Genomic DNA, 57671 nt, shown 5'->3' on the forward strand with positions numbered 1-57671 from the left:
CCGCGGCCCTGACCGCCTAAACCATCACATCGAAGAATCACACGACGACGTCGTACACCACGTGGGTGGACTTGACCTACGCGGCTGCGGGGTGATCGCACCATGGCGAGTCAGGATCCGCCAGATCGTGGCCGGTGCAGGCACATCAGCATGGCCCTCACGCTGCAGGGTCCAGTGGATCGAGTGCGCGCCGTGGTCACGGCCGGCCTCCAACAGTTCTTTGCGGCGGCGCAGCACCAGCTCCTCGAGCGCGGCCGCGGTCTGTCCGGGACACGACATCGGCCGACGTGACCGCTGTTCGAGTCCGGCCAGCCCCAGCTGCCCGAACCGTTTTCGCCACTTGTAGAACGTCTGCCGACTGATCTGCTGATCCCGGCAGAACGCCGCCACATTCTCGACCTGCCCGGCCAACGCCGTCGCGGCACGAATATCCATCGCCGTCACCTTCTGGGCCATGAACCACGATGGGTCCACAACCTCACTCAGGTGTCAGCGATGTCCCGAGACATCCATGTGTCAGCGATGTCCTGAAACAGAACACCGCGGTCACCGCGGAAAATCGTGCACAAATCGCTTCTGACGCCGGCGGATTTGTTCCCATCGCATCGTTCTGAGTGCAAACCTGGGTGCCGGGCGCCTCGCGTCGTAGCTTGCACGGTGTGTCGAAAGAACTTCACCTTCTGGCCTTCGGCAACACCCGTTCCGCCGGACCGTGGCGGCATCCCGAGGCGGACAACAGCACCGCGGGTGTGCGGCGCCGGCTGATCAAGCACGCGCAGCTGGCGGAAGCGGGGACCTTCGACGCACTGTTCTTCGCCGACGGGCTGAATTACGGGCCGCCGGCCACCTGGGCCTACAAGATTCCCGAGGACTTCGAACCACTGACCGCGACGGCCGCGCTGTCGTCGGTGACCGACCACATCGGTCTGGTGGTCACCGGCTCGGCGACGCTGCAGCATCCTTTCCACCTGGCGCGGCAGCTGCTTTCGCTCGATCACCTCAGCGGCGGGCGAGCCGGGTGGAATCTGGTGACCAGCTTCGCTCGCGCGGCCGCCGACAACTTCAGCGCGAACGGCGTCGTCGACCACGACGAGCGCTACGCGATCGCCGAAGAAGCGCTCGACGTGGTCCGCAAACTCTGGGACGGCTGGGGTGAGGACACCATCATCGAGGACCGCGCCGCGGGAGTGTTCCACGATGTCAACACGATTCGTGCGGCAGCTCATCACGGCAAGTACTTCGATGTGACGGGCCCGCTGGGTGCCTCGCGCTCGGCGCAGGGCCAGCCGGTGATCTTCCAGGCCGGAGCGTCGACCACCGGGAGGACTTTCGCCGCCCAGCACGCCGAGGTCATCTTCACCAGTCACGGCAATCGCGAACGGGCGCAAGAGTTCTACCGGCAAATCCACCAGGAGGCCCGGCGTCTCGGCCGCCGCACATCACCGCTGATCACCCCGTCGTTCCGCTACATCATCGGCTCGACGGAGGACGAGGCGCGCCGCGCCGAACGCGACGAGTACGAGTACTTCAGTCCCGAATACCAAGCCGCCTGGCTGCTCGAGGTCGAAGTCGACGTCGTCGGCGCCGACCTCGACGGGCCCGTGCCCGCCTCGGCTTTCCCCGAATCCACACAGACGCACCAGACCGCGCTGGCCGGATACCGCGCGCTGGCCGCGGAGAGCCCGACGGTGCGGGACTTCCTGTATCGCACCGTCAACGGCTGGGGCGCCGGCGTCGTCGGTACCCCGGAGCGCATCGCCGACGAACTCGAGGAGTGGTTCACCCAAGGCGCCGCAGACGGTTTCGTCCTCCGCGACTCCGGCCTGCCCGGTCAGGCCGAGCTGTTCGTCGACCAGGTGGTGCCGGTGCTGCGCAAGCGCGGCCTGTTCCGCCACGAATACGCGGGCACGACGTTGCGATCGCATCTCGGGCTGGAGGTCCCCGCCCGATGACGGAGCCCTTCGTCCTGGCCGGTTTCACCATGTCGACGGTGTCGCACGGCAACTTCGGGATGTGGCGCCACCCGCAGGACCAGACGTACCGGTACACCGACCTCCGGTACTGGGTGGAGCTCGCGCAGCTCTTGGAGGCCGGCGGCTTCGATCTCCTCTTCATCGCCGATGCGGTCGGCCAGCTCGACGTCTTCGGTGGCAGCGCGCAGGCGGCACTCACCAGCGCGGTGCAGACTCCGGTCACCGACCCACTGCTTGCGGTGTCGGCGATGGCGGCCGCCACCGAGCATCTCGGCTTCGGTATCACGGTGTCCACCACGTACGAGAGTCCGTACCTGCTGGCGCGCAAGTTCAGTACGCTCGACCACCTCACCGGTGGGCGGATCGGGTGGAACATCGTCACCTCGCTGCTGGACAGCGCCGCCCGCAACATCATCGGCCGCGACCGTCAGATCCCGCACGATGAGCGGTACGCGATGGCGCAGGAATTCCTCGAGGTCACCTACAAGCTGTGGGAAGGGTCCTGGGAACCCGGCGCGGTAGTGCGCGACCGCGACCGTGGCGTCTACACCGACGCCGACAAGGTGCACCCCATCGGGCATCACGGCCGCTACTTCAGCGTGCCGGGTGCGCATCTGGTCGAACCGTCCCCGCAACGCACTCCCGTGTTGTTCCAGGCCGGAACATCGACGGCGGGAAGGGAATTCGCGGCGCGCAATGCCGAATTGGTGTTCGCCAGCGATCCCCGTCCGGAGGTGTTGCGCGCCAACATCGCCGACATCCGGCGTCGCGCAGTGCAATACGGGCGGCGTCCGGACGCCATCAAGTTTCTGACCTCGGTCGAGATCGTCACCGACAGCACCGATGCCGCCGCACAGGCGAAGGCCGACGAACTGGCGCGTTACCACGATCTCGAAGCCGGTCTGGTGCTGTTGTCGGCGCTGTCGGGTGTCGACTGGTCCGGCTACGGGGTGGACCGGCCGATCGAACAGTTCGACACCGACGCGAGCCGGTCGATCCTGGCCGCCGTGGCCGATCCCGATGCGCGCCAGCGTCTTACGTTGCGTGACTATGCCGGTGGGCTCGGCGGCTTCGGGGGCGCGTTGTTCGTCGGCTCCGGCCGCACCGTCGCCGACGACCTGGAAAGTTACGCGGAGCGCGCGGGCGTCGACGGCTTCAACATCTCGTATCACATCACACCGGGCAGCTTCGTCGATGTCGCCGAACACCTGATCCCCGAGCTGCGCCGGCGCGGGCGAGCGCGGGAGGCCGGTTCTTCGGAGACGTTGCGACAGCGAATTTTCGGCGGCGCGTCTGCACTGCTGCCCGACGATCATCCCGGTACCGCGTTCCGGCATCAAAGAATCGCGTCGATTTGATCGCTGCCGTATCGACCGTGACTGGAGGAAAGTGAATATCACGGTAATAGATCGGTAAATACCTGTGCGGCAAAGCATTACGCGATACGCAGGGTGGAAAGGCAGGCAACGTGTCCGCACCGAATCGCGTGGAACTGGCCGGTCGCGCACTGGCCTCCGCGCAAGGTCATGGGTTACAGAACGACGCGCTGGGATTCTGGGGGGTCTTCGCGCAGGGGCTGGCGGCCGCCGCACCCAGTGTGGCGCTGGCGTCGGTGCCCTTTTCGCTTTTCGTGGCCGCCGGTAACGGAGCGACCTGGGCGGTGCTCGTCGGCTTGGCCATCACCGTGCTGATCGCCACCACCATCAGCTTCCAGGCCCGGCGCACCGTGTCGTCGGGCTCGCTGGGCACCTACACCGGTAACGGGCTGGGCCCGGGATTCGCCTACGCCGCAGGTTTCAGCCTGTTGATCGGATACATCGGTTTCGCCACCACCGGCACCCTGGGCGGCGTCGTCTACCTCGACTCGTTCCTGGAATCCATCGGATTGGGTTCGCAGGCAACGTGGTTCCGGCTGCTGCTGGTGGTGATCATCGTCGGCGTCGCGACGTACCTGCCGTTCCGCGGTGCGTCCATCGCAGCCAAGTACGAGCTGGTCTTCGAGCTGATCGCCATCGCGTCGATTCTGGTGATCATCGTCGCCTCGTATGTCGGCTATGGATTCCGCGTCGATTGGGAGCAGTGGAACCCGGCACACCTGGGCAGCAGTACCACTTTCATTGCCGCGGTATCGGCCGTCGGTTCATACGCCGGCTTCGAGAGTGTCGCCTCGCTCGGCGCGGAAGCCAAAGACGCACACCGCAATATCGCCCGCTCCCTGCTGCGGGTGGTTTTACTGCTGGGTGTGCTCTACGTCGTGTCGACCTATCCGCAGATCCTGCACTTCAACTCGATCGACGGTGACAAGGCGATCCTGCCGCAGCTCGCGGACTCCACCGGCGTGCACTGGGTGAACCAGGTCGTCAGCGCAACCGTGGCGATCGCGTTCATCGTGTTCGTCACCGCTGTGACCACCGCCGCGGCACGGTCGCTGTTCACCTTCGCCCACGAGGGTGCGCTGCCGGCCGCGTTGACCAAGGTGCATCCCAAGTACAAGACGCCGTGGGTCGGCATCGCCTTCATCGGCGTGCTGTCCTTCGTCTTCTCGGTGGTGGCCACCGTGAGTTCGGCCGGCCGCGTGGTGTTCGACGTCTACGGCGCTTTCGTGGCCAATTGGGGATTCCTCGTCAGCTACCTGCTGGTCGTCGTCGCAACGCCCATCTGGCTGTACAAGATTCGGGCCCTCACCCCGGTGCGGCTGGCCGTGTCCGTGGCCGCGACGCTGGCCATCGGGTACGTCATCTTCAGCAATTTCTATCCGGCACCGAAGTTCCCGTTCAACATCCTGCCGCTCATCTATGCGGGCATCCTGCTGGCGGGGCTGGCCTGGTACTGGTATCTCAAGCGCACCCGGCCTGAGGTGGCCCGTCGGATCGGCAGCATTCAGACCCTGTCCGAATCCGAGCAGCAGCGGCTGATCGACGAAGGCATCCTCGAAGTGCTCGATCACCGGGCCGAGCAGACGAGTGCCGATGACGATCGTGAGCCGGACCGCGACAAGGAGCCGGTGGCCCCATGACAGTGGAAGCAGAACGCCGCGTGACAAGCTGGACGGTGACACCTGCGACGCCGATCGACCATCCACAGATCGCCGATTTCCTGGCCACCACTGTCGGTATCGGGGGACGCAAGTTCGCGGCTGATTCCCGTGATATCGCCGAACAATTCGACGACGCCCTACCCGACGCGCTGCTGGTGGTGCACGACGAAGCGCAGCGCGTCCGGGGCTACGCGGCATTGCACGAGCCGCACGGGCTGGCCCCGGAGTTCCTGGCGGACTTCGTCTTCGACCCGGCGACCGCGGACGACGTCGTCGACGCGACTGTCGTGGCGGTAGTCGCCCGGTTCCAACGGGAAGCCGCCGTGATCCCGAAAGCGTTCCTGCGCAGTTTCATCGGGCCCACGCAGCAGATCGCCCTCGACGCCCTCATCCGACTCGGCGCCACGGAGGAAGGCCGCTTCATTCGGACCCGCAAGTCCCTGGAAGACGAGGACGCCGAGGACCTGCAGGCCCTGACGCTGTCCGGACTCACGTTGCTGAGCTGGCCGGAGGTGATCGAGCGGGGTCTCACCGAACAGGTGCGCAGTCTGCAGTTCGACACGTTCCTCGAACACTTCGGCAACATGTCCAAGTCGCCGGAGAGCTTCGCCCACCACATCGAGAGTCGTGCTTTCACACCGGATTTCAGCAACGCGGTGGTGAACGAAGCGGGCGAGGTGGTCGGGTACGTGCTGGGCTCGACCTACACCCACCTGACCGGCGACGCCGAGGAGCGCAGCGCGCACACCGACTACATCGGCGTACGCGCAGACGAACGCAAGCGCGGGATCGGTGAATTCCTGCTGCGCAAGATCTGGCTGGCGGCGCTGCGCCGCGGCCTGTCGATCGCGTCGCTGGGCACCGATATCAACAATGCGAGCAAGGCGCACCTGCTGTATGCCCGACTGGGATACGTCGCGGTCGAACACCAGTCCGCGTACCGCATCGACTCGGAAGGATCCGCCAAATGAGCTCCACCGCAAACTATCTGCAGACTCCGACCGCCGATCTCGACGACCTACGGGCGCACTTCGCGCCGGTGTTCGCCAAGATCGCCGAGGCGAATCTGGACCGCGAACGCACGCGGACGTTTCCGCACGAGCAGGTGAGCCTGCTCAATGAAGCGGGGTTCGGCACGCTGCGAATCCCGGTGGAGCGCGGCGGTTTCGGCGCCTCACTGCAGCAGGTGTTCCTGCTGCTCGCCGACCTCGGGGAGGCCGATGCCAACGTCGCGCACATCTGGCGCAACCATCTGGCCTTCGTCGAGGACCGGCTGAACGCACCGGTATCCGATACCAATGACATCTGGATCAACCGGTTCCGGGCCGGTGAATTCGTCGGTGGTGGCTGGACGGAGGCCAACAACGTCACGCTCGCCAACCTGGTCTCGACCGTCACCACCGAGGGAGACCACTACCGGGTGACGGGCACGAAATTCTATGCCACGGGCAGTCTTTACGCGGACTGGCTCGATGTGCTCGGCCGCGGTGACGACGGCGAACTGCTCACCGCACTGGTGCGCGCCGACGGTCCCGGGGTCACCCTGGTCGACGACTGGGACGGCTTCGGCCAGCGCACCACGGCCAGCGGGACCGCCCGCTATGAGCGGGTGCGGGCCGAACGCGGCGATGTGTTTCCGGCCGCCGAACGGTTCGCCTATCAGGGCCACTTCTACCAGATCGCGATGTTGTCGGTACTGACCGGAATCACGCGGGCCGCGCTGCGCGACGGCTCGGCGGCTCTGCTCGGTCGTAAGCGCAACTACCCACAGGGCCTGACCGAGGTGCCAGCTCAGGACGCGCAGCTTCTGGCCGTCATCGGTGAGGTGTCCGCCGACGCGTTCGCGGCGGAAGCCGCACTTGCCAAGGCCGGCGAGGCGCTGGACCGCATCGCCGGAGACGACGACGGCGCGCGGCGGCGGCTGATCGCGGCCGAGGTGGCGGTGTCCCAGGCGCAGCTGGTGATCATCGCGGCCGCCCTGCGCGCCACCACGACGATCTTCGACGCGCTCGGTGCATCCGGGGTGTCGGAAGTGCGTGGCCTGGACCGGCATTGGCGCAACGCCCGCACACTGGCCTCGCACAATCCGCGGGTGTACAAGGCGCGCATCCTCGGCGATCACCTGATCAACGGCACCGACCCGGTGCCCGACTTCGCCGCGCTCGGGCGTGGGGGACAAGGCAATTAGGCGGCCTCCGCCGTCGGGTCAGACCGCGTGACGCGGTCCTGCTGAGTGCTGGTGCGGGTGTAGTCCCGGGATCATCATCGGCACCTCGGCGCGGTAGTTCTGGTACGGGGCTCCGAGGCCGGCCACCAGGTCGTGCTCCTCGAGCTGGATCGCGATCAGGATGTACCCGGTGGTGGCGAGCGAGAACAGCAGATGACCCGCCGTCATCATCGGGGTGGCCCAGAACGCGATGATGAAGCCGACCATGATCGGGTGCCGCACCACGCGATAGAACATCGTGGTCCGGAAAGGCAAGTCCCGGTAGGGTTCTCCGCGCCACGCGAGATACACCTGGCGCAGCCCGAACAGATCGACGTGGCTGATCATGAACGTCGACATCAGCACGATCGCCCAGCCCACCCAGAACAGGGTGAGCAGCACGTAGCGCCCGGCCGGTGCGGTGACGTGCCAGACGACCTGTGGCATGGTCCGCCATTGCCAGTACAGCAAGCCCAGCAGCAGGCTCGACATCAGCACGTAGGTGCTGCGCTCGATGGATTGCGGCACGACGCGCGTCCACATCCGTTTGAACGCCGGCCGGGCCATGACGCTGTGTTGCACCGCGAACAGCCCGAGCAGGATCAGGTTGACCACGACGGCCTCGCCGATCGACGCGGTGATGCCGTTGTCGACGGTGCGGGGCACCACCACGTTGCCCACGAAGCCGACGGCGTAGAGGAACGAGGCCAGGAACACCGCGTAACACAGCACGCCGTAACCAAGTGTCAGATAGCGCTTCATCCTGTCCTCCGATTCTCGGAATGATCCGGTGACGACGTCCGCACCGGTCGACTCGCACGCGGCGTCGGGGACGGCCCTAGGCGCGGCCTGGATGTCGGGAACGATTGGGCCCAACGAGAGGGGAGGGGCCGGCAGACCGCCGGTCCGTGACGTCACACCTGGTGCCGCAGCCCCTGGTCACTCTTCCAATATATTCCTGGCCGGAGATACGCGAAAACCCCCAGTTTTCCGCGGAAAACTGGGGGTTTTCGGGTCTGCTCGTGAGGGTTAGGGCGAGCCCTCCGCGATGCGGCGGACCGCATCGATGAACACGTCGATCTCCTCGAAGGTGTTGTAGAACGCGAACGACGGACGCACCGTCGCCTCGAGTCCCAGGCGCCGCAGGATTGGCTGGGCGCAGTGGTGCCCGGCCCGCACCGCGATGCCTTCGGCGTTGAGCGCCTTGCCGACCTCGAGCGGCTCGTGCCCGGCCAACACGAAGGACAGCACGCTGGCCTTCTCGTCGGCCGTGCCGACCAGCCGCACCCCCGGAATGGCCGCCAACCGCGGGGTGGCGTACTCCAGCAGCGCGTGCTCGTAGGCCGCAATCCGTTCGATGCCAACACGTTCCACGTACCGGATCGCCTCGCCGAGGCCGACCGCGTCGGCGATGTTGCCGGTGCCGGCCTCGAACTTGTTGGGCGGTCCCTGGAACACCGAATGCTCCAGCGTCACGTCCGCGATCATGTTGCCGCCACCCTGCCACGGCGGGGTTTCGGCCAGCACGTCCTCGCGGCCGTACAGCACGCCGATGCCCGTCGGCCCGTAGATCTTGTGCCCGGAGAACACGAAGAAATCCGCGCCGAGTTCGGCCACGTCGATCGGGACGTGCGGGATGGACTGCGCCCCGTCGATCAGCACCCTGGCCCCGTAGCGGTGACCCAGCTCGACGATCGTCTTGACCGGCGTCACCGTACCCAGCGCATTCGAAACCTGCGTGGCCGCAACCAGTTTCGTCCGCGGTCCCAACAGGTCCTCGAACTCGCCGAGCAGCAGGTTGCCGGCGTCGTCGACCGGTGCGACCTTGATGACCGCGCCGGTCTGCTTCGCGATCAGCTGCCACGGAACGATATTGGCGTGGTGCTCCAGGTGGGTGATGACGATCTCGTCACCCGGGCCCAGGTGCTTGCCACCCCACGAGTACGCCACCAGGTTGATGGCCTCGGTCGTGCCGCGGACGAAGATGATCTCTTCGGTCTTCGACGCGCCGATGAACCGCCGGACCGCCTCGCGGGCATCCTCGTAGGCATCCGTGGCCCGTGCCGCCAGTTCATGCGCGGCCCGGTGGATGTTCGAGTTCTCGTGGGCGTAGAAGTACGCCAGCCGGTCGATGACCGACTGCGGCTTCTGCGTCGTGGCCGCGTTGTCGAACCAGATCAGCGGCTTGCCGTTGACCGTCTCCTTGAGGATCGGGAAGTCGGCCCTGATCGCGTTGACGTCGAAGACCTCGTGGTCGTCGGGCACCACCGGAACCGGCTCGGCAGCAACGGATTCCGCCGGAGGCTGGAGGAAGTAGTAGCTTCCCGCATCTTCCGAGGGCGCCGGTGCGCCGGACCAGTTCAGCTCCGGTACAGAGGGCACTGTGCCTGGCCAGGTCGGCGCGGAGCCGCGCGGCGCGACAGGGGCGCTCGGCGGCGCAGCCAGAACCCCCGGCACCGTCGGGACCAGACCCGACGGCACCGCGAACGCCTCCAGCCCGCCGAACGGCGCCACCGGGCTCACCGCGTTACCCCGCGGTGCGACCGGCGCCGTGCCCGGCGGAATGCCTTCCGGCCCAGGCGAAGTCGGGGCCGGAGCGAACAGCTCCGGCACCGACACGAACTCGCCCGGCGTGCCCGGGTGCGCCAGACCGGCCGCGGTGGCGGCCGCCGACGTCCCGGTGGTCGCATCCGGAGCCACCCCGCGCGGTGCCACCTGAGTGGTCACCGGCGGGCTGTCCGGACCGGGCCGGAAACTGGACGCGAACAGCTGACTGGCCAGCGCGGAGAGTTCGGCCTCGCTCAGCGGCTGGTCACTTGTACTCATGGAAGTGGTCCACTCCGACGTCCTCGAGGACCGCCAGTGCGTCGTCGGTGAGCACCGCCAGCGACGAGTACAGCGTGACCAGGTAGGACGCGATCGCCGACCGGTTGATGCCGGTGAAGCGCACCGACAGGCCCGGGGCCTGCTCGCCGACCAGGCCAGGCTGGAACAGGCCGACCACGCCCTGACGCTCCTCGCCCGTGCGGACCAGGATGAACTTGGTCTTCCCGTCCACGACCGGCACCTTGTCCGACGGGATGATCGGGATGCCACGCCAAGTGATGAACTGGGCGCCGAACAGGCTGACGACTGGTGGCGGCACGCCGCGACGGGTCGCTTCCCGGCCGAATGCCGCCACACCGAGCGGGTTGGTCAGGAAGAACGCGGGGGTCTTCCACACCTTGGTGATCAGCGAGTCGAGATCGTCGGGGGTCGGGGTGCCGCGCAGCGTCTGGATGGTCTGCTCGGGGGTGACCTGCGACAGCAACCCGTACTCCGGGTTGTTGATCAGCTCGGACTCCTGGCGTTCCTTGATGGTCTCGATGGTCAGCCGCAGCTGCTGGGCCACCTGGTCGTGCGGGCTGGAGTAGAGGTCCGACACCCGGGTGTGCACGTCGAGCAGCGTCGAGATGGAGCGCAGCGTGTACTCGCGCGGGCTGGTCTCGTAGTCGACGTAGGTCTCCGGCAGCGGGTCCTCGTTGCCCGAACCCTGCTCGGCAGCGATGGCGACCTGTTCGGGGTTGACGACGCGGTTGACGCGGTAGATACCTGCCTCGACCGGCACCCAGCTCAGCAGATGCAGCAGGAATCGCGGCGTGATGGTCGACAGTTGCGGAACTGTCTTGGTGGCATTGGCTAGCTGCCTTGCGGCGAGATCGCCGAGGGCCTGCGATTCGTTCTGCGCAGACGTCATGGGGGCTACCTCCGACGGGTCGTGGTGGGGATGCGGCGGCCACGATACGGCTTTATGGGGGCCTCCACAGGGTTAGCGCGCAGCGTGGTTGAAAAGGATTTGCTGTGACGAATTCGGCCGTGGCTTTTCTGCGTGAGTGCCGTATGGTAGGCGGCGTGACCCACGACGGAGAACTGCGCATGCCCATGCGGCGCTGCTTCGTCGTGCCGTGTTGTTGTTGTTGATTTTCTGACGCCGGCCCTCTGCGTTCTGCCCGCCCATCTTCTGGCGGTGCACGTAAACGCGCTGTTCACAGCCTCCAGAAAGCAACACCGCAATGCCCTCCTCCTCTCTGCTCGCACCCACCCGCACTGCCGTCACGGTCCGCCGGACCGTGCGCCGGGACGCCGAGATCACCCGGATGACCCGCTACCGCGGCGGCACCTATTCGCCGACCGTCGACACCGTGGTGTTCACCGACGGGACGACGGCGCGCACCGACCTGATCCGGCTCAACCCGAACATCGATGCGTACTCGCTGGACTTCCTCGGCGTGGCCCCCACCCGGCCGTCGCAGTACCGGCCCGCGAACTGGTCGGCGGTCCCCAACGTGGCGGCGCGCGCCTTCGAGGCCGAGGTCGACTGGATCATCCGCAACTCGTACCCCACGCTGGGCACCGTCGAGTTGAGCCGCCGGGTACGTGGAGCGGGCCACCTGAGCGGTGACGCGCACCTGGCCGAGCACGAGGCCATCGCCGCGACGCAGGCTGCGATCTGGCATTTCACCAACGGCCTGCGCCTGGACAACCGTCCCCTCAACGTGCCGGTCGCGGTCACCACGGAACCAGGTGCCATCACCTTCGAGTTCGACGGCGAGCCCCAATTGGGCAGCTACACGGTCGAACTGACGAGTGACGCCGCCGTCTCGCTGGTGCTGCAGAAATCGGTCGACGGGACGTCGTGGCGCGATGTCGCCGCGTCGGGCCTCAACGTCGCGGCCGGTTACGGGCGCCACCGCCGGGGCATCGGCGTCGGGGCCACCGCGTCGGACAGCCGTCCGGGCCGCCAGCACCGCGGGTACCGCTTCTACCGGCTGCAGGTGATCGCCGACAGCGGGGCCTTCGTCGACATCGAAGGCGTGAGCTTCACCCTCGATGGATCCGGCAACTACCGCAACGCCGAACGTGTTGTCGCGCTGTACAACCACCTCGTCGCCGGTGCCGAGGCGGCGCGGAGCCTGACGGTGGTGCCGCGGCTCATCGCCGACCGCGCGGTGGTCGGTGACGTCGTCGGTCCGTTCCGGTTCGAGGCCACCGACGCGGCCGCGCTCACCGCAGTCGGCGGAACGCTCGTCGACGCGGCGGGGCAGCCGATCACCACCCCCGTGGTCCCGGGCAGCGACATCTACCTGCGTCCGCTGTCAGGTGCCCGTCGGGTGACCGTCACCGCGAGTGTGCCTGCGGCACAGAATGGTTTCGGCGGCCGCGTCATCACCGGGGTGGCGCACGACAGCAGCCTGACGCCCGTCGCCCTCGCGGTGCCGACGCCGACCGTGATCGACTTCGAGCTCACCTTCTAGCCGCGGGATTTGTGCACGTTTTTCCGCGGCCACCGCGGAAAAACGTGCACAAATCGCTCACTACATCGGCGCGTTGGCGGGCTGGAACACCCCGCTGCTGTCGGCTTCCTCTTCGGCGCGGATGACGTGCACGACGGCGTTGATCAACGCCAGGTGGGTGAACGCCTGCGGGAAGTTGCCCAGGTGCCGGCCGGTGCGCGGCTCGATCTCCTCGGCGTACAGGTGCAGCGGGCTGGCGAACGACAGCAGTTTCTCGCACAGGTGCCGGGCCCGGCTCACCTCGCCGATCTCGACCAGCGCCGACACCAGCCAGAACGAGCAGATGGTGAAAGTGCCTTCCTCGCCGGACAATCCGTCGTCGGTCTCCTCGGTGCGGTAGCGCAGCACCAGGCCTTCCTCGGTGAGCTCTTCGGCGATGGCCATCACCGTCGCGCGCACCCGGGGATCGTCGGCGGGCAGGAACCGGGTGAGGATCGCCAGCAGCAGTGAGGCGTCGAGGGCGTCGTCGCCGTACCGCTGCGTCAGCACGCCACGCTTGTCCACACCGTGGGCGAGGACGTCGGCCTTGATCTCGTCGGCGATGGCGCGCCACTGCTGCGCGTAGGACTTTTCCCCTTGCAGCTCAGCGAGTTTCGACCCGCGATCCAACGCCACCCAGCACATGATCTTGCTGGAGGTGAAGTGCTGCGGTTCGCCGCGCACCTCCCAGATGCCGCGGTCGGGTTCCTTCCAGTGCTTGATCGCTTCTTCCACTTGGTTTTTCAGCACCGGCCAGAGCATCTCGGGAATCTGCTCGCGGGATTTGGCGTGCAGGTACACCGAGTCGAGCATGGTGCCCCAGATGTCGTGCTGCATCTGGTTGTAGGCGCCGTTGCCGATCCGGACCGGCCGCGAGTAGTCGTAGCCGGACAGGTGATGCAGTTCCTCTTCGACGAGGCTGCGTTCGCCGCCGACGCCGTACATCACCTGAAGGGGATGGCGCTCACCGTTGTTGGCGCCGGACACGTCGGCGATGAACGAGAAGAAGTCGTCGGCCTCGCGGTCCAGGCCCAGGGTGTACAGGCCCCACAGTGCGAACGTGGAGTCCCGGATCCACGAGTACCGGTAGTCCCAGTTCCGTTCGCCGTGCGGCGTTTCCGGCAGCGAGGTGGTGCTCGCCGCCAGCAGGGCGCCGGTCGGGGAGTACGTCAGGCCCTTGAGCGTCAGCGCGCTGCGCTGCAGGTACGACCGCCACGGGTGGTCGGGGAAGTCGCCGACGTTGATCCATTGCCGCCACGCCTCGCTGGTCTTCCACATCTTGTCGGAGGCCTCGTCGAAGGTCTGCGGCGCCGGGTGCTTGGACCACGAGAGCGCCACGAAAACCTTGTCGCCCTCGGTGAGCCGGGTCCGGGCCCGCGCCTCGTGGCCCTCCAGGCCGATCCGCAGGTTGGTGGTGAGCCGCAGCGTCGGGTGCGCCTCCGGGTTCTTGCCGGCCCGCGCGATCGCCTCGCCGTAGGCCGCGGCCGAGTACTCCCACGTCGCGCTCTCGCGGTGGTAGTCGAACGACGGCTCACAGCTCATGACGAACTCGACGGTGCCGCTGACGCAGCGGACGGTGCGCAGCAGGATGTGCTCGGCGTCCCAGTCCATCGGGGTGCGACGGTGTGTGCGCGAACGGGTTTCGATGTCGTGCCACGGTCCCATCACCAGGGCGTCGCGCACGATGGCCCAGCCCGTGTGCGTCTGCCACGTGGTCTCCAGGATCAACGAGCCCGGCAGGTACCGCCGCGCCGACGGCACCGTCACGCCGTAGGGCGCCAGCCGGAAGTGGCCGGCACCACGGTCCAGGATCGAGCCGAAGACGCTGGGGGAGTCCGGCCGCGGCACGCACATCCACTCCACGGAGCCCGCAGACGAGATCAGGCAGGTGTTCTCGCAGTCGGACAGGAAGGCGTAATCCGCGATGGGCGGGAACGGCGTGCGGACCGCCGTGGAGATCGCACCGCCCGTCAGATCATCGCCCGCGGCGGCGAGGTGGGGAATCCCGTGGCCGTTCGCCAGGATGTGGCCTGGGTCGCTGGATTGGCCCGACTTGTCCGTTTGTGGCAGCACCATTCGCACATCATCGACTGCATCTGCGGTTGGCGTCCACCGAACGCCCTCGCGGGGGCCTGCCGGGTTCGGCCCAACGCGATTCGAAAGGGCGCACACCGTAGGGTGGGAATCGATGAACGGCATTCTGAATTGGTGGGACGGCGTCGAGCTGTGGCTGTCCGGACTGTCGTTCGTGGTGCAGACGATCATCGTGATGCCCGTGGTGCTGGGCCTCGCATATGGCCTGGCAGTGCTGCTCGACGTGGCGCTGGGCTACTCCATCACCCTGCTGCACCGGGCCCGCCACGTCGAGGAGGACGCACTGTGAACGGACTGCCGCAGTCGCGGGTGACGCTGATCCTGGTCCTGCTGGTGGTGCTGGTCATCGTCACGTGGCTGTTGACTCGCTGAGCAGTTGCTACCAGCCGACCTCTGATATTCTTCCCGCCATGCACGCAGCGTCCGGCACAACCGAGGGCCACATCCTGGCTCTCATTGCCGTGGGTACCCGCGCTGTTGCTGACGTCGCCTGTTGTCGCTGACCCGTTTCCGTCCGCGGTTTCTGGGATCGGCGTCGGCTTCTGCTATGCCCACGTGCTGATCAATCACCCTTGCCGTGTGACGGGTAATCCATCCGTAAACCAGCAAGGAAGGTTCATCAATGCACAAGATCATCAAGAACTGGCGGCCCGCCACCGCGGTCGCTGCCGTCGTGGCCAGCACCACGGTGCTCGCCGCTTGCGGTGGCGGCGCGAGTGACACCGCCGGTGGTGGCGGTGCACAGTCGGGTGCCAACACCACCCTCACCCTGGTGGCCTACGCCGTGCCGGAGCCCGGCTGGAGCAAGATCATCCCGGCGTTCGCCGCCACCCCGGAGGGCAAGGGCGTCGCCGTGACCACGTCGTACGGCGCCTCGGGCGACCAGTCGCGCAAGGTCGAGTCCGGCGCTCCCGCCGACATCGTCAACTTCTCGGTGGAGCCCGACGTCACCCGCCTGGTGAAGGCCGGCAAGGTCAGCAAGGACTGGAACGCCGACGCCACCAAGGGCATCCCGTTCGGTTCGGTGGTGTCGCTGGTGGTGCGCAAGGGCAACCCCAAGGGCATCAAGGACTGGGACGACCTGCTCAAGCCGGGCATCGAGGTCGTCACGCCCAGCCCGCTGAGCTCGGGTTCGGCCAAGTGGAACCTGCTGGCCCCGTACGCCGCGAAGAGCAACGGTGGCAAGGACGCCCAGGCCGGCATCGACTTCGTGCGGCAGCTGGTCGTCGAGCACGTCAAGACCCGTCCGGGCTCGGGCCGCGAAGCCACCGACCTGTTCCTGCACGGCACCGGTGACGTGCTGATCAGCTACGAGAACGAGGCCATCAACGTCGAGCGCCAGGGCAAGGACGTCGAGCACGTCAACCCGGCACAGACCTTCAAGATCGAGAACCCGGTGGCGGTCGTGACGTCGGGTCCGCACCAGGACAAGGCCAACGCGCTGAAGAACTTCCTCTACACCGCGGATGGACAGAAGCTGTGGGCGCAGGCCGGGTTCCGTCCGGTCGATCCGGCCGTGACCGCCGAGTTCGCCAAGGACTTCCCGACCCCGGAGAAGCTGTGGACCATCGCTGACCTCGGTGGATGGAAGACCGTCGATCCCGCGTTGTTCGACAAGGAGAACGGCAGCATCACCAAGATCTACAAGCAGGCCACTGGATGACATCCGCAACCACGTTTGACGGCACCCCGGCCCGGCCCGAGTCCACCAGCAACGGTGGCTCGACCGGGCCGGGGTCCGGCGTACGGCACGCATTCGGCACCACGTCGTTGCGCGTGGGGGCGGCGAGCATCTGGCTCTCCGTCATCGTGCTGCTGCCGCTCGCCGCGATCCTGGTCCAATCCGCTCGCGGCGGCTGGGGTTACTTCTGGTCCGCGGTCACATCGAATTCGGCCATCGCGTCGTTTCGCGTGACGCTCGAGGTCTCGGCGGCCGTCGCGCTCATCAACCTGGTCTTCGGGCTGTTGGTGGCGTGGGTGCTGACCCGGGACGACTTCGTCGGCAAGCGACTGGTGGACGCCGTCATCGACCTGCCGTTCGCGCTGCCGACCATCGTGGCCAGCCTCGTGATGCTGGCGCTGTACGGTCCGGCCAGCCCGGTGAATCTGCATCTGCAGCACACCAAGTGGGGCATCGGCGTCGCGCTGCTGTTCGTCACGCTGCCGTTCGTGGTGCGGTCGGTGCAGCCGGTGCTGCTCGAACTCGACCAGGAGACCGAAGAGGCCGCCGCGTCGCTCGGCGCCAACAACTTCGTCATCTTCACCAAGGTCGTACTGCCGGCGCTACTGCCGTCCCTGCTGTCGGGAGCCGGCCTGGCCTTCTCCCGCGCCATCGGTGAATTCGGTTCGGTGGTGCTGATCGGCGGCGCGGTGCCTGGCGAGACCGAGGTGTCGTCGCAGTGGATCCGCACCCTGATCGAGAACGACGACCGTACCGGCGCGGCCGCGATCTCGATTGTGCTGCTGGTGATTTCGTTCCTGGTGCTGTTCGTGTTGCGGGTCATCGGATCGCGGGCGGCCAAGCGTGAGGAGCTGGCGCCATGACTCTCTCGCCACTGGTCCGCTACCTGGCCCGGTACGTGGCGCTGGCCTACATCACCGTGCTCGTCATCGTGCCCGTCGGCCTGATCCTGTGGCGCACGTTCCAGCCCGGCCTGGGGGAGTTCTTCGCCCAGATCACCACGCCGGCAGCCATTTCCGCGCTGCAGCTGTCGCTGCTCGTCGTCGCCATCGTGGTGCCGCTCAACGTGCTGTTCGGCGTCCCGACCGCACTCGTGTTGGCCCGCAACCGGTTCCGCGGCAAGAGCGTGCTGCAAGCGGTGATCGACCTGCCGTTCGCGGTGTCGCCCGTCGTCGTCGGTGTGGCCCTGATCCTGCTGTGGGGCTCGGCCGGCCTGCTCGGCTTCGTCGAGAACAGCTGGGGCCTCAAGATCATCTTCGGCTTCCCCGGCATCGTGCTCGCCAGCATCTTCGTCACGGTTCCGTTCGTGATCCGCGAGGTCGAACCGGTGCTGCATGAACTGGGCACCGACCAGGAAGAGGCGGCCTCCACCCTCGGCGCGCAGTGGTGGCAGACGTTCTGGCGTATCACGCTGCCGTCCATCCGCTGGGGCCTGACCTACGGCATCGTGCTGACCGTCGCCCGCACGCTGGGGGAGTACGGCGCCGTCATCATGGTGTCCTCCAATCTGCCCGGCCAGTCCCAGACCCTCACCCTGCTGGTCTCGGACCGGTACAGCCGCGGCGCCGAATACGGCGCCTATGCCGTGTCGACTCTGTTGATGGCGGTCGCGGTGATCGTGCTGATCGTGCAGGTAATCCTCGACGCCCGGCGTGTCCGGGCGGCACAATAGCTTTTCGATAGGAAGAACCGATCATGAGTGACGAGCAGAAGCAGGGCAGCACTCCCGCCATCACGGTGCGTGGTGCCAACAAGCGGTACGGCGACTTCGCGGCCCTCGACAACGTCGACTTCGACGTGCCCGAGGGCTCGCTGACCGCGCTGCTGGGCCCCAGTGGGTCGGGCAAGTCCACGCTGTTGCGGGCCATCGCCGGCCTCGACACCCCGGACACCGGCACCATCACCATCAAGGGCAACGACGTCACCGGGGTGCCGCCGCAGCGCCGCGGCATCGGGTTCGTCTTCCAGCACTACGCGGCGTTCAAGCACCTGACCGTGCGCGAGAACGTCGCGTTCGGCCTGAAGATCCGCAAGAAGCCGAAGGCGGAGATCCAGGAGAAGGTCGACAGCCTGCTCGAGGTCGTGGGCCTCAGCGGCTTCCAGACGCGCTACCCCAGCCAGTTGTCGGGCGGCCAGCGTCAGCGCATGGCGCTGGCCCGGGCCCTCGCGGTCGATCCCCAGGTGCTGCTGCTCGACGAGCCGTTCGGCGCCCTCGACGCCAAGGTGCGTGACGACCTGCGCAGCTGGCTGCGCCGTCTGCACGACGAGGTGCACGTGACCACGGTGCTCGTCACGCACGACCAGGCCGAGGCGCTCGACGTCGCCGACCGGATCGCGGTGCTGAACAAGGGCCGCATCGAGCAGGTCGGGTCCCCGACCGAGGTCTACGACAGCCCGGCCAACCCGTTCGTGATGTCGTTCCTCGGCGCCGTGTCGACCATCAACGGCACGCTGGTGCGCCCGCACGACATCCGCGTGGGCCGCAACCCCGACATGGCGATCTCGCAGGCCGACGACGACGTCGCGGCCACCGGCGTACTCCGCGCCAAGGTCGACCGCGTCGTCGTCCTCGGCTTCGAGGTTCGCGTCGAGCTGACGACCGCAGCGGACCACACGCCGTTCACGGCCCAGATCACGCGCGGTGACGCCGAGGCGTTGCAGCTCATCGAGGGCGACACCGTGTACGTCCGGGCCACCCGCATCCCGCCGATCGCGGGGCAGACGCAAGAAGTCGAGGCGGTCCTCGCCGGGGCCTGAGCCACCAGGGATCACGCACTGCGGCCGCGCAACCAGACTGGTTGCGCGGCCGCAGTGTTTTGCGTGTTGACCCGGTGGCCGGGTGCGTCAGATGTACATCGCGGGGTCGATGTAGGTTGTCGGGTCGACGGCGGGTTCGCGCTGTTTCTCGGTGCGCGGGCGCACGATCGCTGGAATGCCGGTGGCGATGGAGTCCGCCGGAACATCGTGTGTCACAACGGCATTCGCGCCGATGGCCGAGTCGTCGCCGACGAGGATGGGGCCGAGCACCTTGGCGCCGGCGCCGACGGTCACGCGGTTGCCGATTGTCGGGTGGCGCTTGCCCTTGTTGAGGCTGCGGCCGCCGAGGGTCACGCCGTGGTAGACCATGACGTCGTCGCCGATCTCGGTGGTCTCGCCGATCACCACGCCCATGCCGTGGTCGATGAAGAACCGCCGCCCGATGGTCGCACCCGGGTGAATCTCGATGCCGGTGAGGAACCGCGTCACCTGAGCCAGCACGCGGGCCGGCCCACGCCCGGCCGGCCGGGCCCACAGCCGGTGGGCCAGGCGGTGCGACCAGATGGCGTGCAGGCCGGAGTACACCAGGGCGTTCTCGAAGTCCCCGCGTCCCGCCGGGTCGTGGCTGCGCGCGTTGTCCAGGTCCTCGCGGAGGGTCGAAAGAGCCCCGGCGAACAGCGTCATTTTTGTTTCTTTTCCCGTCGCTTCGCTCGCCCCGGTCAGTCCCGGATGTGCTCGTACAGCGCCGTGGAGACGTACCGCTCGCCGAAGTCGGGGATGACCACCACGATGAGCTTGCCGTCGTTCTCGGGACGCTTGGCGAGCTGCAGGGCCGCCCACACGTTGGCGCCCGCCGAGATGCCGCCGAGGATGCCCTCATCGGTCCCCAGCGCGCGCGCCACCTCGATGGCGTCCGGGAACGCGACGTCGATGATCTCGTCGTACACAGACCGGTCCAGGACCTCGGGAACGAAGTTCGCGCCGAGGCCCTGAATCTTGTGCGGCCCGGCCTGGCCGCCGGTGAGAATGGGGGAGTCGATCGGCTCGACGCCGACGATCTTGACGTCCGGCTTGCGGGCCTTGAGGACGTGCCCGACGCCCGTCAGGGTGCCGCCGGTACCGATGCCGGCGACGAAGATGTCGACCGCACCGTCGGTGTCGGCCCAGACCTCCTCGGCCGTGGTCTTCTCGTGGATCGCCGGGTTGGCGGGGTTGGCGAACTGATCGGCGGCGACGGAGTTCGGGGTCTCGGCGAGAATCTGCTTGGCCTTGGCGACGGCACCGGCCATGCCTTCTGAGCCCGGCGTCAGCACGATCTCGGCGCCGTAGGCGCGCAGCATCACGCGTCGCTCGAGAGACATGGTCTCCGGCATGGTCAGGATGACCTTGTAGCCGCGGGCCGCGCCGACGAGCGCCAGCGCGATCCCCGTGTTGCCGCTCGTGGCCTCCACGATGGTGCCACCGGGCTTGAGTTCACCGGACTGCTCGGCGGCGTCGACGATCGCCACACCGATGCGGTCCTTCACGCTGTTCGCCGGGTTGTAGAACTCCAGCTTCGCGACGACCTGCGCGCCGGCGCCTTCGGTCAACCGGTTGAGCCGGACCAGCGGCGTGCGCCCGACCAATTCGGTGACATTGGCGTAGATCTTGCCCATCGGTGACCTCTCGTCGGCGCTAGCTTGGTGAAATTGTGATGCCCGCGCAGGCACCTGCCGAATCTGCTGAATGGCGGGTGTCCCGTCAAGGGTTTCATTCATCACAAAATCTATCTGTTTGCGACAACGCGCGAGCCCGGGGTGGGTATTTCACACCTCGATGCGGGAGCCCAGGATCACCGTGCGGTCGAGGGGCAGCCGGAAGTAGGCCGCGGCATCTGACGTGATGTAGGACGTGCCGATGAAAAGCCTTGTCCGCCATGGGGCCATCGATGGTTCCTTGCCCATCACCAGATCGACTTTGGACAGGAAGTAGGTCGCACCGGCCAGATCCAGTGGACCTTCGGTGCGAGCCGAGTCGAGCAGCGCCAGCGCGGCGGGCACGTCGGGCCGGTCCATGTATCCGTAGGTGGCCGTGACGTGGATGATGCCGTCGTCGCGGTAGCCCAGATCGTCGACCGCCAAGCGGGCGCCGTCGGCGACCCTCGGCACCGTCGCGGTCTCGAGCGACAGCACCACGACGTGCTCGTGCAGCATGCGGTTGTACTTCACGTTGGCGCGCATGGCCAGCGGTGCGGTCTCGATGCCGCGGTTGAGGAACACCGCGGTGCCCGGCACCCGCGTCAACGGCGGATCGCTGGTGACGATCGATTCCACGAACTGCCGCAGCGGGCCTTCGACCGCGTCACGGGCCCGCGTCACCACCGCGCGGCCGTCCTGCCACGTCGTCATCACCGTGAACGCGATCAACCCGATCAGCAATGGCAGCCAGGCGCCGTGGACCAGCTTGGTGAGGTTGGCGGCGAGGAACAACAGGTCCACGGTGAGCAGCGGGACCCCGATCGTGATCACGGACCACAGGGGCCAGTTCCACCTGGCACGGGCGATGTTGAGGAACAGCAGCGTGGTGATGGTCATGGTCCCGGTGACCGCCATGCCGTACGCGTAGCCCAGCGCCGCGGAGCTGCGGAAGGCGAAGACCAGGGTCAGCACCGCGATCAGGAGCATGCTGTTGATCCACGGCACGTAGATCTGGCCCATCGTGGACGCCGACGTGTGCAGGATCCGCAGCCGCGGCAGATAACCGAGGTGTGCGGCCTGGGCGGCGACGGAGAACGCCCCGGTGATGACGGCTTGCGACGCGATCACGGTTGCCGCGGTGGCGAGCAGGACCATCGGCAGCCGGCCCCATTCGGGCGTCAGCAGGAAGAACGGGGCATCGTGGACGTTCGGGTTCTGCAGCAGCAGCGCGCCTTGCCCGAAGTAGCTCAACATGCAGGCCGGGAACACCAGCAGCAGCCAGGCGACGGTGATCGGTTTGCGGCCGAAATGCCCCATGTCGGCGTACAGGGCCTCGGCGCCCGTCACCGACAGCACCACGGCGGCCAGCGCGAAGAACGCGATGTGGAAATGCCCGGCCATGAAGCCCAGCGCGTACAGCGGATTCAGGGCGCGCAGGATCTCGGGCTCCCTGATGATGCCGCCGACGCCGCAGGCGCCGATCACCGTGAACCACACGATCATCACCGGACCGAAGAACTTGCCGACGACCGCGGTGCCGCGGTGCTGCACGCTGAACAACGCGATGATGATCACCGCGGTGATGGGCACCACCCAGTCCGCAAGGCCCGGGTCGATGGTTTTCGAGCCTTCGACGGCCGACAGCACCGAGATGGCCGGGGTGATCATCGAGTCGCCGAAAAACAGTGCGGCACCGAGGATTCCGAGCGCGGCGAGGAAGGCCGCGGTGCGCCTGCCGAGCTTGTTCGACGACTGCTTCACCAGGGTGATCAGCGCCATGACGCCGCCCTCGCCGTCGTTGTCGGCGCGCATCACCAAGCTGACGTAGGTGATGGTGACGATCAGCATCACCGACCAGAACACCAGGGAGACGACGCCATAGATGTTGTCGTGGCTGATCGGCACCGGATGCGGGTCATCGGGGTTGAACAGCGTCTGCATCGTGTAGATCGGGCTGGTGCCGATGTCGCCGAACACGACGCCCAGTGCGCTGATGGCCAGGCCCGCTCCCAGCCCCTTCCGACCGGTGTCGGGGTGTGTGCCCACGCGCGGCGTCTCCTTCGTCCGGATCGTTGACCAACCGTCCGGATCGTAGGCGACGTAGCCGTGCAGTGTTGTCAGGTTCGGACTGCGCCCGACGGCGGGTTGCGCCGGTTGACGCGTCGGCACACCAGCAGCACCGTCGCCGGCAGCGCCATCATCGACAGCAGTTGCAGCAGCTCAGACATCGGCGATCCCGAAAATTCGCATGAGGCCGAGTCAACCGGCGCCGTCGGTGCAATTCCACGATCTATACGCAATCCATACGGCGCCGGCCGCGGTCTTGCCGGGATTCAGACGAGTTACGCGGCGCGTGGAATCGCGGCGACCTCGTCGAAGCGGTCCAGTACGGTCTCGGCGACGAGCCGGTGTGCGCCCAGCGGCTGGGCCATGGCGAGGTGTTGTGCCGCAGCGAATTCGGCGACGCGATCGGTGATCGTGCCGTGGGCCAGGAACCAGGGCGCGATGACCAGACGCGTCGCACCCTGATCCCGCAACAGCTCGGCGGCTCGGGCCAGGTTGGCGTGCGGGCCGGTGGCGAACGCCGTCGTGGCGTGCCAGTGGGTGCCCGCGGCGAGCCCGGGGGCCACGGTGGCGGTGCGTGCGTTGGCGGCCGCCGACGACGACCCGACAGCCGTCACCAGGACGCCGACGCTCGAGTCCAGCCGGGACACCCCGCAGTGCGTCAGCCGCTGGCTCAGCACGTGGATCAGCCGATCGTCCTCGCCGAGCACGGCCGCTTGCCGGACCGCCGGACCGGCGTCGGCGATCATCGCGGGGATGTCGACGCGCGCGTGATAGGCGTCGGCCAGCAGCAGTGGCACCACGACGCCGTCGGCTGGGGAGTCGGCCAGCACGTCCCGCAGATTCGGCGAATTCTGTTCGCAGAACGCCACTTTGACGTCGACGTCGCGCCGTAGGGCGGCCACGGTGCGGGCCACCTCACGGGCGTTCGCCGCAGACCGCGGATCGGCACTGCCGTGCGCGGTGAGGATCAGTTGCACGGGTTCCTTCCCGTCGCTGCGCTCGCCCAGGGCGAACTCAGGACGCGTGCAGACCGCACTCGGTCTTGGCCAGACCGGCCCAGCGACCACTGCGGGGATCGGCGCCCTCGGCCGGCTTCTGGGTGCACGGTGCGCAGCCGATGGACGGATAGCCCTCGTCCACAAGCGGATTCACCAGAATGCCGTTGGCTTCGATGTACGCCTGCATGTCGTCATCGCTCCACGCGGCGATGGGGTTGATCTTCACCAGACCGAACGCCTCGTCGAAACTGATCAGCGGCGCGTTGGCGCGCGTCGGCGCCTCGACACGGCGGATGCCCGTCACCCACGCCGAGTAGCCCTTGAGTGCCTTGGACAGCGGCTGCACCTTGCGCAGGTTGCAGCACTGCGCCGCATCACGCGCGAACAGGTCCTTGCCGAGAAGCTGGTCCTGCTCGGCGACGGTGTGCTCGGGCGTCACGTTCACCACGTGCACGCCGTAGACGGCCTCGACGGCGTCCCGGGTGCCGATGGTCTCGGCGAAGTGGTAGCCGGTGTCCAGGAACAGGACATCGACGCCGGGACGGACCTTCGCGGCCATCTCGACGAGCACAGCGTCCTGCATGTTGGACGCCACGACATACCGGCCGGCGAAGTTCTCGTCGACCCAGCGCAGCAGTTCCTCGGCGCCGGCGTCGGCCAGTTCGGCAGCGCCGCGCTCGGCGAGTTCCCGTAGCTCGGTTTCAGTCATGGCTGTGTTCACCAAGGTCACCTCAAGTCAGCTTCGTCGGCCCGAACGGCCCACTGGGCAAAACGCTCTCCGGCCTCGCGTTGTTTCACGAAGTTGCGCACGACACGGTCGATGTAGTCACCGAGCTCGGTGGCCAGCACCTTGTGCTGACGCAGCTTGCGCCCGAAACCGCTGTCCAGGCCCAGGCTGCCGCCCAGGTGCACCTGGAAGCCCTCCTCGGGACCGTTGCCGTCGTCGATCATCTGGCCCTTGAAGCCGATGTCGGCGATCTGGATACGGGCGCACGAGTTCGGGCAGCCGTTGAGATTGATCGTGACCGGCACGTCGAGCTGCGAGTTCAGGTCGGCGAGCCGCTGCTCGAGCTCGGGCACCAGCGACTGCGCCCGGACCCGGGTCTCGGCGAACGACAGCTTGCAGTACTCGATACCGGTGCAGGCCATCAGGTTCTTGCGCCAGTGCGACGGCCGGGTCTGCAGGCCAAGCGCGTCCAGGCCGGCGATCAGTTCCTCGACCTTGTCGTCGGGCACGTCGAGGATGATCAGCTTCTGGTACGGGGTGAGGCGGATCCGGTCGGAGCCGGCGGCCTCGGCCAGGTCGGCGACCTTGGTCAGGATGGTGCCCGACGAGCGGCCGGCGATGGCCGCGACACCGACGGCGTTCAGGCCGTTCTTCAGCTTCTGCACGCCGACGTGGTCGATGGTGTGCGGCACCTGCTCGGGCGCCGGGCCGTCGATGAGCTTGCGGCCGAGGTATTCGGTCTCGAGAACTTCGCGGAACTTCTCCACGCCCCAGTCCTTGATCAGGAACTTAAGGCGGGCCTTGGAGCGCAGACGGCGGTAGCCGTAGTCGCGGAAGACCTTGGTGATGCCCTCCCAGACTTCGGGCACCTCCGCCAGCGGCACCCACGCGCCGAGGCGCTGGGCCAGCATCGGGTTGGTGGACAGGCCGCCGCCGACCCAGACGTCCAGGCCGGGGCCGTGCTCGGGGTGGTTGACGCCGATGAAGGCGATGTCGTTGATCTCGTGCGCGACGTCCTGCAGACCCGAGATGGCGGTCTTGTACTTGCGCGGCAGGTTCGAGAACTCCGGGTTGCCGACGTAGCGGCGCACGATCTCGTCGACGGCCCAGCTCGGGTCGAGCACCTCGGTGAGGGACTCACCGGACAGTGGGCCACCGAGCACGACGCGCGGGCAGTCGCCGCACGCCTCGGTCGTCTGCAGACCGACCGATTCGAGGCGACGCCAGATCTCCGGCACGTCCTCGACGCGGATCCAGTGGTACTGGATGTTCTCGCGGTCGGTGATGTCGGCGCTGTCGCGGGCGAACTCGACCGAGATTTCGCCGATGGTCCGCAGCGCGGCGCTGGTCAGGGCGCCGCCGTCGCAGCGCACCCGCATCATGAAGTAGGGCGCCTCGAGAAGGTCGGCGTTGTCGTCGCCGGTGTAGGTGCCGTCGTAGCCCTGCTCGCGCTGCGTGTACAGACCCATCCAGCGGTAGCGTCCGCGCAGATCGTCCTTGCTGATCGACTCGAAGCCCTGCTTGGAGTGGACGTCGATGATGCGCTGCCGCACGTTGAGGGCGTCGTCCTCCTGCTTGAACACCTCGTTGGGGTTCAGCGGTTCACGGTTGCCCAGCGCCCACTGGCCTTCGTCGCGGGTCTTGGCGGGTTTTGCTGTTGTCACTGGGTGGTTTCCTTCGCGCAAGAGCTGGCGTTGGATCACGCGTACACCGGGGGGCTGTCCGGCACTGCCGATCCTGTGCCGGCTGAAAGATTCTGGTGGTCAGAACTAGGGCATCAAGGCAGCATCAAGGCAGACAGCAACAGCTGCATACGCGCTTGAAGTCGACATGCCGCCGCATTACCAATGCGGAACCGAGGGCGCGGTTGAGGCTGGCGGACACCCGGCCATTCTGCCACGAACAGGACATTCGGCCTAACCGGGCCAGGTTCGGAATCATCGCGAGCAAAACCTCGCTCGCCGCGGTGGGACACTGGTTGCCATGACCGACGCCCATACCAGCGCTACCGGGCCGTTCGGCATCTATATCCACGTCCCGTTCTGCGCAACCCGCTGCGGCTACTGCGACTTCAACACCTACACCGCCAGTGAGCTGGGCGGAGCCAGCCCCGAGGGCTGGCTGACGGCGCTGCGCACCGAGCTGGCGATGGCCGCCGCCCAGGTCGACCTGCCGGTCGACACGGTGTTCGTCGGCGGCGGCACCCCGTCGCTGCTGGGTGGCTCCGGCCTGCGGGCCGTGCTCGACGCGGTGCGGGACAATTTCCACCTCGGCCCCGGCGCCGAGGTGACGACCGAGTCCAACCCGGAGTCGACGTCGCCCGAGTTCTTCGCCGAGTTGCTGGACGCCGGCTACACGCGGGTTTCCCTCGGCATGCAGTCGACGGCGCCGCACGTGCTGGCGGCACTCGACCGCACCCACTCGGCCGGCCGCGCCCCGGCGGCGGCGCGGGAGGCGCTGGCGGCCGGGTTCGCGCACGTCAACCTCGACCTCATCTACGGGACGCCGGGGGAGTCCGACGACGATCTGCGCCGGTCCGCGGATGCGGCCATCGAGGCCGGTGTCGACCACGTCTCGGCGTACGCGCTGATCGTCGAGGACGGCACCGCGCTGGCCCGCAAGGTGCGGCGCGGCGAGATCCCGGCACCCGACGACGACGTGCTCGCGACCCGCTACGAGCTGCTGGATACGCACCTGAGCCAGGCCGGGCTGGACTGGTACGAGGTGTCGAACTGGAGCCGTCCGGGCGGCGAGTGCCGGCACAACCTCGGCTACTGGGACGGCGGCCAGTGGTGGGGCGCCGGGCCGGGTGCGCACGGTTTCGTCGGCGCCCGGCGCTGGTGGAATGTCAAGCACCCCAACGCTTATGCCGAGGCCCTCGCCGCGGGCAGACTGCCGGTCGCGGACTTCGAGGAGCTGGACGACGCCACCCGGCACGTCGAGGACGTCATGTTGCGGTTGCGGCTGCGCAGCGGTCTGCCGGTCGCCGTGCTCACCGCGGCCGAGCGGGACCGGGCCGAGGGCGCGGTGGCCGACGGCCTCGTGGCGGTCACCGACGACCGTCTGGTGCTGACGGAGTCCGGCCGGCTGCTGGCCGACGCCGTGGTGCGCACGGTCCTGGACTGAACCCAGCGGGCGGGTTCTCGCATCCCACAGCCAGTCGCTATGGTTAGGCAAACCTTAGTCTACGGGTGGAGTGGGTATTCCGATGACCGACGCAGAACCGTCGCCGCGTGCGCAGCTCAAACAGGCGAAGCTCGCGGCCGCGCAGGACCGCGCGGCGCTCAAGGAGCTGCTGGCCCCGGTGCGTGGGCGCACCGCGCTCGCGCAGTTGCTGCAGCTGATCGCGGCGGCCGCGACGGTGGTGCCGTTCATCGGCATCGTCGAGCTGGGCCGGTATCTGCTGGCGGGTGGCCCGATCGAGGCGGCCCGGGTGTGGACGATCGTCGCGGTCTTCATCGGCGGCGGCCTCGGCCTGCGCACCCTGGCCGGCGGCCTGGCGCTGACGCTCACCCACCACGCCGACGTCCAGTTGCAGGGCGAGCTGCGCCGCCGGTTGGTGACCGCGCTGGGACGGCTGCCGCTGGGCTGGTTCGATGCGACGTCCTCCGGCGAGGTGCGCAAGGCCGTCCAGCACGACGTCGGCGAGCTGCACCACCTGGTGGCCCACGCCGCGGTCGAGAAGACCGGCGCGCTCGCCACACCGGCATTCGGCCTGGCGTACTGCTGGTACCTGGACTGGCGGCTGGGGCTGCTGGCCATCGGCACCATTCCGATCTACCTCGTCGTCTACAGCGTCCTGATGCGCGGCGCGATGGCCCGCATGGCCCAGATGAACGAGGGCATCGCCCAGATCAGCGCGACCATCGTCGAGTTCATCGCCGGGGTCTCGGTCGTCAAGACCTTCGGGGAAACCGGCAAGGCGCACAAGCGATTTGCCGACGCTGCTGACGAGTTCAACGACGGCTTCGCCGGATTCGTGGGGCCCATGGTGCGGCTGCGCGCGGTGTCGTCGGTGTTCGTCGAGGCACCGGTGGTGCTGCTGGTGAACCTCGCCGGCGGGCTGTGGTTCATCCGCAGCGGCTGGGTGACGCCCATCGAGGTGCTGGGGTCGACGCTCGTCGCCGTCACCATCCCCACCGCCGTGCTGGCCGTCGGGTACTCCGCCGCCGCGAGCCGCCAGGCCGTCGCCGCGGCCGGCCGGCTGACGGCGCTGCTGACCGCCCCCGAGTTGCCGATCGACCAGAACCCGCAAGTGCCGCAAGATAATTCGGTCAGCTTCTCGGGCGTCGAATTCTCGTACGACGGCACCAACACGGTGCTGCACGACATCTCGCTCGATCTGCCCGCCGGCAGCATCACCGCGTTGGTCGGCCCGTCGGGCAGCGGCAAGTCGACGCTCGCGACGCTCGTCCCGCGCTTTCACGACGTCACCGGTGGCGAGGTGCGCATCGGCGGCGTGGACGTCCGTCAGATCGACCCCGCGGTGCTGTACCGGCACGTCGGTTTCGTCCTGCAGGACGTGCAGCTGCTGGGCATGAGCGTGGCCGACAACATCCGGCTGGGCCGCGCCGGTGCCGACGACGAGGAGGTGCGGCAGGCGGCGCGCGCCGCGCACATCCACGACCGGATCCTGGCACTGCCCAAGGGGTATGACTCGGTGGTCGGCGAGGACGCGCACTTCTCCGGTGGCGAGGCGCAGCGCATCAGCATCGCCCGCGCGCTGCTCGCCGACACCCCGATCCTCGTGCTCGACGAGGCCACGGCCTTCGCCGACCCCGACTCCGAGGCGCAGATCCAGGCCGCGCTGTCGACCCTGATCGAGGGCCGCACCGTGCTGGTGATCGCCCACCGGCTGGGGTCGATCGTCGGCGCCGACAACATCGTCGTCCTGCGGGAGGGGCGCATCGCCGAACAGGGGCGGTACGACGAATTGCTCGCTGCGGAAGGGGTTTTCGCGCGCATGTGGCAGACCTACACGGCCACCGGTGACTTGGAGGCGGCGCGATGACGATGATCAACGGGTTCCTGCGGATCCTCGGCCCCGAGCGCGGGCGGATGTACAGCTTCCTGGCCTGGGCCGTCGGTTACGGCCTGCTGCACGGTCTTTCGATGACGCTGCTGGTGCCGATCTCGCTGGCGTTGTTCGACGGTGACTTCGGTGCGGCGGGTCGCTGGCTCGTCGTCCTGGCGGTGGTGGTGCTGCTCAGCGCCGTCGCGCACTACGTGCAGGCCGCGCAGTCGATGCGGATGGCCCTGACCACGATGCGGCTGCTGCACCACCGGCTCGGCGACCACATGGTGACCCTGCCGCTGGGCTGGTTCACCCGCGAGCGGGTCGGCCAGGTATCCCAGATCGCGGTCAAGGGTACGACTTTCGTCGGCACGAGCAGCGCGCACCTGGTGACGCCGCTGGTGGTCAACACCACCAGCGCACTGACCGTCGTGGTCGGGCTGTTCGTCTTCGACTGGCGGATCGGCGTCGCGGCCCTGGCGGGTGGCGTGGTCCTGATCCTGGCCACCCGGGCGTCCGCGGCGTTGATCGCGTCGGCCGAGGCGCGCACGCATGCCGCCGAGATCGAGGTGAACTCCCGTGTCATCGAATTCGCGCGCTGCCAGCCGGTGCTGCGCGCGTTCGGGCGGACCGGGGCCGAATTCGATCCGCTGACCGGGGCGCTGGCCGAGCAAGAGCGGGTCGGCAAACGGGCGCTGTGGGCCTCGGTGGCGGGCATGATGCTGAGCGGCGTCGGCGTGCAGGCGGTGCTCGGCGGACTCATCACAGTGGGCGTCTGGCTGGCCGTCGGCGGTGCGATCAACCCGGTGACGCTGGTGGCCATCCTCGGGCTGGCGGCGCGCTTCACCTCGCCGCTGTCGGAACTGGCCGAATACGGCTCCGCGATGCGGATGGCCGGTGCCGAACTGGATCGGATCACGTCGGTGCTCGACACCCCGGCGCTCCCGGAACCGGCTGCACCGCAATCGGTCTCGATGCCCGGACAGGTCGAACTGGACGGCGTCGCCTTCAGTTATCCGGGGCGCCGCGTGCTCGAGGACGTCAGCTTCGTCGCGGCGCCGGGCACCATGACGGCGCTGGTCGGCCCGTCGGGCTCGGGCAAGACCACCATCACGCGGCTGCTGGCGCGCTTCTACGACGTCGACGCCGGCGTGGTCCGCGTCGGTGGCGTCGATGTCCGGGACCAGACCACCGCGGAGCTGATGGCCCAGCTGTCCCTGGTGTTCCAGGACGTGTACCTGTTCGACGACACGCTCTGGGAGAACGTGCGGATCGGGGCCCCGGCCGCGTCCGACGACGACATCCGGGAAGCGGCCCGCACCGCCGGCCTGCAGTCCGTCGTGGACCGGCTGCCGGCCGGTTGGCAGACGCGGGTCGGCGAGGGAGGTTCGGCGCTGTCCGGCGGTGAACGCCAGCGCGTCTCGATCGCGCGGGCATTGCTGAAAAACGCGCCGGTGGTGCTGTTCGACGAGGCCACCAGCGCGCTGGACCCCGAGAACGAACGCCACGTCGCCGCGTCCATCCGCGAACTGGCGGACCGCAGCACCGTCATCGTGATCGCGCACAAGCTGTCGACGGTCACGGCCGCCGACAACATCGTCGTGCTGTCCGATCGCGGCACGGTGGACGACATTGGCACGCATGACCAGCTGATGGCGCGCGGTGGCCGCTACGCCGACTTCTGGGCGCAGCGGACGTCGGCCAGTGGGTGGACCGTCGCGACGCGGGAGGCGAAAGCCGGCGCTGGGTCCTGAATCACAGGGGCGGGCAGTGTTTTTTGGGTGAGGTTAGGCTAAATTAACTTTCGTGACTGCTGAAGCTATAGACGCGGCGTCGGTGACGCGCATTGCTTTGCCCGCCGACGTCGTCCCGGCCGATCTGATCGCGCAACTGGCAGCCGAACTTCCGGAGCGCTCCGGCGCCGACTATGTCGGCTACGAGCACTCGGGCGAGTGGGTGCTGGCCATCGGAGTGCGCACCGCCATCGAATTCGACAGCGACGAATTGCGGATCGTCGACGCCGGCGGCGCAGTCGCCCGCCAGGCGTGGAGCGGCCGGCCCGGTGAGGTGCTGGGCGACGCCGTCGACCGGCTGCTCCTGGAGACGGACCGGCTTTTCGGTTGGGTCGCTTTCGAATTCGGCACCTACCGCTTCGGGCTGGCACAGCGACTGCCTGCGGGGACCCCGCTGGCGCGGGTCTTCAGCGCGCAGACGCAGGTGGTCGTCGCCGACGGCGAGGTGTGCGTGTCGGGCGACGGGGACGTGGTGGTCGAGACGCTGAATCGGCTGCTGCAGTCGGGTATTCCGGCGGCCGGGGCCACCCGCGCCGTCGACGTGAGCGTCGACGGCAGTGACTACCCGTCGCGGGTTGCCGCCGCCGTCGCCGAGATTGTGGCGGGCGACTACCAGAAGGTCATCCTGTCGCGCCGGTTCGAGGTGCCGTTCGCGGTCGACTTCCCGGCGACGTACCGGGTGGGCCGGGCGAACAACACCCCGGTGCGGTCATTCCTGTTGCGGCTGGGCGGAATTCGCGCGCTGGGCTTCAGTCCGGAGCTCGTCGCCGCGGTGCGGGCCGACGGCACCGTGGTCACCGAGCCGCTGGCCGGCACCCGCGCCTTCGGCCGCGGCGTGGATCACGACCGCGCTGCCCGCGCCGACCTGGAATCGAACTCGAAAGAGATTGTCGAGCATGCGATTTCGGTCCGCAGCTCGCAGGAGGAGATCGCCGAGGTGGCCAAGCCCGGCACCACGGTCGTCAGCGACTTCATGACGGTGCGGGAGCGCGGCAGCGTGCAGCACCTGGGCTCGACGGTGTCCGGCGAGCTGTCGGAACATATGAACCGGATGCATGCGCTGGAGGCGCTGTTCCCGGCGGTGACGGCCTCGGGCATTCCCAAGGCCGAGAGCGTCGACGCCATCATGCGGCTCGACGAGTCGCCGCGTGGTCTGTACTCCGGCGCGGTCGTGATGTTCAGCGCCGACGGCGGTATGGACGCCGCGTTGACGCTGCGCTCGGCCTACGAGGCCGACGGCCGGACCTGGCTGCGCGCCGGCGCCGGGATCATCGCCGAGTCGACGCCGGAACGCGAGTTCGAGGAGACCTGCGAGAAGCTGACGACGCTGGCCCCGTATCTGGTGCCCCGCGCCTGAGCTAGAAGTCCAGGCCGGCCGGGGCGTCGGCGGGCGGTTCGCCGCCGGCGTCGGTGAACGCGTGGAGCGCGCGGACCAACCCCATGCGCTCACGGGCCGGCATGACCTCGACGATCCGGGCGATCTCGGCACGGCGGCGGGCGGTCACGGTGTCCACGACGGCGCGTCCCCGGCGGGTCAGCTCCACGACGATCTCGCGGCGGGAACCGGGGTTCGGGTGCCGGTCGATCAGACCGGCCGTGACCAGGCGCTCGGTCATCCGGCCGATCGTCGAGGGCTGTACGTCGAGCTGACCGGCAAGTGTCGTCAGGTTGCTCGTGCCGTGTGCCGCCAGGATCGCCAGGACCCGCAGCTGGGGGATTGTCAGCATGTCGTCGACGACCGCAACGGAGCGGGCCGTGATGTCCAGGAGCAGGCGCGATGCGGTCACGAGAGCGTCGGCGATGGTGTCGACCGACGGCTCGGCGGCGGTTCTCGGTTGGGCGGACACCGCGGTTCCTCCTCGTGGGGTAGAGATAATTTACCAGCTCGCTAATTTTGAAGCCGTTATCAAACGGTGACCTGCGGGGTATGGTGCACCGGTGGACAAGGCCGGATTAGCTACCGCGACGCGCGCCAGGCGCCGCTGGTCGGTGGCTCTGGCGGCGCTCGTCATGCCGGCTGCGGCGTTCGTCACCGCCGGCACCGCGACCCAGGCCGTCACCACCGCCGCTGACGTGGATGTCTGCTGCGCGCAGGTGGTCCTGGCCGAGCGGGCCGCTTCCCATCCGGGTTCGCTGATCGTCGCCGAGGCCGCCGAGAGTTCGCGCGCCATGGTGCGCACCATGGCTTTGCCGGTGGGCGTCGCCGCCGAACGCGGCCTGCAGGTCGACACCATCCTCGCCGAACGCGCGGTCAGCGCGACGTTCCCGGAGATTCACACCATGACCGGGGTCCGGCCGGACGCGCTGCGCTGGCATCCCGAAGGCCTGGCGCTCGACGTGATGGTGCCCGACTACGGGTCGTCGGCAGGCAAGGCGCTCGGGGACCGCATCCTGCGGTACGTGCTGGCCAACGCGCAGAAGTTCGATCTGAACCATGTGATCTGGCGGCAGGCCATCTACTTCCCGGACGGCACCGCCCACCGGATGCCGGACTACGGCGGGCCCGACGCCAATCACTACACACACGTGCACATCTCGACCAACGGCGGCGGCTACCCCACGGGCAACGAGTCCTACGTCTTGTCCGCTTCCGGGCCGACGTTGGTCAAGGGTTCATCGACGCCGACCGTGACGTTCGTCAGCGCGCACTGAGTTCGACCCGCACTGAGTCGGGCCCCGGTGAGCGCACCGATGAAGAGCGCCAACAACATCCAGCCCGCGCTCGTGCCCAGCCCGTTCTTGGCCATCAGCAGCAGCGCCACCCCGGCCACGCAGACCAGCACACCGGCCGCGGTCGACGCGCGACCCGTCGCCCGCACGCGCGCGTCCCAACAGCGCAGCGGGTTGTGCTCGAGCGGGGACAGCAGCAGGAACATGACCGTCATCACCACGGCGAAGACCAGCGCGCGGATCGCGATGTTGCGCCAGAAGTACGGGGCCGCCGGGTCGTACGCGTCCAGGCCCACGGCATGCAGGCTGAACGTCGCGATGGCGATGGCCGCGATGTGCCACAGGTACAACGTCATCGCCCCGCTGTTGCCCACCACGATCAGGTACCAGATGCGGGGACGCCCGGCCCACCGGCGGACCGCACCGGCGCAGGCGATGAACAGACTGGACATCCAGACGCATTGCAGGGCAAGCAGCAGCGTCGGCGGGGTGACGTTCGACATCCGTTCGGTGCCGGTGACCACCAGTGACACGTCGTAGGGCCCGTACCTGGCAACCAGCACCTGGACGGCCAGGGTGCCGGCGGCGACGGCCAGCGCCGTCCTCGGTGCGATGAGCCGGTGCGCGTACGCCGCGCCGATGACCATCGGAATCAGCCAGACCACAATCAGATTCGCCGCGCCGGCTTCCAGCATGTGCGTGCTGATCCGGGCCCAGTCGCCGAGCGCCGCAGCCGCCATGAGGGCCGCGACGACCAGTGCGGCCGACCGCGCCGAGCGCAAGCGCGCCAAGGCGGGGACGAACGCCAGCACGATCAGATAGGTGCCGAGGAACCACAGCAGTGCGACGGCCTCGTTGCCCAGGGCCGCCGCGGACTCGGCACCCATGGTGAACCGCACCACGATCAGGGCGACGGTCCAGGCGCCCAGGTACCACAGCGCCGGTCGGCACAGGCGTTGCGCGCGGGTGAAAAGCCAGGTGCCCCAGGGCGTCCCGGCACGCCAGCTGTGAATGCCCGCCGTGGCTCCGGCGAAGAAGAACAACGGCATGACCTGCAACACCCAGGTGGCCGGCTGCAGGCCGGGAACGGCGCCCAGGGTGTTGCCGATGTGGATGCCGTCGGCCTTGATGGTGGCGAGCAGCATCGTGCAGTGACCGAACATCACCACCAGCAGCGCACCCAGGCGCGCCACGTCGATGCTGCGGTCGCGGTCGGGCGCGGTGCCGTCGATCACGGTGTGGAAATCGGGCAACAGTCTCGGCATGAGCTGATGATGCCCGAGCGCCGGGCGGCGCGGATGAGTGTGACTACTCAGACCCGCCGGCGACCACCGCGACGTCGGCGGCACCGTCGTGCTGCCCGACGAACCGGCGAATGCGGGCCACCGCGAACACGATGCACAGCACCACGAGCGTGGGGCCGGTCGCGACGATGACGAACTGCGAGATGTCGACCGGGTAGTTGAAGATCATGTACAGCGCGAAGACGGGATAGAAACCGCACAGGAGCCCGAGCCCGACGCACAGCTGCGTGTGCAGCCGGTGCCAGTCCTGGATGCTCTGCTCGGTCCAGCCGCGTTCGGGCAGCGCCGGCTCGGCGAGCGCGGGGGAGATGACGCCGGCCATCTTCTTCGAATTCGGTTTGCGCAGTAGCCCGCTGATGGCGAAGGACCACACCAGCAGCGACATGGGGACGAGTTCGAGGGCCTGCACGATGCGCGGGTTCCTGGTGGTGAGCGCGATGATCAGCGAGCACGCGGCGCCGACGATCACCACGACGTTCGCGGGCTCGACCTTGCGCTTGCGCACCATGGTCAGCGCGCCCTGCGCGGCGGCGGTGATGATGGCCCCGACCAGCGCGAGGTACGGCTCGAAGTCGAACACGCGCAGCACGTAGTACGCGATCAGCGGTGGAATGGTGTTGATCGCCGTGTTGACGATGTACTCGCGCAGGGTCTTCGGGGTATCGGACATGGAAGCTGGCTCCTAGCGGGGGTCGGTTTATCCCGCGAGCAGACGTAAAACTGTCGATATCTGGCGAAATTCGACAGTTTTGAGTCTGCTCGCGAGGGATTTCATGGTCAGGCGGATGTGGCGGCCGCGATGGCCCGGCTGATGGCCTTCTTGTCGACCTTGCCGACAGCAGTCACCGGCAGCGATGGCTGTGCGATCAGGGTGTCGGGCCGGCTGTGTACCGCAACGCCGCGGTCGTCGAGGTAGCTGTTGAGGTTGCTGAGGCTGACGGCAGGACCGCTGAATACGACCACCGCGCATATCTTTTCGCCCAGATAGGGGTCCGGCAGCGGGACCGCGGCCGCGGCCCGGATCGACGGGTGCGTGAGCAGGTGTTCCTCGAGATCGAGCGCCGAGATCGTCTCCCCGCCCCGGTGGATGACGTCCTTGATGCGTCCGGTGACCTCGAGGTAGCCGTCGGCCCGGCGGCGCACCCGATCCCCGCTGCGGTAGAAGCCATCCGGGCTGAATGACCGCTCGTTGTCGGACGGGGCCCGGTAGTAGCCGTTCAGGGTGTACGGCCCACGCACCAGCAGCTCACCCTCGCCGCCGACCGGCACGTCGGCGCCCTCGTCGTCGACGATGCGCAACTCGTCGTCCGGGCACAGCGGTGCCCCTTGGGTGTGGTCCAGCAGTTCGGGATCATCGCCGGGACGGGTGTAGTTGATCAGCCCCTCGGCCATGCCGAAAACCTGTTGCAGGCCGGGGGTCAGCGCGGCGCGCGCGGCCGCCGCGTCCGGTGCGGACAGTTTGGCGCCGCCGACCTGGAGCAGTCGCAAGGTGGTGGGGCGCTGCGGTTCCCAATCGCAGGCCTGCGTCCACAGGGTGGCCAGGGCGGGCACCAGAGCGCAGACGGTGACGCGGTGCCGGGCGATGGTGGCGAACGCGGACTCCGGGCTGGGATCGGTGGTGAAGACCGTGGTGGCGCCGACGGACATGGCGCCCAGCATCCCCGGGCACGACAGCGGGAAGTTGTGCGCAGCCGGCAGCACCGTCAGATACACGTCGTCACCGGTCATTTCGCACACCGCGGCGCTGGCGGTGGCGTTGTAGTAGTAGTCGTCGTGGGTGCGGGGGATCAGCTTCGGCGCCCCGGTGGTGCCGCCGGAGACCAGCAGCAGGGCGGGTTCCGCGGTGTCGATCGTCGGCGCGGCTGCCGCCGCGTGGCCGAAAAGGGAAGTCCAGCTGGTGAATTCGCCGGCATCGCCGCTGACGACCACGTGCCGCAGGCGCGGGTGCTCGGCAACCAGCTCGCGCGCCATGTCGCGATAGTCGAAGCCGCCGAACCGGTCGGCGATGACGAGCGCGACGGCGCCGCTGACCGTGGCGAAATGACCGAGTTCGGCGCGCCGATGAGCGGGCAGGCACATGACGGGCACCGCACCCGCGCGCAGCAGTCCGAACAGGGCGATGGCGAAGTCGGTGGTGTTGGGCATTTGCAGCAGTACGCGGTCGCCGGTTTCGATGCCGAGAGCGGCGAAGCCGGCGGCGGCTTCGGCGGCCAGCCGATCGAGTTCGGCAAACGTGTGTGACGCGGATGAGTCGACGACGGCGACGCGGTCCGGCCACTGTCGCGCGGCGTCGGACAACAAGCTGTCCAGCGGTTTGCCTGCCCAATAGCCCGCCTCGCGGTAACGCTCTGCGCGATCGTGCGGAAACGGAACGAATCCATTCAGCAAATGCTGGTCGGCCTCGGTGGAGACAGTGGTGCGCGTCACGGCGGATCCCTCGGGGTAGGCATGGAGGTAGCGGCAATATAGGGTAGCCTAATCAAAATTAGGACAGCCTGTCTTTAACGTGTTCGGGAGGGTTTTGTGGGCGTCGTGGCAGTGAATTCGCAGGCCATCCGCGAGGAGGTTGCCGAACTGCTGGGTGCCCGTGCCGACACCCTCGACCCGGGCGCCGACCTGATCAGCCAGGGCCTGGATTCCATCCGCATGATGTCCCTCGCCGGACGCTGGCGGAAGCAGGGCATCGACATCGACTTCGCCGCACTGGCCGCCGAGCCGACCATCGCGGCCTGGTCCGAACTGCTGTCGGCGGCGGGCGGCCTGCAGCGCGCCGAAACTTCGGCACCGCAGGATGATTCGGAACATGACCAGCCGTTCGGCCTGGCCCCGATGCAGCACGCCATGTGGATCGGCCGGGAAGACGACCAGCAATTGGGTGGCGTCGCCGGGCACCTCTATGTCGAATTCGACGGCCACGGCGTCGATGCCGGGCGACTGACCGCCGCCGCAACGGCTTTGGCGGCACGGCACCCCATGCTGCGCGTGCAGTTCCTCGCCGACGGCACGCAGCGCATCAAGGCGCTCGACGGCGACTTCCCGGTGACGGTCACCGACCTGCGGGACCTGCCGGCGGACCAGATTGCCGAGCAGCTGGCCGCGACCCAGCGCCGCAAGGCGCATCAGCAGTTGACCGACCAGGTCTTCGAACTGACCCTGACCCTGCTCCCGGACGGCAAGACCCGCCTGCACGTCGACCTGGACATGCAGGCCGCCGACGCCATGAGCTACCGCACCCTGATGACCGATCTCGCGGCCCTGTACCGCGGTGTCGAGCTGGCTCCGCTGGCCTACACGTACCGCGAATACCGCGTGGCCACAACGCAATCGGCGCAAGAACCCAATCCCCGCGCCGACGCGGATCGGCAGTGGTGGGGCGAGCGGCTCCCGGAACTGCCCGACCCGCCACGCCTGCCGCTGGTTCCGGTTGCCGAGCAGAACGACCCGCGGCACACCACGCGGCGCTGGCACTGGCTGGCCCCCGACGTGCGGGACGCGCTGTATGCCGCGGCCCGCCGGCGCGGCATCACGCCCGCGATGGCCCTGGCCGCGTCCTTCTCCGATGCCCTGGCCTGCTGGTCGGCCGGACAGCGCTTCCTGCTGAACGTGCCGCTGTTCGGGCGCGATCAGCGGCACGCCGACGTCGACCGCCTGGTGGGTGACTTCACGTCGTCGCTGCTGCTGGACGTCGACCTGACCGACGCGGCCACCGCGACGGCGCGCTGCGGCGTGCTGCAGGATGCATTCCGCAGCGCCGCAGCGCATTCCGAGTACTCCGGGCTCGAGGTGCTGCGCGACCTGAGCCGGCACCGCGGCACCCAGGTGCTGGCACCCGTCGTCTTCACCAGCGCCCTCGGCCTCGGCGAACTGTTCGGCTCGGCCGTGCTCGAGACGTTCGGCACGCCCGGGTGGATCAATTCGCAAGGGCCGCAGGTGATGCTGGACGCCCAGGTTACCGAGTTCAACGGCGGCGTGCTGGTCAACTGGGATGTGCGCGAGGACGCGTTCCCCGACGGCGTCATCGACGCCATGTTCGCCCGGCACATCGCCGAGCTCGAACGGCTGGCCGGCGACGACGCCGCATGGGAGGCACCCACCCCGGAGCCCTTGTCGGCGGCGCAGCGCGCGGTCCGTGACGCGGCCAACAGCCGCACCGCGGCGCCCAGCGGCGCGGCGCTGCACACCGGCTTCTTCGCCTCGGCAGCAGCCCGCCCCGACGCCATCGCCATGATCGGCGAGTCTCGGCAGTGGACGTATGCCGAACTGGCCGAGGAGGTTTCGGCCGTCGCGTCCGCGCTGCAGATCGCCGGTATCGTGCCGGGGGACACCGTGGCCGTCCTCGGACCCAAGGGCGCCGAACAGATCATCGCGCTGCTGGCCATCCTCGCCGCCGGCGCGGTCTACCTGCCGATCGGCGTGGACCAGCCCGCCGACCGCACCGAGAAGATCCTGGCCACCGGCGGCGTCCGCATGGCGCTCTACTGCGGTGACCTGGCACCGTCCTGGAAACCGTCGCTCACCGTGACGGAGGCATTGCGGATCGGCCGTCGCGCCGAGGGCCCGTTCGTCCCGGCCGCCACCGATCCGCACGAACTGGCCTACGTGCTGTTCACCTCCGGCTCCACCGGCGAGCCCAAGGGCGTCGAGGTCACCCACGACGCGGCGATGAACACCGCGGAATTCCTGTACGGGCACTTCGACATCGGACCGGCCGACCGCTGCCTCGCGCTGGCCACCCTCGAGTGCGACCTGTCGGTGCTCGACATGTTCGCCACGCTCGCGACGGGCGGCAGCATCGTCGTCGTCGACGAGCCGTACCGGCGCGACCCGGACCGCTGGGCCGCCCTCATCGCCCAGCACGGCGTGACGGTGCTCAACTTCCTGCCGGGCTGGCTGGAGATGCTCGTGGAGGTCGGTGCGGGGCGTCTGGACACCGTCCGGGTGGTGCTCACCGGCGGCGACTGGGTCCGGACCGCCATGGTCCGGCACCTGCAGGCGCAGGCGCCCGGTGTCCGCGTCGCGGGCCTCGGCGGAGCCACCGAAACCGCCATTCACGCAACGATTTTCGAGGCCGGCGAGTTGCCGGACACCTGGTCGGCGGTGCCCTACGGTGTGCCGTTCACCAACAACGCGTGCCGCGTGGTCAACGAGTCGGGCCAGGACTGCCCCGACTGGGTGGCCGGCGAACTGTGGTTCACCGGACGCGGCATCGCCTCGGGCTACCGCGGCCGGGCCGATCTGACCGCCGACCGCTTCGTGCGCTACGCGGGCCGAACCTGGTACCGCTCCGGCGATCTGGCGCGCTACCGGCCGGACGGCATCCTGGAGTTCGTCGGGCGTGCCGACCACCGCGTGAAGATCAGCGGCTACCGCATCGAGCTCGGTGACGTCGAGGCCGCACTGCAGCGGGTTCCGGGCGTGCGTGCCGCGGTGGCCGGCGTGGTCTCCGGCGGGGAGCGTGGACATGACGTGCTGGCGGCCCTGGTCTCGGTCGACGACGCGGAGCTGACCGCCGAGCGCATCTCCGCGGCCGTTGCCGAACTCGTACCGCCGCACATGATCCCGCGGCAGCTGCAGGTGGTTGCGGCGATTCCGTTCACCGTCGGTGGCAAGACCGACCGCCGGGCTGCGGCCGGTCAGCTCGCGGCACTGGTTCAGGCGGCCGACGGCGCCGGACGGGCGCAACCGGAGACCATGCTGGAGCGCGCCCTGGTGGCGATCGTCTCCGAGCTGGTCGCGGTCGATGCGGGTGTCGAGGACGACTTCTTCGAGCTCGGTGGTGATTCGGTTCTGGCGACCGCCACCGTGGCGCGGATCCGCAAGTGGCTGGACACCCCGACCGTGGGCGTGCCGGACATCTTCGCCGCCCGGACGGTGCGGGCGCTGGCGCAGCGGCTGACCGGCCGCGAGAACGGCAGCGACCGACTGGAAATGGTCGCCGAGCTCTACCTGGAGATTGCCGAGATGAACCACGACGACGTGCTCACCGCGCTGGATCCGGCGGCCGTCTCATGACCGACGTGCATACCGCCTCCGCGACCGAGCCGAAAAGCGCCTTCGCGCCCTGGATCAAGCACTACCCGGGCTCCGGCGACGCCGGGGCGGTCGTGATCTTCCCGCATGCCGGCGGGGCCGCGGTCGCCTACCGGGACCTGGCCACCGCCTTGTCGGGCAAGGGGATCGACGCGTATGTCGTCCAGTACCCGCGCCGCGCCGACCGGCTGGCGCATCCGGCGCACCCGACCGTCGAGCAGCTGGCCGCCGACCTGTACGCCGCGGGCGACTGGTCGGGCCTCGGCCCGCTGCGACTCGTCGGGCACTGCATGGGTGCCGTGGTGGCCTTCGAATTCGCGCGCGTGGCAGAACAGAGTGGGGCCACCGTGCACAGCCTGTGGGCATCGGCCGGCCAGGCGCCGTGCGATGTGGTCGACGCGCCGCCGCTGCCGACCGGCCCGCGCGAAATGCTCGCCGAGATGGTCGATCTCGGCGGTACCGACCCCCGGCTGCTCGCCGACGTGGATTTCGTGGAAATGCTGCTGATGGCGGTGGGGGCCGACTACGAAGCCCTCAACCGCTACGTGGGTGGCGGCCGCATCGCCGCCGATATCCATGCTCTCGGCGGACGCGACGACCACCGCATCGACCGGGACATGCTGCGTCGCTGGGAGAACCACACGTCGGGCGCTTTCACGCTGGCCGAGTTCGATGGCGGCCACTTCTACCTCAATGACCAGCTGGACGCGATCGCGGAAGTGATCAGTGCGCGCTGAATCGATGAGCGCCGACTCGGCAACGGACGATCCGGTGGTCATCGTCGGGATGGCGGTCGAGGCCCCTGGTGACGTGGACGACGCGGAAAGCTATTGGCAACTGCTGTCTTCCGGCCGCGAGGCGCTCGGCGCGTTCCCGGAGGACCGCGGCTGGGCCGTGCGCGACCTGCTCGCGGGCTCGCGCCGCGACGGGTTCAAGCGCATCCACAACCGTGGCGGATTCCTGACCGGCGCAGCGCTTTTCGACCCCTCGTTCTTCGGCATCTCGCCGCGCGAGGCGGTGGCGATGGACCCGCAGCAGCGCGTCGCGCTGCGCGTGACATGGCGGGCGCTGGAGAACGCGGGCATCAACCCCGATGATCTGGCCGGGCACGACGTCGGCTGCTACATCGGCGCCTCGGGCACCGGATACGGCCCCGATCTCGCCGAATACTCCGACCTGAGTGGGCATCTGATCACCGGGACGTCGCTGGGCGTGATCTCCGGACGAATCGGTTACCTGCTGGGCCTCGACGGCCCGGCGCTGACGATCGACACGTCGTGCTCGTCGGCGCTGACCGCGTTCCACACCGCGGTGCAGGCACTGCGCTCGGGTGACTGCAGCATGGCGCTCGCCGGCGGCGTGTGCGTGATGGGGTCGCCGGGATACTTCGTCGAATTCGCCAAACAGCACGCCCTCTCCGACGACGGACACTGCCGGCCGTACAGCGCGCAGGCCAGCGGCACCGTCTGGGCCGAAGGCGCCGGCATGTTCGTGCTGGCACGAAAGTCGGTGGCGCAGCGGAGCGGTCACCGCGTGCTCGCGGAGGTCCGGGCCAGCTGCCTCAACCAGGACGGCCGCAGCACCGGCCTGACCGCGCCGAGCGGGCCGGCGCAGGCGCGGCTGTTCGCCCGCGCGCTCGATCTCGCCGGTGCCCGGCCCGACCAGATCGGGATGATCGAAGGCCACGGCACCGGAACCAAACTCGGGGACCGCACCGAATTGAACTCGCTGGCGCAGACCTACGGTGCCACCGCACCCGGCCAGGGCGCGGTCCTCGGTTCGGTGAAATCCAACGTCGGACACAGCCAGGCCGCCGCCGGTGCGCTGGGACTGGCCAAGGTCCTCGTGTCGGCCGAGCACGCCACCATCCCGGCAAGCCTGCACACCGCGCAGGCCAGCGCCGAAATCGACTGGAGCGCACAGGGATTACGGCTCGCGACCGACCACACCCCATGGCCCGCCGTCGGTGGTGAGCGCCTTGCCGCGGTCTCGGCGTTCGGCATGAGCGGCACCAACGCGCACGTCGTCGTCGCGATGCCGGAGGGATTGGTGGCGTGATGAGCCTTTCGCACTTTCCCGACGGCCGCGTCCCCGTCCTGCTCAGCGCGCACACCGAGGAGCTCCTGGCCGCCGAGGCGACCGGCGTCGCCGACTACCTGGACCGGCATGGTGCCGTGGGCCTGGGCGCGGTGGCAGCGATGCTGCTGCGGCTGCGCCGTCGCCGGCGGTTCCGGGCCGTGGTCCGGGCCCATGACGCCGCCGAGTTGGCCGCCGCACTGCGGGCACTGGCGGCGGGGGAGGAGCATCCCCTGGTGGCCGTCTCCGCGCGGACCGCGGCGCCCCGGACGGCCTTCGTGTTCCCGGGTAACGGCGGCCAGTGGCCGTCGATGGGCACCGATGCATACCGGCAGCTGCCGGTGTACCGCGCCGCGGCCGACCGCTGCGCCGCCGCATTCGTCGCCGCGGGCATCGACTCGCCGCTGGCCTTCCTGGTCGACCCGGCCGACCGCGAGTGGACGCAAATCCACAGTCAGAGTGCGCAGTTCACGCACGCCGTCGGTCTCGCGGCGGTGTGGCGGGCACTGGGCATCGAGCCCGACGTCACGCTGGGGCACAGCCTCGGTGAGATCGCCGCGGCGTATGTCGCCGGGGCCATCACGCTGGACGAGGCCGTCGCCGTGGTCATCGCCCGGGCCGGGGCACTCGACAGCCTGACCGGTGATTTCGGCGCCGCGAGCCTGGGGATGAGCGTCGACGAAGCGCAGCAGGTGGTTTCGGACGCCGCCGGGTGGATGGAACTGTCCGTGGTCAACTCGTCGGCATCGGTCGTGGTGTCCGGCGAGCGCACCGCCGTGGCCGACCTGGTGTCCGACTTGCAATCGCGCGGCCGCTTCGCGCGCGTCATCGCCATGAGCTTCCCGGCGCATACCAGTGCCCTGGATCCGCTGCGCGCACAACTGCTTTCCGGCGTGCCGAAGGCACATTTCGGTGCCGGCGCGGTGCCGTTCATCGGATCGGTGACCGGCGCGGCAGTCGAGGCGGGCACCGAATTCGGTGAGTACTGGTACCAGAACCTGCGGAACACCGTGCGGTTCGACCGGGCCGCCGCCGCGGCGCGGGACAGCGGCGTCGAGGCCTTCGTCGAGATGTCGGCGCACCCGGCGCTGTTGCACGCGCTCGCCGATACCGATGCGCCGCTGACAGTCGGCTCGGGACGCCGCGACGAGGCGCTGCCCGACGTGCTGTCCGACAACATCGCCACGGTGGCCGTGTCCGACCCCGATTACGACTGGGCCGGGCACATCGAGCCGAATCAACCCCTGCTGCACGGATTTCCGCATGCCCCCATGGCGGCGATGCACCTCTGGGCGACTCCCGAACCGCTGCCCCCGGTGGCCGGCCTGACGGTCGGTGCCGAGCAGTGGCTGCCCCAGCCGGACGAGACCGTGCCGCTGATCATCCGGCGCGCTGCCGTGGTCGAACTGGCGGGACCAGGCGGCGAGCTCGCCGACCAGCTGCGCGACGGCGTGCGGGCCAACCTCGGCACGGTGCTGTCCGAGCCGGCCGACGCCGATCTGCTCATCGTCGTCGCACCGATGCTCGACCACCCAGACACCGAAGCGGCGGTCACCGACCTCGCCGAGCTGATCGCCGGCGGGCTGTGTGACTACCCGAATGCCATTGGGCCGCAATGCGCCGACGTGTGGCTGGTCACCGTCGGCGGCGAGCACGTGCGCGACGACGAGCCGGTGGCGCTGCCGGCCCAGGCGGCCCTCGCCGCCATGCACCGCAGCATCGGCTTCGACCATCCGGACCAGTCCTTCCGGCACCTCGACCTGGCATCCTGGGAACTCGACGTGACGGCGGCCACCGCCGTCATCGAAACCATGCTGGGCACCGGAACCGAAGTGGCGCTGCGTGATTCGCAGCAGTACCGCCGCGGTCTGCAGGCCCTGCCGGACGCCGACGCACCACCGCCCGGGCTCCTTGACAACGTGGTGATCACCGGCGGCAACGGCGCCGTCGGGCTGCATTTCGCACGGGCCCTCGCCGCCGCGGGCGCCCGCCGCATCGTGCTGGTGAGCCGCAGCGGTACCGGCGCGCAGCAACTGGCCGGCCTCGACGGCACCGACGTGGTGTCGGTGCAGTGCGACATCACGTCGCCCGAACAGCTTTCGGCCGCCGCGGCCACCCACGGCGGTGACGGTGCGACGCTCGTGGTCCATGCAGCCGGTGCGGCGGCGTTCGGCACCGAGGTCGGCGCGGACGAATTCATCACCACCGCGGCCGCCAAAGTCGGCGGTCTGGCCCGGCTGGCCGAGTACTGGCCGCTGCGTCCGGACGCCCGAATCCTGGTGTGCTCGTCGGTGTCCGGACTGTGGGGCGGGCTCGGTCATGTCGCGTACGCGGCCGTCAACCGCATGCAGGACGTGCTGGCCGGGCAGTTCCGCGCCAAGGGCCTTGACTGTGTCGCCGTGCGGTGGGGACTGTGGCCCGGTGCCGGCATCGTCGGGGCCGACGAAGTAGCGCGCATCGAGCGCGCCGGACTGCGGGAGATGGATCCCGACATCGCGATCGAGGCGGCTCTCGGAACCCAGGCGCCCGCACCGCTGATCTTCAGCGCGGACGCCGAGCGGCTGGCGACGTTGCTCGGCGCTGCGCCGCTGGCCGCGGAACCGGCTGCACCGCAGCATGTTCCGGCGACCCTCGGCGCCGGCGCCGGTGCCGACGCCGCGGACGTCGTCCGGCACGAACTTTCGGCAGTGCTCAAACTGGGCGACCCCGCTGCCATCGACCTGACCGCGGCCCTGTTCGACCTGGGCCTGGATTCGCTGCTGGCACTGGACCTGCGCAAGCGACTGCGCCGGGGCACCGGCCGGTCCGTGCCGCTGGCCGGGCTGCTCAGCGGCATCACCGGTATCGAACTGGTGGATTTGCTAACCGACAGAACAGAAAAGGTGGAGAGCTAGCGTGACCGAGACCGACATCGGGGCACTGCGCACGCGAGGAGCAAACGGGGCAGACGACGCGCGCCTGGAGCTGTTGCGGCGCAAGCTGGCCGAGCGCGGCCTGCAGTCCCAGAACGGCACGCAGTCGAGCGATGGCGCCCCCGTCGTGCCGGTGCTGTCCGACGGCCAGCGCCGGATGTGGTTCGTGCAGACCGCCGACCCTGCCGGCGCACTGCTCAATGTCTGTGTGTCCTTTGCGATCACCGGTGCGCTGGACCACGAGCGTCTGCGGGACGCGGTGAACGCGGTGGCCCGCCGCCACCCGGTCCTGCGCACCACGTACCGGGCCGATGCGACGGGCGAACCCGGGCTGACGGTCCACGACGAACTGGCGCCCGGCTGGAGCACACACGACCTCAGCGACCTCTCCGAATCGTCGCGCGCCCTGCGGCTCGAAGTGCTGGCACAGCGGGAGTTCGGCACGCCGTTCCAGCTCGACACCGAATCACCCTTGCGGATCAGCCTGATCCGTACGGGGACCGACGAGCACGTCATGCTGCTCACCGCACACCACATCGCCTGGGACGACGCCTCGTGGCAGGTCTTCTTCGCCGATCTCACGCGCGCGTACGAGGGCGAGCAGCTGGCCGAGGTGATTCCGGCCGCGGTGCCCGCCGACGACCACACCGAGGAACTCGAGTACTGGCGTTCGGTGCTCGCCGATCCACCTGAGCCCCTGGAACTTCCGGGTGCGCACGGCTCCCTCGTGCCGACCGGTCACCGCTCGCAGCGGGTCATCCGGCGCATCGACGCCGACACCGTGGCCCGGATTTCCGAGCTGGCGCGCCAGACCGGCTCCACCCCCTACACCGTGCTGCTGGCGGCGTTCGGGACCTTGCTGCACCGCTACACCCACGCCGACGACGTCCTGGTCGCCACGCCGGTCCTCAACCGCAGCGGTGGCACCGAGGAGGCGCTGGGGTACTACGGCAACACCGTGGCGCTGCGGCTGCGCCCCGACGCCCGGCAGAGCTTCGGGGAGTTCGTCAGCCATGCCAAGGACACCACCCACGGGGCCTTCGCCCATCAGCAGATCAACCTCGATCGCGTAGTGCGCGAGCTGAACCCGGACCGCCGCCACGGTGTGGAGCGGTTGGCCCGGGTCTCCTTCGGCGCCCGCGAGGCCGACGGCCGGGGCTTCTGCCCCTCCGGAATCACCTGCCGCCGGGCCGAGTACCGGGGTCACCAGACCCAGTTGCCGCTGGGTTTCATGGTGGAATTCGACGACGCCGGGGCAATCGTCGAGGCGGAGTACCTGACCGAGATCCTCGACGCCACACTGGCCGACCAGATGCTGCGGCACTACGTGGTGCTGCTGGAATCCGCGCTGGCCGACCCGGGCCGGGCCCTCGCCGAGCTGGACCTGATGGACGAGCACGACGCCGACTGGCTGCGCCGGATGGCCACCGGCGAGCAGTTCAGCACCCCGGACACGACGCTGGCCGCGCTGATCGAAGCCCAGGCCGAACGCACCCCGGACGCGGTCGCCGTCGCGTACGAGGGCCGGTACTACACCTACCGCGAGCTCAACGCCGAGGCGAACCGGTTGGCACACTGGCTGATCGGGCAGGGCATCGGTACCGAGGACCGCGTCGCGGTGCTGCTGGAGAAGTCGCCCGAGCTGGTGATCACGGCGCTGGCCATCGTCAAGGCCGGCGGTGTGTACCTGCCGGTAGACCCGACCTATCCCGAGGACCGGCTGTCGTTCATCCTGAGCGACGGTGACCCGAAACTGGTCATCCGTCAGCCGATCACCGACCTCGACGGCCTGCGGGACGACAACCCGACCGATGCCGATCGGATTCGGCCGCTCACGGCGGCCAACACCGCCTACCTGATCTACACGTCGGGTTCGACAGGGCTGCCCAAGGGCGTGCCGGTGCCGCACCGTCCGGTCGCCGAGTACTTCGTGTGGTTCGTCGACGAGTACCAGATCGACGCCGACGAACGCCTGCTGCAGGTGGCCTCGCCGAGCTTCGACGTGTCCATCGCCGAGGTGTTCGGCATGCTGGCCTGCGGTGCGCGCCTGGTCATTCCGCGCCCGGGCGGCCTCAACGACATCGGGTACCTGACCGAACTGCTGCGCACCGAAGGCATCACCTCGATGCACTTCGTGCCCTCGCTGCTGGGGCTGTTCCTGTCCCTGCCCGGCGTCAACGAATGGCGCAGCCTCAAGCGCGTGCCGATCGGCGGCGAAGCGCTGCCGGGCGAGGTGGCCGACAAGTTCCACGCCACGTTCGACGCGCTGCTGCACAACTTCTACGGGCCGACCGAGACGGTCATCAACGCCAGCCGGTACCGCGTCGAGGGCAAGCAGGGCACGCGCATCGTGCCGATCGGCAAGCCGAAGATCAACACGCAGATGCACCTGCTGGACGACGCGTTGCGCCCCGTCCCGGTCGGCGTCATCGGCGAGATCTACATCGGCGGAACCCATGTCGCGCATGGTTACCACCAGCGCCCCGGCCTGACCGCCGAGCGTTTCGTCGCCGATCCGTTCACCCCGGGTGGTCGGCTGTACCGGTCCGGCGACCTGGCCCGGCTCAATGCCGACGGTGACATCGAGTTCGTCGGCCGCGCCGACGAGCAGGTCAAGATCCGCGGCTTCCGCATCGAACTCGGTGAGATCGCCGCCGCCATCGCGGTGGATCCCAGCGTCGGCCAGGCGGTCGTCGTGGCGAGCGATCTTCCCGGGCTGGGCAAGAGCCTCGTCGGCTATCTCACCCCGGCCGAGCGCGGTGACCTGGATTCGGTCGACGTGCCACGGATCAAGGCGCGGGTGGCGGCAGCACTGCCCGAGTACATGGTGCCGGCCGGGTACGTCGTGCTCGACGAAATCCCGATCACCGCGCACGGCAAGATCGACCGCCGCGCGCTGCCTGATCCGGACATCCAGTCCCGCACCGCATTCCGGGAACTGACGACCGACACCGAGTGGAAGGTTGCCGAGCTGTTCGCCGACCTGCTCGGCGTCGAGCAGGTCGGTGCCGACGACTCCTTCTTCGAACTCGGCGGACACTCGCTGCTGGCCACCAAGCTGGTCGCGGCGATCCGGGCGCGGTGCAACGCCGACATCGGGGTGCGTGAGGTGTTCGAGTTGGGCACCGTGGCCGAGATCGCCGCGCGGGTCGACACGGGCGCGCCGCGCAACCGGCCGCCGCTGCTCGCCATCGAGCACACCGGCCCGCGCCAGATGTCGGCATCGCAGCTGCGCCAATGGTTCCAGTACCGCATCGACGGTCCTGGACCGGTCAACAACATCCCGTTCGCGGCCCGGATCACCGGACCATGCGACGTCGACGCCTTCGTCGCGGCGCTCGGTGACCTGGTCGAGCGGCACGAGGTGCTGCGCACCACGTACACCGAAATCGACGGCGTGCCATACCAGGTCGTGAACGACCCGGCGCCGCTGCCGGTGCGCCGCGCGCGCGGCGCCGACGAGGAGTGGCTGCAGGCCGAACTCGACGCGGAACGTCGCTACGTGTTCGACCTGGAAGCACAGTGGCCGATCCGGGCTGCGGTGCTGTCCATCCCCGGGCAGCACGTGTTGTCGATCATGGTGCACCACATCGCCGCCGACCACTGGTCGGCCGGCGTGCTGTTCACCGACCTGGTCACCGCCTACCGGGCGCGCCTCGAACAGCGGGCACCCGAGTTCGCGCCGCTGCCGGTGCAGTACTCGGATTACGCGGCCTGGCAGGCCACCCTGCTGGCCGACGAGTCGGGAACACTTGCCGCGCAACGGGACTACTGGCGCAGCCAGCTGGCCGAACCGCCCGCCGACCCGGGTCTGCGTCCCGACTTCACGCGGCCGCCGGTGCTCTCGGGCGAGGGTGCGTCGGTGCCGTTCGTCGTCGACCCCGAGGTGCGGACCAAGCTGACCGCGCTGACCCGCGAACTCGGTATCACCGACTTCATGCTGCTGCAGTCCGCGGTGGCGGTGGCGCTCGCGAAATCGGGTGAGGGGCTGGACATTCCGCTCGGCACCCCGGTGGCCGGGCGTACCGAGGCCGAACTCGACGCACTGGTCGGCTTCTTCATCAACATCCTGGTCCTGCGCAACGACCTGAGCGGGGATCCGACGCTGCGCGAGATTCTGGTCCGGTCCCGAGACACCGCACTGGCCGCCTACGCGCACCAGGACCTGCCGTTCGATCACGTCGTCGACGCGGTGAGCCCGGCGCGGTCGCTGTCACGCAACCCGCTGTTCGGTGTCGTCGTACACGTACGCGAGGACCTGCCCACCGATCACGTCATCGATTCCCGGGCCGACGGCGACACCACGTTCACCGCACTCGAGCCGACGTTCGACGTGGCGCACGCGGACCTGTCGGTGAATTTCTTTGCCACCCAGGACAGTTACCGTGGCCACCTGATCTACCGCACCGATCTGTACACGGCGGAGACCGCGCAGCGGCTCGCCGACCGGTTGGTCCGGGTGATCACGGGCATCGCCGAGAACGCCGATCAGCGGCTGCGGGACCTGCGGGTCGACGAAGCCGTCCGAGGCAAAGACGGCATGCAGGTGCTCGATGAGTGGCAGCAGCCCGTGGGCGTCGGCGTGGTGGGCGACATCTACCAGGATTCGGCACCCACCGGCGAACGCGGCAGGTGGCTGGCCGACGGACGGCTCGAGCGCATCGAGGCCGTCCAGTTGCGCGCCGTGCGCACCGGGTCGGCGGTGGCAGAGCCCGCGCGTACCGACACCGAACGCGCCCTCATCACCCTGCTGACCGAGGTGCTCGACGCCGAAGGCGAGATCGGCCGGGGCGACGACTATTTCAGCCTCGGCGGCGACAGCATCAAGGCGGTCCAGCTGGCGGCGCGGGGCCGCGACGCGGGCATGAAGCTGACGGCCCGCATGGTCTTCGAGTACCCGACGGTGCACGAGCTGGCCGCGGCGATCGACGCCCGGTCGTCGGCGGAAACCCAAGGGGCACCAGGTGAGGACCGCGAACACGCGCCGATGACGGTCTCGGGCCTGTCGGCCGACGAACTCGCCGAGCTGACCGCATCGTTCGCGTCATCGTGGAACGCACCGCAGGAGCCGCAGTGACAACGGTGCAGCCGGCGCCGGTCATCGAGGACGTCCTGGCGCTCAGCCCGCTGCAGCAGGGGCTGTACTCGATGGCGCAACTCGATCAGGCGGACGACCCGTATCTGATCGCGATGTCCGCCGACATCGACGGCGACGTGGATGCGGCGCTGCTACGGGACTGCGCGGCCGCACTGCTGGTGCGTCACCCCAACCTGCGGGCCAGCTTCGTGCAGGCCGGAGCCCGCACGGTGCAGGTGATCCCGAGTGCGGTCGACCTGCCGTGGCGGCAGCTGACCGCAGCGTCGCCCGATGCCGCCGACGACCTCGAAGCGCAGGAACGGCGCCGGCCCTTCAGCCTGGAGCGCGGCCCGGCGATCCGGTTCCTGCTCATCGAAATGCCGCAGCAGCGTTGGCGTTTCGCGGTCGTCGCGCACCACATCGTCATCGACGGGTGGTCGCTGCCGTTGTTCGTCGGTGAACTGCTCGCGCTGTATGCCGCCGGCGGCGACATCTCCGTGCTGCCTGCCGCGCCACGCCCGTACCGCGACTACATCGGCTGGCTCGCGGCCCGTGACCCGGAGACCAGCCGCGGGCTGTGGCGGCAGCACCTGGCCGGGCTCGACGGCCCCACGATGCTGGCTCCGGCCCTCGGCTCCGGTGAACTCGGCGACGACCTGCCGCACACCACCGAGATCAAGGCACCCCGCGACGAGACGCACCGTCTGGTCGAGGCCGTGCGGGCCCGCGGTGTCACACTCAACACCCTCACCCAGATGGCCTGGGCGGCAATCCTGTCGGTGCTCACCGACCGCCGCGACGTTGTCTTCGGCGTCACGGTCTCGGGCCGGCCGGGCGAGCTCGCCGGCGTCGAGACCATGGTCGGTCTCTTCATCAACACCGTGCCGCTGCGAGTTCGCCTGGACCCGCTGCGCCGCGTCGGCGAGCAGTGCCTGGCCCTGCAGCGGGACGCCGCCGAGCTGCGCGAGCACAGCTACCTGTCGCACACCGAGCTGCGCTCGCTCGGCGGTGTGGGCGAACTGTTCGACAGCCTCCTGGTCTATGAGAACTTCCCGCCGGGCGGCCTCGTCGGCGGTGGCGAATTCGACGTCCGCGGAGCCACATTCCGGCCCCGGGCTCTGCAGAGCCTGGCGCATTTCCCGGTCACCGTCGCGGCGCACCTGACGGAAGGCGAACTGACCATCCTGGTCGAGACGAAAGACGGTGCCACCGGACTCGTGCCACCGGAGAGCCTCGGCCGGCAGGTGCTCGCGGTGATGCAGCGCCTCGTCGACGGCTGGGACCGACCGTTGCGCGACGTCGGTATCCATCTCAACGCGCCCACCGTGGCAGCACATCCCGCCAGCACCGAAACCGGTGGCATCCACGAGAAGTTCACCACTACCGCGCGCAGCAAGCCGGGTTCGGTGGCACTGAGCTATGACGGCGGCGCGCTGACCTTCCGCGGTCTCGACGAGGCGTCCGACCGCGTCGCCACCGAACTGCGGCGCCGCGGCGTCGAGACCGAGACGCCGGTGCCGGTGCTGCTGCGCCGGGGACCCGACTACGTGGTGGCGATGCTCGGCGTGCTCAAGGCCGGTGGGTTGATCGTGCCGCTGGATCCGTCGATGCCCGCCGACCGGATCGAGGAGATCCTCGGCCAGACCAATGCGTCGGTGGTCGTGGACGACGCCCTGCTGGCGGCCGCGGGCAACCACCCGGCCGGTGAATTCACGCCGCTGCCAACACATCCCGGACAGGGCGCCTACATCGTGTTCACGTCGGGTACCACCGGCAAGCCCAAGGGCGTCATCGGTACCCATGACGCGGTGCTGGCCTATGCTGCAGACCATGCCGCCCGGGTGCTGCGGCCCGCGGTGGCGAAAGCCGGTCGGCCACTTCGGGTTGCGCACGCCTGGTCGTTCACGTTCGACGCGGCCTGGCAGCCGCTGGCCGCGCTGCTGGACGGCCACGGTCTGCACATCGTCGGCGACGAGGTGCAGCGTGATGCCGAGGCACTGGTGGCGACCATCGGGCAGTACGGCGTCGACCTGATCGACACGACACCGTCGATGTTCACGCAGCTGCAGGCCGAAGGCCTCCTGACGACGGTGCCGCTGACCGCGCTGGCGCTGGGCGGTGAAGCCGTCGACCCGAACGCGTGGGCGGCCATCCGCAACGAGTGCGACCGCACCGGCATGTCGGCCTACAACTGTTACGGCCCAACCGAAACCACGGTCGAAGCCGTCGTGGCCGCATTCACCGAGCACGACACCCCCTCGATCGGGCACCCGACCACTGCGACGCGCGCCTACGTCCTCGACGCCTGGCTGCGCCCGGTGCCGGACGGTGTCACCGGTGAGCTCTACCTGGCCGGTGGACAGCTCACGCGCGGCTATCTGGGCCGCGCCGCCGAGACCGCCGCGCGATTCGTCGCCGACCCGTTCGTCGCCGGCGCGCGGATGTACCGCACCGGCGACGTGGTGCGCCGCGATCCCGGCACCGGTGGCCTGCAATTCCAGGGGCGGTCGGACGATCAGGTGAAGATTCGCGGGTTCCGGGTGGAACCCGGTGAGGTCGCCGCGGTCCTGCACGCGCACCCGGGTGTGCGGCAGGCGCACGTCACCGTCCGGCGGCACGGCAGCGGGCCGCGGCTGGTCGCGTACGTCGCCGGGGCGGCAGGGGCCACCGAGTTGCGGCGCATGCTGGCGTCCCGGCTGCCCAGATACCTGGTGCCGCACCACATCATCGCCGTGGACGAGATTCCGCTGACGGTCAACGGCAAAGTGGACGACGCGGCATTGGCCGCGATCGATGCCGCCGCCGGCACCGGGCAGGCGGCAGCGCCGGCCACCGCGACCGAACTGGCCGTGGCCGAGTTGTTCGCCGACGTGCTGGAGGTGGCCGACCCGGCCGGACTCGACGTCACCGCCGATTTCCTGGATCTGGGGCTCGACAGCATCGTCGCGCTGTCGGTGGTCCAGGCCGCGCGCCGCCGCGGCCTGGCGCTGCGCGCGCGGATGATGCTGGACTGCAGCAGCATTCGCGAACTGGCCGACGAACTGGACGCCGAGAACGAATTGGCCGCCACGGCGGTCGAGGAGGCGGGCCCGGTACCCGTGCTGCCCAACGTGCATTGGCTGTATCAGTACGGCGACGGCCGCCGCCTGGCCCAGACCCAGGCGGTGCGGCTACCGGATGCCATCACCGCCGAGCACCTGACCACGTTGCTGCACAGCGTCATTGCCGCGCACCCCGCCCTGCGCAGCCGCTTGGACCGGGCCACCATGACCCTGGTCGACCATCCGGTGGACGACGTCCTGTCCGAGGTCACCGTCGACGGTGACGTCGTGGCCGCGGTGGCCGAGCAGACCGATCTCGCGGTCGAACGACTCGATCCCGAGCAGGGGCGCCTGCTGCAGGCGGTGCTGCTGAACACCAAGTCCAGCGGCAAGGTGCTGGTCCTCAGTGCTCACGTGCTGGCTGTCGACCCGGCATCCTGGCGAATCGTGCTCGGCGAGTTGGAGAATGGCTGGCACGCGCTGGCCTCCGGTGCCCGGCCCGCAGTCATCCGCGAGCACACCAGCTACCGGGCCTGGTCACGGCTGGTCGCCGAACGGGCGCAGCACCTCGACACCGTGGACTTCTGGGAGGCACAGGTCGCCGGCCCGGATCCCGCGCTCGGCCGTCGCCGCGTGCAGCCCGAGACCGACTGTGCCGCAGACGTGGTGGTCGCCATGTCGATCCTCGACACCGACCTGACGGCGCGCGTACTGGGCGCCGGCCAACCGGTCACCGATCTGCTGGCCGCGGCGACCGCGCGCACCATCACCCGGTGGCGGCAGCGTCGCGGCCAGGACACCCCGGCGCCGCTGGTGGCGCTGGAGACCCATGGCCGCGCGGACACCGTGGTCGCCGGTGACGAGGTAGACACCGGCGACACCGTCGGACTGTTCAGCGCCATCTACCCGGTGCGCATCAGTTCCGAAGCGCCACAACAGGTCAGCGCCGAGATCGCCGCGGTCCCCGGCCACGGCATCGACTTCGGGCTGCTGCGGTATCTGCGCGCGGACACCGCGGAGCGGTTGGCGGCCTACCCCGAACCACAAGTGCTGCTGAACTACCTGGGCCGGGTACACCTCGGGGCGAGTGGGGCCGCACTGCAGCTCGACGGTGCGCTCCTGGCCGGTGCGTCACCGGTGCCCGAACCGAACTACGCGGTGCACCACGACCTGACCCTCCTGGCGGGAATCATCGACCATGACGGCACCGCGGCGCTCGGTGTCCAATGGCGCACGGTGCCAGACATTTTCAGCGCAGACGACATTGCCGAATTGCAACAGCTGTGGGAATCGCAGCTCAGGGAAGTGATGAAATGACCGACACCCGAAATACCCTGGCCGTCATCGGCGCCGGCGCCAAGGCGGTCGCCGTGGCCGCCAAGGCCGCCGAGCTGCGGGCCATGGGCGTGGACGCGCCCGACGTCATCGCGGTGGAGCGCCTGGGCGTCGGCGCCAACTGGCAGGCCGCAGGCGGCTGGACCGACGGCCGGCACCGGCTGGGCACCGGCCCGGAAAAGGACGTCGGCTTCCCGTACCGGTCGGCGCTCGTGCCGCGCCGCAACGTCGAGCTCGACGAACGCATGATGCGGCACAGCTGGCAGTCGTACCTGATCTCGACGGGACAGTTCGCCGAGTGGATCGACCGCGGCCGGCCCGCACCCACCCACCGGCGCTGGAGCCAGTACCTGGCGTGGGTCGCGGAAAGCGTTGCCATGCAGGTGGTCACGGGTGAGGTCACGCAGCTGTCGGTCGACGGCGACCAGTGGGTGCTGCACTGCCGCGATCAGCAGGTGCGCGCCGATGGCGTGATGATCACCGGTCCGGGACAGGCCGAGCGGTCCATCCTGCCGGGGCATCCGCGGGTGCTGTCGATCGCTCAGTTCTGGCACCGCGTCGCCCAGGACGAGCGCATCAATGCCGAGCGGGTCGCCGTCATCGGTGGTGGCGAAACCGCCGCCACCATGCTCGATGAGCTGTTTTCGCACCGGGTTTCGACCATCACGGTGATCTCCCCGGGCGTCACGCTGTTCACCCGCGGCGAGGGCTACTTCGAGAACACCCTGTTCTCCGACCCCACGGGCTGGGCCGGGCTCAGCATCTCCGAGCGCCGAGATGCCATGGCCCGCACCGACCGTGGCGTGTTCTCCGCCCGCGTCCAGGACTCACTGCTGGCCGACGACCGCATCCGGCACCTGCGCGGCCGCGTCGCCCATGCCGTGCCCCGCGAAGACCGGATCCGGTTGACCCTGCAGACCGAACGCGACTCCGGCTGCCTGGAGACGGTGCACGGCTTCGATCTGGTGATCGACGGTTCCGGCGCCGATTCGATGTGGTTCGCGCCGCTGTTGAGCCAGGACGCGTTGGACGTGCTGGAGCTCGGTATCGGTGCGCCGCTGTCGGCCGACTCCCTACAGCGGTCCATCGGCTACGACCTCGCCGTCAGCGGCGTCACACCGAAGTTGTTCCTGCCCAGCCTGTCCTGGCTCACGCAGGGCCCCGGATTCCCCAACCTCAGCTGCCTCGGTCTGCTCAGCGACCGCGTGCTGGGGGCCGAATATGCCACACCATCCGTGAGGAGAAGCGATGAGCAGCAATCCGTTCGATGACGACAGCGGCGCGTTCTACGTCCTGATCAACGACGAAGAGCAGCACAGCCTGTGGCCGGTCTTCGTTGACGTGCCCGCCGGCTGGCGGGTCGTGTTCGGTGAGAGCACGCGCGCCGACTGCCTGGCCTACGTCGAAGAGACCTGGACCGACATCCGGCCGAAGACGCTGCGGGAGTCCCTGGTCGGCTGAGCCCGGGTAAAGTCGCGGAAGCCAGAGCTGACCAGGGGGAGTGCAGCAATGACGTATCCGGATCCGCGATATCCGCAGCGGCCGCCGCCGGGGCCGTATCCCGCACCACCGGCCTACCCGCAGCCCTACGGCTACCAGCAGCAACCGCCCGAGCCGAAGACCAATGGCAACTCCGCGGGCTGGCACGCCGCGAGCATCGCGATGGCCACGTTGTTCCGTGGCACCTACCGGCTGGGTGGCGACGCCCGCAGCCGCGTCGTCACAGCGCTGATGTGCCTGGGCATCGGGCTCGTCGCGCTGGTGCTCGTAGTGCTGGTCGGCACGTACCTGCGCTAGCGCACGCTCATTCGCCGGCCGGCGAAAGCTGCTGCGACAGCGGCACATCCATGTCGTACACCCGGGCGTGCAGCACCACCCGGTTCCGCAACGC

43 protein-coding genes (1 of these 43 running past the window's edge) are annotated in these 57671 nt (G+C 68.8%); 26 read left to right on the forward strand and 17 right to left on the reverse strand.

The features are described 5' to 3' along the window. Positions 1-24: 24 nt before the first annotated feature. Positions 25-435, reverse strand: coding sequence for a helix-turn-helix domain-containing protein (locus tag ACJH6J_RS12750; RefSeq protein WP_406804029.1), 411 nt, complete (start codon positions 433-435; stop codon positions 25-27). 224 nt (positions 436-659) lie between these two features. Between ACJH6J_RS12750 and ACJH6J_RS12755 the strand changes: the two genes are divergently transcribed. The 5 genes from ACJH6J_RS12755 to ACJH6J_RS12775 all read left to right on the forward strand — a co-directional run bounded on the left by ACJH6J_RS12755 (position 660) and on the right by ACJH6J_RS12775 (position 7198). After that, positions 660-1952: an NtaA/DmoA family FMN-dependent monooxygenase gene (locus ACJH6J_RS12755; protein ID WP_406804030.1), complete on the forward strand. Its 1293-nt coding sequence runs from the start codon at positions 660-662 to the stop codon at positions 1950-1952. Next, positions 1949-3331: an LLM class flavin-dependent oxidoreductase gene (locus ACJH6J_RS12760; protein WP_406804031.1), complete on the forward strand. Its 1383-nt coding sequence runs from the start codon at positions 1949-1951 to the stop codon at positions 3329-3331. Before ACJH6J_RS12755 ends, ACJH6J_RS12760 begins: the two co-directional genes overlap by 4 nt. A 110-nt stretch (positions 3332-3441) precedes the next feature. Further along, a complete protein-coding gene (locus ACJH6J_RS12765) occupies positions 3442-4989 on the forward strand; it encodes an APC family permease (RefSeq protein ID WP_212812275.1) in 1548 nt (515 codons plus the stop codon). Beyond that, positions 4986-5981 (forward strand): N-acetyltransferase, encoded by a 996-nt coding sequence (locus ACJH6J_RS12770; RefSeq protein ID WP_212812274.1) that lies wholly within the window; start codon positions 4986-4988, stop codon positions 5979-5981. The genes ACJH6J_RS12765 and ACJH6J_RS12770 overlap by 4 nt, the downstream gene beginning before the upstream one ends. After that, complete coding sequence (locus ACJH6J_RS12775) at positions 5978-7198, forward strand: acyl-CoA dehydrogenase family protein (RefSeq protein ID WP_212812273.1); 1221 nt, start codon at positions 5978-5980, stop codon at positions 7196-7198. The genes ACJH6J_RS12770 and ACJH6J_RS12775 overlap by 4 nt, the downstream gene beginning before the upstream one ends. A gap of 18 nt (positions 7199-7216) precedes the next feature. On the opposite strand, the gene mddA is transcribed toward ACJH6J_RS12775, so the two are convergent. From mddA to ACJH6J_RS12790, 3 genes are all read right to left on the reverse strand, one after another. Continuing rightward, positions 7217-7978, reverse strand: coding sequence for a methanethiol S-methyltransferase (mddA, locus tag ACJH6J_RS12780; protein WP_406804032.1), 762 nt, complete (start codon positions 7976-7978; stop codon positions 7217-7219). A 267-nt stretch (positions 7979-8245) separates the two neighbouring features. Further along, positions 8246-10042: a family 2A encapsulin nanocompartment cargo protein cysteine desulfurase gene (locus tag ACJH6J_RS12785; RefSeq protein WP_406804033.1), complete on the reverse strand. Its 1797-nt coding sequence runs from the start codon at positions 10040-10042 to the stop codon at positions 8246-8248. Beyond that, on the reverse strand, positions 10029-10952 hold the full coding sequence (locus ACJH6J_RS12790; RefSeq protein WP_020102129.1) for a family 2A encapsulin nanocompartment shell protein: 924 nt from the start codon (positions 10950-10952) through the stop codon (positions 10029-10031). The genes ACJH6J_RS12785 and ACJH6J_RS12790 overlap by 14 nt, the downstream gene beginning before the upstream one ends. Positions 10953-11268: 316 nt before the next feature. Between ACJH6J_RS12790 and ACJH6J_RS12795 the strand changes: the two genes are divergently transcribed. Next, positions 11269-12510, forward strand: coding sequence for a thioester domain-containing protein (locus ACJH6J_RS12795; protein WP_406804034.1), 1242 nt, complete (start codon positions 11269-11271; stop codon positions 12508-12510). A gap of 60 nt (positions 12511-12570) precedes the next feature. On the opposite strand, the gene ACJH6J_RS12800 is transcribed toward ACJH6J_RS12795, so the two are convergent. After that, complete coding sequence (locus ACJH6J_RS12800) at positions 12571-14604, reverse strand: glycoside hydrolase family 15 protein (RefSeq protein WP_406804035.1); 2034 nt, start codon at positions 14602-14604, stop codon at positions 12571-12573. A gap of 112 nt (positions 14605-14716) precedes the next feature. Between ACJH6J_RS12800 and ACJH6J_RS12805 the strand changes: the two genes are divergently transcribed. The 6 genes from ACJH6J_RS12805 (at position 14717) to ACJH6J_RS12830 (ending at position 19060) form a co-directional block, all read left to right on the forward strand. Next, positions 14717-14911: a hypothetical protein gene (locus tag ACJH6J_RS12805; RefSeq protein ID WP_346414397.1), complete on the forward strand. Its 195-nt coding sequence runs from the start codon at positions 14717-14719 to the stop codon at positions 14909-14911. A 121-nt stretch (positions 14912-15032) separates the two neighbouring features. Continuing rightward, a complete protein-coding gene (locus ACJH6J_RS12810; RefSeq protein ID WP_350224460.1) occupies positions 15033-15125 on the forward strand; it encodes an Ms4533A family Cys-rich leader peptide in 93 nt (30 codons plus the stop codon). Positions 15126-15244: 119 nt separating this feature from the next. Beyond that, on the forward strand, positions 15245-16285 hold the full coding sequence (locus tag ACJH6J_RS12815; RefSeq protein WP_346414398.1) for a sulfate ABC transporter substrate-binding protein: 1041 nt from the start codon (positions 15245-15247) through the stop codon (positions 16283-16285). Next, a complete protein-coding gene (cysT, locus tag ACJH6J_RS12820) occupies positions 16282-17166 on the forward strand; it encodes a sulfate ABC transporter permease subunit CysT (protein WP_346414399.1) in 885 nt (294 codons plus the stop codon). The genes ACJH6J_RS12815 and cysT overlap by 4 nt, the downstream gene beginning before the upstream one ends. Further along, complete coding sequence (gene cysW / locus ACJH6J_RS12825; protein ID WP_318985331.1) at positions 17163-17975, forward strand: sulfate ABC transporter permease subunit CysW; 813 nt, start codon at positions 17163-17165, stop codon at positions 17973-17975. The genes cysT and cysW overlap by 4 nt, the downstream gene beginning before the upstream one ends. A 23-nt stretch (positions 17976-17998) precedes the next feature. Further along, positions 17999-19060, forward strand: a complete 1062-nt coding sequence (locus ACJH6J_RS12830; protein ID WP_318985330.1) for a sulfate ABC transporter ATP-binding protein — start codon at positions 17999-18001, stop codon at positions 19058-19060. An 87-nt stretch (positions 19061-19147) separates the two neighbouring features. Here the strand turns inward: ACJH6J_RS12830 and epsC are convergent, their stop codons facing one another. The 7 genes from epsC to ACJH6J_RS12865 all read right to left on the reverse strand — a co-directional run bounded on the left by epsC (position 19148) and on the right by ACJH6J_RS12865 (position 26526). Beyond that, positions 19148-19744 (reverse strand): serine O-acetyltransferase EpsC, encoded by a 597-nt coding sequence (gene epsC, locus ACJH6J_RS12835; protein WP_318985329.1) that lies wholly within the window; start codon positions 19742-19744, stop codon positions 19148-19150. Between the two features lie 35 nt (positions 19745-19779). After that, entirely contained in the window at positions 19780-20715 is a 936-nt protein-coding gene (cysK, locus tag ACJH6J_RS12840) for a cysteine synthase A (RefSeq protein WP_406804036.1), read from the reverse strand. Between the two features lie 150 nt (positions 20716-20865). Next, positions 20866-22782, reverse strand: a complete 1917-nt coding sequence (locus ACJH6J_RS12845; RefSeq protein WP_318985327.1) for a potassium transporter Kup — start codon at positions 22780-22782, stop codon at positions 20866-20868. A 296-nt stretch (positions 22783-23078) separates the two neighbouring features. Then, on the reverse strand, positions 23079-23780 hold the full coding sequence (locus ACJH6J_RS12850) for a sirohydrochlorin chelatase (RefSeq protein ID WP_406804037.1): 702 nt from the start codon (positions 23778-23780) through the stop codon (positions 23079-23081). A gap of 37 nt (positions 23781-23817) precedes the next feature. Next, a complete protein-coding gene (locus ACJH6J_RS12855) occupies positions 23818-24510 on the reverse strand; it encodes a phosphoadenylyl-sulfate reductase (RefSeq protein ID WP_406804038.1) in 693 nt (230 codons plus the stop codon). A 17-nt stretch (positions 24511-24527) separates the two neighbouring features. Further along, positions 24528-26192 carry a nitrite/sulfite reductase gene (locus ACJH6J_RS12860; protein WP_212812264.1) on the reverse strand — a complete coding sequence of 555 codons (1665 nt, stop codon included), beginning with the start codon at positions 26190-26192 and terminating at the stop codon, positions 24528-24530. 124 nt (positions 26193-26316) lie between these two features. Beyond that, positions 26317-26526, reverse strand: a complete 210-nt coding sequence (locus ACJH6J_RS12865) for an Ms4527A family Cys-rich leader peptide (protein ID WP_406804039.1) — start codon at positions 26524-26526, stop codon at positions 26317-26319. Between ACJH6J_RS12865 and hemW the strand changes: the two genes are divergently transcribed. The 4 genes from hemW (at position 26512) to ACJH6J_RS12885 (ending at position 32692) form a co-directional block, all read left to right on the forward strand. Then, positions 26512-27654: a radical SAM family heme chaperone HemW gene (gene hemW, locus ACJH6J_RS12870; RefSeq protein ID WP_346414400.1), complete on the forward strand. Its 1143-nt coding sequence runs from the start codon at positions 26512-26514 to the stop codon at positions 27652-27654. The two genes, ACJH6J_RS12865 and hemW, sit on opposite strands and share 15 nt — an antisense overlap. A gap of 82 nt (positions 27655-27736) precedes the next feature. Further along, a complete protein-coding gene (locus tag ACJH6J_RS12875; protein ID WP_346414401.1) occupies positions 27737-29539 on the forward strand; it encodes an ABC transporter ATP-binding protein in 1803 nt (600 codons plus the stop codon). A 2-nt stretch (positions 29540-29541) separates the two neighbouring features. Then, positions 29542-31296: an ABC transporter ATP-binding protein gene (locus ACJH6J_RS12880; RefSeq protein ID WP_346414479.1), complete on the forward strand. Its 1755-nt coding sequence runs from the start codon at positions 29542-29544 to the stop codon at positions 31294-31296. 52 nt (positions 31297-31348) lie between these two features. Continuing rightward, entirely contained in the window at positions 31349-32692 is a 1344-nt protein-coding gene (locus ACJH6J_RS12885) for a salicylate synthase (protein WP_318985323.1), read from the forward strand. A 1-nt stretch (position 32693) separates the two neighbouring features. Here ACJH6J_RS12885 and ACJH6J_RS12890 read toward each other — a convergent pair whose 3' ends face one another. Then, positions 32694-33182 carry a MarR family transcriptional regulator gene (locus tag ACJH6J_RS12890; protein ID WP_318985322.1) on the reverse strand — a complete coding sequence of 163 codons (489 nt, stop codon included), beginning with the start codon at positions 33180-33182 and terminating at the stop codon, positions 32694-32696. A gap of 91 nt (positions 33183-33273) precedes the next feature. Between ACJH6J_RS12890 and ACJH6J_RS12895 the strand changes: the two genes are divergently transcribed. Beyond that, the gene (locus ACJH6J_RS12895) at positions 33274-33987 is read left to right on the forward strand and encodes a hypothetical protein (protein WP_244872614.1); all 714 of its coding nucleotides are present in this window, start codon (positions 33274-33276) and stop codon (positions 33985-33987) included. Here ACJH6J_RS12895 and ACJH6J_RS12900 read toward each other — a convergent pair. The 3 genes from ACJH6J_RS12900 to ACJH6J_RS12910 all read right to left on the reverse strand — a co-directional run bounded on the left by ACJH6J_RS12900 (position 33909) and on the right by ACJH6J_RS12910 (position 37736). After that, positions 33909-35270, reverse strand: a complete 1362-nt coding sequence (locus ACJH6J_RS12900) for an acyltransferase (RefSeq protein WP_346414402.1) — start codon at positions 35268-35270, stop codon at positions 33909-33911. The genes ACJH6J_RS12895 and ACJH6J_RS12900 overlap by 79 nt on opposite strands. Before the next feature lie 43 nt (positions 35271-35313). Beyond that, positions 35314-35979, reverse strand: coding sequence for a VC0807 family protein (locus tag ACJH6J_RS12905; protein WP_318985320.1), 666 nt, complete (start codon positions 35977-35979; stop codon positions 35314-35316). 107 nt (positions 35980-36086) lie between these two features. Next, complete coding sequence (locus tag ACJH6J_RS12910; RefSeq protein WP_318985319.1) at positions 36087-37736, reverse strand: AMP-binding protein; 1650 nt, start codon at positions 37734-37736, stop codon at positions 36087-36089. Positions 37737-37841: 105 nt separating this feature from the next. On the opposite strand from ACJH6J_RS12910, the gene ACJH6J_RS12915 reads away from it, so the two are divergent. From ACJH6J_RS12915 to ACJH6J_RS12955, 9 genes are read left to right on the forward strand one after another with little or no spacing between them, the layout of a single operon-like run. Further along, on the forward strand, positions 37842-41321 hold the full coding sequence (locus ACJH6J_RS12915) for an amino acid adenylation domain-containing protein (RefSeq protein ID WP_318985318.1): 3480 nt from the start codon (positions 37842-37844) through the stop codon (positions 41319-41321). Then, on the forward strand, positions 41318-42076 hold the full coding sequence (locus ACJH6J_RS12920) for a thioesterase domain-containing protein (protein ID WP_318985317.1): 759 nt from the start codon (positions 41318-41320) through the stop codon (positions 42074-42076). The genes ACJH6J_RS12915 and ACJH6J_RS12920 overlap by 4 nt, the downstream gene beginning before the upstream one ends. A gap of 4 nt (positions 42077-42080) precedes the next feature. Next, positions 42081-43397, forward strand: coding sequence for a polyketide synthase (locus tag ACJH6J_RS12925; RefSeq protein ID WP_318985316.1), 1317 nt, complete (start codon positions 42081-42083; stop codon positions 43395-43397). Continuing rightward, entirely contained in the window at positions 43397-46309 is a 2913-nt protein-coding gene (gene mbtD / locus ACJH6J_RS12930) for a mycobactin polyketide synthase MbtD (protein WP_318985315.1), read from the forward strand. The genes ACJH6J_RS12925 and mbtD overlap by 1 nt, the downstream gene beginning before the upstream one ends. Position 46310: 1 nt before the next feature. Then, on the forward strand, positions 46311-51404 hold the full coding sequence (locus tag ACJH6J_RS12935) for a non-ribosomal peptide synthetase (RefSeq protein ID WP_318985314.1): 5094 nt from the start codon (positions 46311-46313) through the stop codon (positions 51402-51404). Further along, positions 51401-55762: an amino acid adenylation domain-containing protein gene (locus tag ACJH6J_RS12940; protein ID WP_318985313.1), complete on the forward strand. Its 4362-nt coding sequence runs from the start codon at positions 51401-51403 to the stop codon at positions 55760-55762. The genes ACJH6J_RS12935 and ACJH6J_RS12940 overlap by 4 nt, the downstream gene beginning before the upstream one ends. Then, positions 55759-57051, forward strand: coding sequence for an NADPH-dependent L-lysine N(6)-monooxygenase MbtG (gene mbtG, locus ACJH6J_RS12945; RefSeq protein WP_318985312.1), 1293 nt, complete (start codon positions 55759-55761; stop codon positions 57049-57051). Before ACJH6J_RS12940 ends, mbtG begins: the two co-directional genes overlap by 4 nt. Further along, entirely contained in the window at positions 57029-57241 is a 213-nt protein-coding gene (locus tag ACJH6J_RS12950) for an MbtH family protein (RefSeq protein WP_406804040.1), read from the forward strand. The genes mbtG and ACJH6J_RS12950 overlap by 23 nt, the downstream gene beginning before the upstream one ends. 48 nt (positions 57242-57289) lie before the next feature. Beyond that, on the forward strand, positions 57290-57577 hold the full coding sequence (locus tag ACJH6J_RS12955; protein ID WP_406804041.1) for a hypothetical protein: 288 nt from the start codon (positions 57290-57292) through the stop codon (positions 57575-57577). Positions 57578-57584: 7 nt separating this feature from the next. Here the strand turns inward: ACJH6J_RS12955 and ACJH6J_RS12960 are convergent, their stop codons facing one another. Then, positions 57585-57671, reverse strand: the 3' end of a protein-coding gene (locus ACJH6J_RS12960) for a type II toxin-antitoxin system VapB family antitoxin (protein WP_064860908.1). It continues 243 nt past the right edge of the window; the window shows 87 of its 330 coding nt (coding positions 244-330); its start codon lies off the right edge, out of view — the gene reads right to left on this strand; its stop codon occupies positions 57585-57587.

Origin of the sequence: Mycobacterium sp. SMC-18 (genome assembly GCF_045310895.1) — a bacterium.
GTDB lineage: Bacteria > Actinomycetota > Actinomycetes > Mycobacteriales > Mycobacteriaceae > Mycobacterium.

Coding starts and splice junctions, on each gene's coding strand:
- ACJH6J_RS12775 (WP_212812273.1), top strand. CDS start 5,978: ATGAGCTCCACCGCAAACTATCTGCAGACTCCGACCGCCGATCTCGAC.
- mddA (WP_406804032.1), bottom strand. CDS start 7,978: ATGAAGCGCTATCTGACACTTGGTTACGGCGTGCTGTGTTACGCGGTG.
- cysW (WP_318985331.1), top strand. CDS start 17,163: ATGACTCTCTCGCCACTGGTCCGCTACCTGGCCCGGTACGTGGCGCTG.
- ACJH6J_RS12875 (WP_346414401.1), top strand. CDS start 27,737: ATGACCGACGCAGAACCGTCGCCGCGTGCGCAGCTCAAACAGGCGAAG.
- ACJH6J_RS12760 (WP_406804031.1), top strand. CDS start 1,949: ATGACGGAGCCCTTCGTCCTGGCCGGTTTCACCATGTCGACGGTGTCG.
- ACJH6J_RS12770 (WP_212812274.1), top strand. CDS start 4,986: ATGACAGTGGAAGCAGAACGCCGCGTGACAAGCTGGACGGTGACACCT.
- ACJH6J_RS12810 (WP_350224460.1), top strand. CDS start 15,033: ATGCACGCAGCGTCCGGCACAACCGAGGGCCACATCCTGGCTCTCATT.
- cysK (WP_406804036.1), bottom strand. CDS start 20,715: ATGGGCAAGATCTACGCCAATGTCACCGAATTGGTCGGGCGCACGCCG.
- ACJH6J_RS12795 (WP_406804034.1), top strand. CDS start 11,269: ATGCCCTCCTCCTCTCTGCTCGCACCCACCCGCACTGCCGTCACGGTC.
- ACJH6J_RS12790 (WP_020102129.1), bottom strand. CDS start 10,952: ATGACGTCTGCGCAGAACGAATCGCAGGCCCTCGGCGATCTCGCCGCA.
- ACJH6J_RS12920 (WP_318985317.1), top strand. CDS start 41,318: ATGACCGACGTGCATACCGCCTCCGCGACCGAGCCGAAAAGCGCCTTC.
- mbtD (WP_318985315.1), top strand. CDS start 43,397: ATGAGCCTTTCGCACTTTCCCGACGGCCGCGTCCCCGTCCTGCTCAGC.
- epsC (WP_318985329.1), bottom strand. CDS start 19,744: ATGACGCTGTTCGCCGGGGCTCTTTCGACCCTCCGCGAGGACCTGGAC.
- ACJH6J_RS12955 (WP_406804041.1), top strand. CDS start 57,290: ATGACGTATCCGGATCCGCGATATCCGCAGCGGCCGCCGCCGGGGCCG.
- ACJH6J_RS12900 (WP_346414402.1), bottom strand. CDS start 35,270: ATGCCGAGACTGTTGCCCGATTTCCACACCGTGATCGACGGCACCGCG.
- cysT (WP_346414399.1), top strand. CDS start 16,282: ATGACATCCGCAACCACGTTTGACGGCACCCCGGCCCGGCCCGAGTCC.
- ACJH6J_RS12800 (WP_406804035.1), bottom strand. CDS start 14,604: ATGGTGCTGCCACAAACGGACAAGTCGGGCCAATCCAGCGACCCAGGC.
- ACJH6J_RS12925 (WP_318985316.1), top strand. CDS start 42,081: ATGAGCGCCGACTCGGCAACGGACGATCCGGTGGTCATCGTCGGGATG.
- ACJH6J_RS12785 (WP_406804033.1), bottom strand. CDS start 10,042: ATGAGTACAAGTGACCAGCCGCTGAGCGAGGCCGAACTCTCCGCGCTG.
- ACJH6J_RS12950 (WP_406804040.1), top strand. CDS start 57,029: ATGAGCAGCAATCCGTTCGATGACGACAGCGGCGCGTTCTACGTCCTG.
- mbtG (WP_318985312.1), top strand. CDS start 55,759: ATGACCGACACCCGAAATACCCTGGCCGTCATCGGCGCCGGCGCCAAG.
- ACJH6J_RS12830 (WP_318985330.1), top strand. CDS start 17,999: ATGAGTGACGAGCAGAAGCAGGGCAGCACTCCCGCCATCACGGTGCGT.
- ACJH6J_RS12880 (WP_346414479.1), top strand. CDS start 29,542: ATGATCAACGGGTTCCTGCGGATCCTCGGCCCCGAGCGCGGGCGGATG.
- ACJH6J_RS12855 (WP_406804038.1), bottom strand. CDS start 24,510: ATGACTGAAACCGAGCTACGGGAACTCGCCGAGCGCGGCGCTGCCGAA.
- ACJH6J_RS12865 (WP_406804039.1), bottom strand. CDS start 26,526: ATGGGCGTCGGTCATGGCAACCAGTGTCCCACCGCGGCGAGCGAGGTT.
- ACJH6J_RS12815 (WP_346414398.1), top strand. CDS start 15,245: ATGCACAAGATCATCAAGAACTGGCGGCCCGCCACCGCGGTCGCTGCC.
- ACJH6J_RS12905 (WP_318985320.1), bottom strand. CDS start 35,979: ATGTCCGATACCCCGAAGACCCTGCGCGAGTACATCGTCAACACGGCG.
- hemW (WP_346414400.1), top strand. CDS start 26,512: ATGACCGACGCCCATACCAGCGCTACCGGGCCGTTCGGCATCTATATC.
- ACJH6J_RS12805 (WP_346414397.1), top strand. CDS start 14,717: ATGAACGGCATTCTGAATTGGTGGGACGGCGTCGAGCTGTGGCTGTCC.
- ACJH6J_RS12750 (WP_406804029.1), bottom strand. CDS start 435: ATGGATATTCGTGCCGCGACGGCGTTGGCCGGGCAGGTCGAGAATGTG.